The 57115-nt window shown below is 59.8% G+C and carries 52 protein-coding genes and 6 tRNA genes (1 of these 58 cut by a window edge); 30 read left to right on the forward strand and 28 right to left on the reverse strand.

Features of this window, described 5'->3' with window-relative positions; translation table 11 throughout:
• Window positions 1-72 precede the first annotated feature (72 nt).
• The 5 genes from HMPREF2743_RS01810 to HMPREF2743_RS01830 form a co-directional block, all read right to left on the reverse strand.
• Window positions 73-144 (reverse strand) — tRNA-Val (locus HMPREF2743_RS01810).
• 61 nt (window positions 145-205) lie between these two features.
• Window positions 206-281, reverse strand: a tRNA-Gly gene (locus tag HMPREF2743_RS01815).
• 38 nt (window positions 282-319) lie between these two features.
• Window positions 320-391, reverse strand: a tRNA-Val gene (locus tag HMPREF2743_RS01820).
• Between the two features lie 32 nt (window positions 392-423).
• Window positions 424-494, reverse strand: a tRNA-Cys gene (locus HMPREF2743_RS01825).
• A 31-nt stretch (window positions 495-525) separates the two neighbouring features.
• Window positions 526-601 (reverse strand) — tRNA-Gly (locus HMPREF2743_RS01830).
• Window positions 602-868: 267 nt separating this feature from the next.
• On the opposite strand from HMPREF2743_RS01830, the gene HMPREF2743_RS01835 reads away from it, so the two are divergent.
• From HMPREF2743_RS01835 to msrB, 4 genes are all read left to right on the forward strand, one after another.
• Window positions 869-940, forward strand: a tRNA-Val gene (locus HMPREF2743_RS01835).
• Window positions 941-1048: 108 nt separating this feature from the next.
• Complete coding sequence (locus tag HMPREF2743_RS01840) at window positions 1049-1699, forward strand: dihydrofolate reductase family protein (RefSeq protein ID WP_070744789.1); 651 nt, start codon at window positions 1049-1051, stop codon at window positions 1697-1699.
• Between the two features lie 11 nt (window positions 1700-1710).
• Window positions 1711-2907, forward strand: a complete 1197-nt coding sequence (locus HMPREF2743_RS01845) for a glycosyltransferase family 87 protein (RefSeq protein ID WP_070527302.1) — start codon at window positions 1711-1713, stop codon at window positions 2905-2907.
• Window positions 2904-3317 carry a peptide-methionine (R)-S-oxide reductase MsrB gene (gene msrB / locus HMPREF2743_RS01850; protein ID WP_070527299.1) on the forward strand — a complete coding sequence of 138 codons (414 nt, stop codon included), beginning with the start codon at window positions 2904-2906 and terminating at the stop codon, window positions 3315-3317. Before HMPREF2743_RS01845 ends, msrB begins: the two co-directional genes overlap by 4 nt.
• Window positions 3318-3351: 34 nt before the next feature.
• Here msrB and hemQ read toward each other — a convergent pair whose 3' ends face one another.
• Window positions 3352-4053, reverse strand: coding sequence for a hydrogen peroxide-dependent heme synthase (gene hemQ / locus HMPREF2743_RS01855; protein WP_070527296.1), 702 nt, complete (start codon window positions 4051-4053; stop codon window positions 3352-3354).
• 176 nt (window positions 4054-4229) lie between these two features.
• On the opposite strand from hemQ, the gene HMPREF2743_RS01860 reads away from it, so the two are divergent.
• Together HMPREF2743_RS01860 and HMPREF2743_RS01865 are read left to right on the forward strand one after the other, a co-directional pair.
• On the forward strand, window positions 4230-4844 hold the full coding sequence (locus HMPREF2743_RS01860) for a DUF3000 domain-containing protein (protein WP_070527607.1): 615 nt from the start codon (window positions 4230-4232) through the stop codon (window positions 4842-4844).
• Window position 4845: 1 nt separating this feature from the next.
• The gene (locus HMPREF2743_RS01865) at window positions 4846-6069 is read left to right on the forward strand and encodes an HRDC domain-containing protein (protein WP_070527293.1); all 1224 of its coding nucleotides are present in this window, start codon (window positions 4846-4848) and stop codon (window positions 6067-6069) included.
• 20 nt (window positions 6070-6089) lie between these two features.
• On the opposite strand, the gene dxs is transcribed toward HMPREF2743_RS01865, so the two are convergent.
• The 5 genes from dxs to dut form a co-directional block, all read right to left on the reverse strand.
• The gene (gene dxs, locus HMPREF2743_RS01870; protein ID WP_070527290.1) at window positions 6090-7988 is read right to left on the reverse strand and encodes a 1-deoxy-D-xylulose-5-phosphate synthase; all 1899 of its coding nucleotides are present in this window, start codon (window positions 7986-7988) and stop codon (window positions 6090-6092) included.
• Between the two features lie 114 nt (window positions 7989-8102).
• Complete coding sequence (locus HMPREF2743_RS01875) at window positions 8103-9389, reverse strand: class I SAM-dependent RNA methyltransferase (protein ID WP_070527288.1); 1287 nt, start codon at window positions 9387-9389, stop codon at window positions 8103-8105.
• Window positions 9386-10141 carry a DUF3159 domain-containing protein gene (locus HMPREF2743_RS01880; RefSeq protein ID WP_070527285.1) on the reverse strand — a complete coding sequence of 252 codons (756 nt, stop codon included), beginning with the start codon at window positions 10139-10141 and terminating at the stop codon, window positions 9386-9388. Before HMPREF2743_RS01880 ends, HMPREF2743_RS01875 begins: the two co-directional genes overlap by 4 nt.
• A 55-nt stretch (window positions 10142-10196) precedes the next feature.
• On the reverse strand, window positions 10197-11111 hold the full coding sequence (locus HMPREF2743_RS01885) for a DUF3710 domain-containing protein (protein WP_070818083.1): 915 nt from the start codon (window positions 11109-11111) through the stop codon (window positions 10197-10199).
• Between the two features lie 45 nt (window positions 11112-11156).
• A complete protein-coding gene (gene dut, locus HMPREF2743_RS01890) occupies window positions 11157-11633 on the reverse strand; it encodes a dUTP diphosphatase (protein ID WP_010190213.1) in 477 nt (158 codons plus the stop codon).
• 113 nt (window positions 11634-11746) lie between these two features.
• Between dut and HMPREF2743_RS01895 the strand changes: the two genes are divergently transcribed.
• A complete protein-coding gene (locus HMPREF2743_RS01895) occupies window positions 11747-12274 on the forward strand; it encodes a DUF3093 domain-containing protein (protein ID WP_070527279.1) in 528 nt (175 codons plus the stop codon).
• Between the two features lie 59 nt (window positions 12275-12333).
• On the opposite strand, the gene HMPREF2743_RS01900 is transcribed toward HMPREF2743_RS01895, so the two are convergent.
• The gene (locus HMPREF2743_RS01900) at window positions 12334-12624 is read right to left on the reverse strand and encodes a DUF4193 domain-containing protein (RefSeq protein ID WP_070446770.1); all 291 of its coding nucleotides are present in this window, start codon (window positions 12622-12624) and stop codon (window positions 12334-12336) included.
• 334 nt (window positions 12625-12958) lie between these two features.
• On the opposite strand from HMPREF2743_RS01900, the gene ppgK reads away from it, so the two are divergent.
• Window positions 12959-13756: a polyphosphate--glucose phosphotransferase gene (gene ppgK, locus HMPREF2743_RS01905; protein ID WP_070527276.1), complete on the forward strand. Its 798-nt coding sequence runs from the start codon at window positions 12959-12961 to the stop codon at window positions 13754-13756.
• Between the two features lie 201 nt (window positions 13757-13957).
• Entirely contained in the window at window positions 13958-15415 is a 1458-nt protein-coding gene (locus HMPREF2743_RS01910) for an RNA polymerase sigma factor (RefSeq protein ID WP_070527273.1), read from the forward strand.
• An 87-nt stretch (window positions 15416-15502) separates the two neighbouring features.
• Here the strand turns inward: HMPREF2743_RS01910 and dhaM are convergent, their stop codons facing one another.
• The 5 genes from dhaM to HMPREF2743_RS01935 form a co-directional block, all read right to left on the reverse strand.
• Window positions 15503-16213, reverse strand: coding sequence for a dihydroxyacetone kinase phosphoryl donor subunit DhaM (dhaM, locus tag HMPREF2743_RS01915; protein ID WP_070527270.1), 711 nt, complete (start codon window positions 16211-16213; stop codon window positions 15503-15505).
• A gap of 3 nt (window positions 16214-16216) precedes the next feature.
• Entirely contained in the window at window positions 16217-16882 is a 666-nt protein-coding gene (gene dhaL, locus HMPREF2743_RS01920) for a dihydroxyacetone kinase subunit DhaL (protein ID WP_070527267.1), read from the reverse strand.
• A 2-nt stretch (window positions 16883-16884) separates the two neighbouring features.
• Window positions 16885-17886 (reverse strand): dihydroxyacetone kinase subunit DhaK, encoded by a 1002-nt coding sequence (dhaK, locus tag HMPREF2743_RS01925; protein WP_070527264.1) that lies wholly within the window; start codon window positions 17884-17886, stop codon window positions 16885-16887.
• A gap of 105 nt (window positions 17887-17991) precedes the next feature.
• Window positions 17992-19782, reverse strand: coding sequence for a DEAD/DEAH box helicase (locus HMPREF2743_RS01930; protein ID WP_070818084.1), 1791 nt, complete (start codon window positions 19780-19782; stop codon window positions 17992-17994).
• Window positions 19783-19884: 102 nt separating this feature from the next.
• A complete protein-coding gene (locus HMPREF2743_RS01935) occupies window positions 19885-20136 on the reverse strand; it encodes a DUF3039 domain-containing protein (protein ID WP_012715089.1) in 252 nt (83 codons plus the stop codon).
• Window positions 20137-20184: 48 nt separating this feature from the next.
• Here HMPREF2743_RS01935 and HMPREF2743_RS12325 point away from each other — a divergent pair, with 48 nt between their 5' ends.
• The 6 genes from HMPREF2743_RS12325 (at window position 20185) to galE (ending at window position 25954) form a co-directional block, all read left to right on the forward strand.
• The gene (locus HMPREF2743_RS12325) at window positions 20185-20667 is read left to right on the forward strand and encodes a DUF3099 domain-containing protein (protein WP_083298990.1); all 483 of its coding nucleotides are present in this window, start codon (window positions 20185-20187) and stop codon (window positions 20665-20667) included.
• A 78-nt stretch (window positions 20668-20745) separates the two neighbouring features.
• Complete coding sequence (locus HMPREF2743_RS01945; protein ID WP_210383638.1) at window positions 20746-22287, forward strand: DUF7782 domain-containing protein; 1542 nt, start codon at window positions 20746-20748, stop codon at window positions 22285-22287.
• Window positions 22288-22386: 99 nt separating this feature from the next.
• A complete protein-coding gene (gene dtd, locus HMPREF2743_RS01950) occupies window positions 22387-22863 on the forward strand; it encodes a D-aminoacyl-tRNA deacylase (protein WP_070527251.1) in 477 nt (158 codons plus the stop codon).
• Between the two features lie 139 nt (window positions 22864-23002).
• A complete protein-coding gene (locus tag HMPREF2743_RS01955; RefSeq protein ID WP_046648202.1) occupies window positions 23003-23998 on the forward strand; it encodes a sigma-70 family RNA polymerase sigma factor in 996 nt (331 codons plus the stop codon).
• Between the two features lie 287 nt (window positions 23999-24285).
• Window positions 24286-24966 carry a metal-dependent transcriptional regulator gene (locus HMPREF2743_RS01960; protein ID WP_070527248.1) on the forward strand — a complete coding sequence of 227 codons (681 nt, stop codon included), beginning with the start codon at window positions 24286-24288 and terminating at the stop codon, window positions 24964-24966.
• Window positions 24967-24970: 4 nt separating this feature from the next.
• Window positions 24971-25954: a UDP-glucose 4-epimerase GalE gene (gene galE, locus HMPREF2743_RS01965; protein ID WP_070818085.1), complete on the forward strand. Its 984-nt coding sequence runs from the start codon at window positions 24971-24973 to the stop codon at window positions 25952-25954.
• On the opposite strand, the gene HMPREF2743_RS01970 is transcribed toward galE, so the two are convergent.
• Complete coding sequence (locus HMPREF2743_RS01970) at window positions 25911-27059, reverse strand: DUF4192 domain-containing protein (protein ID WP_070527242.1); 1149 nt, start codon at window positions 27057-27059, stop codon at window positions 25911-25913. The genes galE and HMPREF2743_RS01970 overlap by 44 nt on opposite strands.
• Before the next feature lie 352 nt (window positions 27060-27411).
• On the opposite strand from HMPREF2743_RS01970, the gene HMPREF2743_RS01975 reads away from it, so the two are divergent.
• The 5 genes from HMPREF2743_RS01975 to HMPREF2743_RS01995 all read left to right on the forward strand — a co-directional run bounded on the left by HMPREF2743_RS01975 (window position 27412) and on the right by HMPREF2743_RS01995 (window position 33575).
• Window positions 27412-28431, forward strand: coding sequence for a PAC2 family protein (locus tag HMPREF2743_RS01975; RefSeq protein WP_070527239.1), 1020 nt, complete (start codon window positions 27412-27414; stop codon window positions 28429-28431).
• A 104-nt stretch (window positions 28432-28535) separates the two neighbouring features.
• Complete coding sequence (locus HMPREF2743_RS01980; protein ID WP_070527236.1) at window positions 28536-31109, forward strand: DEAD/DEAH box helicase; 2574 nt, start codon at window positions 28536-28538, stop codon at window positions 31107-31109.
• A 181-nt stretch (window positions 31110-31290) separates the two neighbouring features.
• The gene (locus HMPREF2743_RS01985; RefSeq protein WP_371325764.1) at window positions 31291-32316 is read left to right on the forward strand and encodes a PTS sugar transporter subunit IIC; all 1026 of its coding nucleotides are present in this window, start codon (window positions 31291-31293) and stop codon (window positions 32314-32316) included.
• A gap of 28 nt (window positions 32317-32344) precedes the next feature.
• Entirely contained in the window at window positions 32345-32722 is a 378-nt protein-coding gene (locus HMPREF2743_RS01990; RefSeq protein WP_070527229.1) for a hypothetical protein, read from the forward strand.
• A 142-nt stretch (window positions 32723-32864) separates the two neighbouring features.
• On the forward strand, window positions 32865-33575 hold the full coding sequence (locus HMPREF2743_RS01995; protein WP_070527225.1) for a VIT1/CCC1 transporter family protein: 711 nt from the start codon (window positions 32865-32867) through the stop codon (window positions 33573-33575).
• Between the two features lie 128 nt (window positions 33576-33703).
• On the opposite strand, the gene HMPREF2743_RS02000 is transcribed toward HMPREF2743_RS01995, so the two are convergent.
• A complete protein-coding gene (locus tag HMPREF2743_RS02000) occupies window positions 33704-34237 on the reverse strand; it encodes an alkylhydroperoxidase, AhpD family (protein WP_070818086.1) in 534 nt (177 codons plus the stop codon).
• 44 nt (window positions 34238-34281) lie between these two features.
• Window positions 34282-34875: a peroxiredoxin gene (locus HMPREF2743_RS02005; RefSeq protein WP_010190254.1), complete on the reverse strand. Its 594-nt coding sequence runs from the start codon at window positions 34873-34875 to the stop codon at window positions 34282-34284.
• A gap of 173 nt (window positions 34876-35048) precedes the next feature.
• Between HMPREF2743_RS02005 and HMPREF2743_RS02010 the strand changes: the two genes are divergently transcribed.
• The gene (locus HMPREF2743_RS02010) at window positions 35049-36008 is read left to right on the forward strand and encodes a hydrogen peroxide-inducible genes activator (protein ID WP_070744805.1); all 960 of its coding nucleotides are present in this window, start codon (window positions 35049-35051) and stop codon (window positions 36006-36008) included.
• Window positions 36009-36114: 106 nt separating this feature from the next.
• Here the strand turns inward: HMPREF2743_RS02010 and HMPREF2743_RS02015 are convergent, their stop codons facing one another.
• A complete protein-coding gene (locus tag HMPREF2743_RS02015) occupies window positions 36115-37182 on the reverse strand; it encodes a hypothetical protein (RefSeq protein ID WP_070818087.1) in 1068 nt (355 codons plus the stop codon).
• A gap of 108 nt (window positions 37183-37290) precedes the next feature.
• Here HMPREF2743_RS02015 and hrpA point away from each other — a divergent pair, with 108 nt between their 5' ends.
• Window positions 37291-41166: an ATP-dependent RNA helicase HrpA gene (hrpA, locus tag HMPREF2743_RS02020; protein WP_070818088.1), complete on the forward strand. Its 3876-nt coding sequence runs from the start codon at window positions 37291-37293 to the stop codon at window positions 41164-41166.
• Here hrpA and nrdR read toward each other — a convergent pair.
• The gene (gene nrdR, locus HMPREF2743_RS02025; RefSeq protein ID WP_010190258.1) at window positions 41163-41621 is read right to left on the reverse strand and encodes a transcriptional regulator NrdR; all 459 of its coding nucleotides are present in this window, start codon (window positions 41619-41621) and stop codon (window positions 41163-41165) included. The two genes, hrpA and nrdR, sit on opposite strands and share 4 nt — an antisense overlap.
• A gap of 751 nt (window positions 41622-42372) precedes the next feature.
• Here nrdR and lexA point away from each other — a divergent pair.
• Together lexA and HMPREF2743_RS02035 are read left to right on the forward strand one after the other, a co-directional pair.
• Window positions 42373-43095, forward strand: coding sequence for a transcriptional repressor LexA (gene lexA / locus HMPREF2743_RS02030; protein ID WP_070527213.1), 723 nt, complete (start codon window positions 42373-42375; stop codon window positions 43093-43095).
• Between the two features lie 368 nt (window positions 43096-43463).
• A complete protein-coding gene (locus HMPREF2743_RS02035) occupies window positions 43464-44246 on the forward strand; it encodes a DeoR/GlpR family DNA-binding transcription regulator (protein WP_070744809.1) in 783 nt (260 codons plus the stop codon).
• An 81-nt stretch (window positions 44247-44327) separates the two neighbouring features.
• Here HMPREF2743_RS02035 and ptsP read toward each other — a convergent pair whose 3' ends face one another.
• Entirely contained in the window at window positions 44328-46022 is a 1695-nt protein-coding gene (ptsP, locus tag HMPREF2743_RS02040) for a phosphoenolpyruvate--protein phosphotransferase (protein WP_070744811.1), read from the reverse strand.
• Window positions 46023-46259: 237 nt separating this feature from the next.
• On the opposite strand from ptsP, the gene HMPREF2743_RS02045 reads away from it, so the two are divergent.
• From HMPREF2743_RS02045 to HMPREF2743_RS02060, 4 genes are all read left to right on the forward strand, one after another.
• Complete coding sequence (locus HMPREF2743_RS02045; protein WP_070527208.1) at window positions 46260-47231, forward strand: 1-phosphofructokinase family hexose kinase; 972 nt, start codon at window positions 46260-46262, stop codon at window positions 47229-47231.
• A gap of 22 nt (window positions 47232-47253) precedes the next feature.
• Window positions 47254-49338: a PTS fructose transporter subunit IIABC gene (locus HMPREF2743_RS02050; RefSeq protein ID WP_070527203.1), complete on the forward strand. Its 2085-nt coding sequence runs from the start codon at window positions 47254-47256 to the stop codon at window positions 49336-49338.
• A gap of 58 nt (window positions 49339-49396) precedes the next feature.
• On the forward strand, window positions 49397-49666 hold the full coding sequence (locus HMPREF2743_RS02055) for an HPr family phosphocarrier protein (RefSeq protein WP_010190265.1): 270 nt from the start codon (window positions 49397-49399) through the stop codon (window positions 49664-49666).
• 145 nt (window positions 49667-49811) lie between these two features.
• On the forward strand, window positions 49812-50339 hold the full coding sequence (locus tag HMPREF2743_RS02060) for a hypothetical protein (protein WP_070527200.1): 528 nt from the start codon (window positions 49812-49814) through the stop codon (window positions 50337-50339).
• A gap of 111 nt (window positions 50340-50450) precedes the next feature.
• Here HMPREF2743_RS02060 and HMPREF2743_RS02065 read toward each other — a convergent pair whose 3' ends face one another.
• On the reverse strand, window positions 50451-51731 hold the full coding sequence (locus HMPREF2743_RS02065; protein WP_070700479.1) for a uracil-xanthine permease family protein: 1281 nt from the start codon (window positions 51729-51731) through the stop codon (window positions 50451-50453).
• Between the two features lie 34 nt (window positions 51732-51765).
• A complete protein-coding gene (gene hflX / locus HMPREF2743_RS02070) occupies window positions 51766-53244 on the reverse strand; it encodes a GTPase HflX (RefSeq protein WP_070818089.1) in 1479 nt (492 codons plus the stop codon).
• 122 nt (window positions 53245-53366) lie between these two features.
• Between hflX and HMPREF2743_RS02075 the strand changes: the two genes are divergently transcribed.
• Together HMPREF2743_RS02075 and HMPREF2743_RS02080 are read left to right on the forward strand one after the other, a co-directional pair.
• On the forward strand, window positions 53367-54149 hold the full coding sequence (locus HMPREF2743_RS02075; protein WP_070527190.1) for a hypothetical protein: 783 nt from the start codon (window positions 53367-53369) through the stop codon (window positions 54147-54149).
• Between the two features lie 21 nt (window positions 54150-54170).
• Window positions 54171-54704, forward strand: coding sequence for a hypothetical protein (locus tag HMPREF2743_RS02080; protein ID WP_070527187.1), 534 nt, complete (start codon window positions 54171-54173; stop codon window positions 54702-54704).
• A gap of 17 nt (window positions 54705-54721) precedes the next feature.
• Here the strand turns inward: HMPREF2743_RS02080 and dapF are convergent, their stop codons facing one another.
• The 3 genes in view from dapF to HMPREF2743_RS02095 are tightly spaced (at most 11 nt apart) and all read right to left on the reverse strand, a layout consistent with a single transcriptional unit that may run on beyond the window.
• A complete protein-coding gene (dapF, locus tag HMPREF2743_RS02085) occupies window positions 54722-55558 on the reverse strand; it encodes a diaminopimelate epimerase (protein WP_070527183.1) in 837 nt (278 codons plus the stop codon).
• An 11-nt stretch (window positions 55559-55569) separates the two neighbouring features.
• A complete protein-coding gene (miaA, locus tag HMPREF2743_RS02090; RefSeq protein WP_070527180.1) occupies window positions 55570-56496 on the reverse strand; it encodes a tRNA (adenosine(37)-N6)-dimethylallyltransferase MiaA in 927 nt (308 codons plus the stop codon).
• Window positions 56496-57115 carry the 3' portion of a hypothetical protein gene (locus tag HMPREF2743_RS02095; RefSeq protein ID WP_070527177.1) on the reverse strand. 13 nt of this gene lie beyond the right edge of the window, so the window shows 620 of its 633 coding nt (coding positions 14-633); its start codon lies off the right edge, out of view; its stop codon occupies window positions 56496-56498. Before HMPREF2743_RS02095 ends, miaA begins: the two co-directional genes overlap by 1 nt.

Consider the following 57115-nt stretch of genomic DNA (forward strand, 5'->3'; position numbering starts at 1 on the left):
GATGCGCTACCAACTGCGCTACATCCGCGTGGCAAGGCGGAGCTTGCCATGGAGTCCGCAAGGAACTCCTTGTGCGCGATACTGGGATTGAACCAGTGACCTCTTCCGTGTCAGGGAAGCGCTCTCCCACTGAGCTAATCGCGCTTATGCATTTATCAAGACCTTCCGTTCATCGATACCAATAAGCGTGATATCAAGAAAGTCTTGGAGCGGATGACGAGACTCGAACTCGCGACCCTCACCTTGGCAAGGTGATGCGCTACCAACTGCGCTACATCCGCATTCGAAACCAGGCCCGGTTTCTAGGACTAAGTCCTTGTGCGCGATACTGGGATTGAACCAGTGACCTCTTCCGTGTCAGGGAAGCGCTCTCCCGCTGAGCTAAACGCGCTCACTGCACCCAGAATTGGGTGCCAGCTCTTGAGGTGGAAACGGGAATCGAACCCGTGTGCACGGTTTTGCAGACCGTTGCCTCACCACTCGGCCATTCCACCGTGGCGATACCGCCTCACACACTACATGTGCTGGAGCGGATGACGAGACTCGAACTCGCGACCCTCACCTTGGCAAGGTGATGCGCTACCAACTGCGCTACATCCGCATTGCACGTTCCCGGCTGGTATGCCGTGGTGCGAGAAGAAACTTTATCGTGCACCGCCCCAGTTTCCAAATCCGCAGCCCACAGCACTATTCGCAGGCCACACTGCAGCAGGTAGATTACATCGATGTCATTGAGACTTCGACAACACAGCACACCGGCGTGCGCCACCACCTTGAGCTACAAGCTCCGTCAAACTCTGCTCACCCTAGTTGAGCTGGACGATTAGGGGGTTGCCATCACCGCAGTGTACTTTAAGTTCTGCACCGAGGTTCTATAGCTCAGTGGGAGAGCGTTCCGTTCACACCGGAAAGGTCGCTGGTTCAATCCCAGCTAGGACCACTCTTTAAGACCGCAGCTAGCTGCGGTCTTTTTTCGTTTATCGGACTATCCTTAACCCAGACTTTTGCTCGCACTTGAGTCTGAGCCTAGGCCACGTACGCTGGCCACATGGACAACACCGCACTCATCGACACGCTGCTTGGCCCTGATAGTGAGGGCATCCGACTCAACGCCGTGAGTACGCTCCACGGATCCGCAACCATCGACGGAACCTCAGGTCCGATGGGCAACGACACTGACGCCGAGCTCTTCGCGGCCTTGCGCGAATGGGCCGAGGTTACCGTGGTGGGCTCAGCAACGGTGAAGGCAGAATCCTATGGGCCCGCGAGCAACACGCGCCTCGCTGTACTCAGCCACTCCCTTGACTTTGCCGGGTTCGAAGATTTTATAGCCTCTGGCCCCGTTGTTCTCACCCCGGAGGAACGCGCATCTTCACCCGAGGCACGGCGCTTAGCCGACGCTGGTGCCGAAATCATCAGCACAGGTACCGGAACCATGAGCGAGGCTATTTCAGCTCTTCGTGCCCAGGGCGCACGCCGCATCAGTTGCGAAGGTGGACCATCAGTCTACTCCGCCTTTATCGCAGAAGGCCTCGTGGGCAAGCTTTATTTGACGCTTGATCCGCACCTATCCCCTTCCGTCGAAAAGCCCGTCGTTAACGGCGAGGCCACCTCCCCCGCGCTTAAGCTCGAGCTGGAGAACGTCACCGCCGTCGCCAACACGGTGTTTCTGCGCTACCGGCGCACTCAGACCCCGTAAACTGTGCTGCCGTGACTTCTCCGGCTCCCTCACTCTCAGCTCCTGCGCGACTATGGACGGCCGCCGCGTGGCCCGCCGCCATCGTCTTGGTCTTTCATCGCATCTTCGTGCTCGCCTTCAACGGCACGGTGACTGATGATTTCGGCACCGTCTACCGCGCGATCCGGAACCTGTGGGAGGGCACCCCGGTCTACGAGCAAAACTATTCTTTCGTCGAACCGCTCTACCTGTATAACCCAGGCGCCACGGTTCTCCTGTCCCCCTTGGGTCTCGTGTCCGAGGAACACGCGCGCATCGCCTTCATTCTGGCCAACGCCGCCGCCATCATTGCCGCTTTGGCCGTGCTGACCCGCTTCGTAGGCCACAGCCTGCGAGGCCCGCTGTGGCCGGTCAGTATCGCCGCAGCCTTCGCTACCGAATCAGTCATCAACACGTTGGTCTTTACCAACATCAACGGCGTGCTTCTGCTCGCGATGGTGGCGTTCCTGGCTTTGCTGGATAAACACGGGTGGGCCGCTGGCTTGTGCATCGGGCTGGCAATCTTGGTCAAGCCGCAATTTGCCCCGCTGCTCTTCCTCGCCTTGGTGCGCAAGCGCTGGCTCACTGTAGGTTTGGGCGTGGCCATACCGCTGGTGAGCAACCTTGCGGCTTGGCCGTTCGTTCCGGGCGTGGAGGGCTTCCGCGCCAACCTTCTTCCCTACCTGGCCACCACGCGCGATTATGCCAACGCCTCCTGGCCGGGTGTGCGCGCCTACTTCGAACTCCCCGGCATCGTCTACTACCCCATCTGGTTGCTCTTCGCGGCCCTGGCCGCAGTGGCGATCCTCGGTCTGCTGCGCTGGCGCGAAAGTGAGCCCACCTTCTGGGCGCTGAGCACCAGTGGTGCCATCATGGTCGGAATCTTCTTCCTTTCTTCCTTAGGCCAGCAGTACTACTCCATGTGGCTTATCCCCATGCTGTTTACTGTGATGCTCGAGCGCTCGGTCTTCCGCACGTGGGGAGCATGGTTGGCCGCATTTTTATTCTTGGCGCCGCTCGAATGGACGTCGACAAGCATGCCCACCGCCGCACACTGGATGAGCGTCTTCATCGCCACGATTGGCTGGGGACTGCTCATTGTGGTGAGCGCCGCCTCCGTGGCCGGCTGGTGGTCCGCGGAACGAGGGGCTAGCCCAAAGCCTCAGGCGGGCGATAAAATCCCCGCATGACTGATTTCAAGCTCATTGCTGATACCGAATGGCGCAAGCGGCTAAGCGCCGAGGAGTACCGCGTCCTGCGCGAGGCCGGAACGGAAGCACCGCACGTCGGTGAATACACCAACACCACCACCGAGGGCGTGTACTCCTGCCGAGCCTGCGGCGCCGAGCTCTTCCGCTCCACGGAAAAGTTTGAATCGCACTGCGGCTGGCCGTCCTTCTTCTCCCCCTTGGCCGGCGACGCCGTCATAGAGCGCGAGGACAATTCGCTGGGCATGCGCCGCATCGAGGTGCTCTGTGCTCGCTGCGAGTCCCACCTCGGTCACGTCTTCGAAGGCGAAGGCTACGATACGCCCACGGACCTGCGCTATTGCATTAATTCCATCTGCCTTGATCTAGAAGAAAAGCCGGTCGAGGACTAACTCCTCAACCGGCTTCCGGCAAAATCGCGCCCCTTTAAGGCAGGATCGTGATGAGCTCAGCCACGTCCTTCACGCGACGGCCGGTGTGGAAGGGAATCTCCTCGCGCACGTGGTGGCGAGCCTCGGTGTAGCGCATCAGGTACATCAAGTCCACGATGCGGTGCAGTTCCGGGGCCTCAAAGGCCAGGATCCACTCGTAGTCACCCAGTGCGAAGGCCGGCACAGTGTTCGCGCGCACATCCGGGTAGTCGCGCGCCTGCATACCGTGCTCCATGAGGATACGGCGGCGCTTTTCCTCATCCATGGTGTACCAGTCGTAAGAGCGCACGAAGGGGTAAACGGAAATCCACTCACCGGGCTCCTCGCCCATAATGAAGGACGGCAGGTGAGACTTGTTGAACTCTGCCGGGCGGTGCAAAGCATTTCCTACCCACGTCACCTCAGAAACCTGGCCCAGGACGGTCTCGCGGCGGAAGTCCGCGAAGGCCTTCTGAATGTCGGCGAATTCTTCCGCGTGCCACCAGATCATGTAATCAGCGCTCTCCCGCATCCCGGACAGATCATAGATACCGCGCACGGTAACCACGCCTGCTTCCTCAAGCTCAGAGAAGAACTTCTGCGCCTGCGCGACGATCTCCTCGCGCTCCGTTCCCAACGCACCCGGGATGACCTGAAATACCGCGTGCTGCGAATAGCGCTGGACCTTGTTGAGCTCGGCGAAGTTGACCTTCGACATGCCTTTCTCCTTCTTTCAACCGACAGAGTTTCTTATCCATCATAAGTTGGAGGCGCCCCCGCGCGCCACTAGCCTTTCGGCGCGCCTTCCACCGCCACACGGGCGGAGCTTATACTTTGATCCCCGTGAGCAATTCCGACGTTTCTTCGCGCAACCTCGCAGGGGCACCGACCAACCTGCACGATCGCGCCGCCGCCTCTTCTACCGAATCGCGCCCTGCGGAGCCGAGCACTCCGACCGCCTTCACGGAGGCCGTCGAGTCCCTCCATGCCGCACAGCTGCGCCCAGAAATCACCTTGGGCACCATCCGCCCACCGCAACGCCTGGCCCCATTCAGCCACGCCATCGGCCTCGAGGTTGAGCGCAAAGAACACGGGGACCTCATCCCTACTGACTCTGAAGGCGATGCCTTCGGCCGCCTCATCCTGCTGCACGACCCAGGTGCGGAAGAAGCCTGGGAAGGGGCGATGCGCCTGGTGGCCTACATCCAGGCAGACTTGGACGATGCTGTCGCCGGCGACCCGCTGCTTCCCGACGTCGCCTGGGAATGGCTCACTGAATCCCTCGACGTGCGCGAGGCTACCCATACGAACTTGGGCGGCACCGTCACCTCGACCGCTTCCGTTCGTTTCGGCGAAATCGGCGGACCACCGCGCGCCTACCAATTAGAAATGCGCGCCTCGTGGACCGCATCCGGCCTGGATCTCGCCCCACACGTCGAAGCTTTTGCGCAAGTCCTCTCCCTCGTCGCTGGTCTGCCACCAGAGGGCGTAGCCGAACTCGGACGCTAAGATGAGCGAATTGCGCCAGGTACCGGTTGATGGAACGCCGAAAGTCCTGCTTTCTCCCCGTGAGTTTCAGGCCGGTGCCGCCCGCTTAGCTTCGGGAACTGGGCCATTTGCCATCGACACCGAACGCGCCTCGTCCTACCGTTTTGATGACCGCGCCTTCCTCGTGCAAATCCGCCGAGAAGGTGCGGGCACGTTTTTGTTCGCCCCCGAGCACCACCGCGATGAGCTCCGCGTAGCACTCGCACCGGTGCTCAATGGACAAGAGTGGGTGGTCCATGCCGCCCCCTCCGATCTCCCTAGCCTAGCGTGGCTAGGTTTATACCCAGGCTTACTGTTCGATACTGAGCTGGCTGCCCGCTTCGCCGGTTTCGCACACCCTAACTTGGCCGCAATGGTGCTGGAGCTTTTCGACGTTGAACTGGAGAAAGGCTACGGCGATTCCGACTGGTCCGAAACCCCCATCCCGCGGAAGTGGCGCAATTATGCGGCGCTCGACGTGGAGCTTCTCAACGAGCTCGCCGTGACACTGCGAGATATTCTTGCGGAACAGGACAAGCTCGACTGGGCTTATGAAGAGTTTGAGAAGATTGTCGAAGACCACGCACGTATCACTGGCCCCGAGCCTCGTTCCTGGCGGGATCTTAAGGGCGTCTCCTCTCTACGCTCCCGTGAGCAACTCGCGGTAGCCCGTGAGTTGTGGCAGCGACGCGAATCCATCGCCCGCTCCCAGGACATCGCACCGAACCGAGTGCTGCCGCACCGCGTGCTCGTAGAAATCGCGCGCCGCGTACCCCATTCCCCGCACGAAATCAACCAGATTAAAGGCTTCCCTCGGCGCCGCGGCGGCGCCACCTTGCGCTGGTTCGATGCCGTCGAGACCGCCCTTGCTAGCCCGCGCCAGCAGTGGCCGAAGGCGTTGCGCAGCCCACACCCGGTTCCTTCCAAATCAGTTTTTAACCGGGATTTCCCCGAGCTATGGCAGCTCTATACCGAGATCCGTGGTGATTTCGAAGACCTCGGTGAAGATCTGGGCATGAGCTACGAACTGATCCTCAAACCCAGCTTGGTCCGCACTGTAGTCTGGGCGGCCTGCGGACCTGAAGGCGGCGTGGCGGGCGAAATCGCAGCAGACGCCGATATCCCCGACTTCCTGCGTTCCCAGGGCGCGCGCGAATGGCAGGTGGAGCTGTCCACGCCGCTCCTGCGTCGCGGACTGGCGCGGTAGCACCCCGCTCCCCCGCGCTTTTAGCTCCGCGTAGCTACCCACTCATTCACGGATTCCGCGATGCCCTCCGGGGTCAGCCCGAATTCCTCGAGGATTTCTCCGCGGCTGGCATGCTTCGGGAAGCAACCAGGCACGCCGAGGCGATGCACCGGGGTATCTACATCAGCGGCGTCGAGTGCCTCCGCAACCATTGAACCAACGCCGCCCCGCAAGAGGCCGTCCTCCACCGTGACCACAAGATCATGATCTGCCGCCAACGCAACAACGGATTGCGGGACTGGTACCGGCCAGCGCGGATCGACGACGGTCACGTTGAAACCTTGTGCTTCCAGTAACTCGGCAGCACCCAAGGAACGAGCACTCATCGCTCCGACGGAGACGATGAGCACATCGGTTGCCTCAGTCGGTGATTCGGCAGCATCGGTATAGCGCAAGATGTCTACCCCGTCATCGAGGCGCTTGATCGCCTCACGGTCCTCCAGGAGATTGCCCTTAGGGAAGCGCACCACCGTGGGACCATCCTCAATAGCAATGGCCTCATTGAAAAGCTCACGCAGACGAGCGCCATCGCGTGGTGCGGCAATGCGCATCCCCGGGACGATGCTCATCAACGCCATGTCCCACACTCCGTTGTGCGAAGGGCCATCAGAGCCCGTGATACCGGCGCGGTCGAGCACGATGGTGACGGGCAGCTTGAGCAGCGCAATGTCCATGACAACTTGGTCGACTGCACGGTTAAGGAAGGTGGAGTACACAGCCACCACTGGGTGCATTCCTGCCAGCGCTAAACCGGAGGCGGAGGCCATGGCATGCTGTTCCGCGATGCCAACATCGAAGAATCGCTCTGGGAATTCCTCCTGGAAGGGCGCAAGGCCCGTCGGCCCCGCCATAGCAGCGGTAATAGCCACGATATCCTCGCGCGCATGACCGGCCTTGATGAGTTCCTCGGAAAAAGCCGCAGTCCATCCCGGCTGCTTCTGTCCCTTGGATACACCGGTGACCGGGTCGATAGCTCCGGTGGAGTGCATCTGGTCCTTCGGCTCATTGACCGCCGGGGCAAAGCCATGCCCCTTCTCCGTGACGGTGTGCACGATGATGGGACCGTCGTAGTCCCGGGCATAGCTCAGCGCCCGGACCACCGCGTCGATATCGTGGCCATTGATGGGGCCAATGTATTTGATTCCCAGCTCTGGGAACATCTCGGTGGGCAGAACGGTGGACTTTACGCCCTCCTTGACTGCGTGCAGAGCATCAAAGGTACGCTCGCCCACCCAGCCCATCGACTTCAGGCGCTTCTTGCCCAGCTCCATGAACTCGTCATAACCATGCTGTGCACGAATGCGCCCGAGGTTCTCCGAAAGTCCACCAATGGTCGGCGAATAGGAGCGGCCATTGTCGTTAACGATGATGACGACGTTGCGGTCTTTATCCGCAGAGATGTTGTTCAGTGCCTCCCAGCACATGCCACCGGTGAGGGCACCATCACCGACGACCGCCACAGCATTGCGGTGCGATTCACCACGAATCTTGAATGCCTTGGAAAGGCCGTCCACCGTGGATAGCGCTGCCGAGGCGTGTGAGGATTCGGTCCAGTCGTGTTCCGATTCCCCACGGTCCGTGTACCCAGATAAGCCGCCTTTCTGGCGCAAGGAATCAAACTGGTTGGCACGGCCGGTGAGCATTTTGTGCACATAAGACTGATGGGAGGTATCGAAGACGATGGGGTCCCGCGGGGAATCGAAGACGCGGTGGATCGCCACCGTGAGCTCCACAACGCCCAGGTTGGGCCCGAGGTGACCGCCCGTAGCGGACACCTTCTCAATCAAGCGCTGGCGGATATCCGCCGCGAGCTCAACCAGTTGCGTCTTGCTCAGGGCTTTGAGATCGCCTGGTGATTGAATGGAATCCAGAATGCCCATAGAGCTTGCCTTAAACCCCTTCATCGATCGTTTTCTTCTCTACCACCGTACCCGCTTATACACGTGACACGTCAATCATTACCCCGGGATCTTCCACCGCGGATGCATCCTGCCTTATGCCGCAGGAACCAGCAGCGCCAAGGTCTCAAAATGGTGTGTTCCCGGAAAGGCATTCACCATGGCTAAACGCTCTATACGGTAGCCGTGCTCAGACCATGCAGCGATATCACGTGCAAACGTCGCGGGGTCACAGCCAATGTGAAGGACGCGCTGCGGCGCCGCGGCAGCAATGGCCTCCACCACCTCAACACCCGCACCGGTACGCGGGGGATCCAAAATAACCGTTGCTGGCCGCGGCAGCTGGCTTGCGGCCTGCTCCACCTTAGCCGTCCGGAAGTGCACATCAATGTCCGCAAGCCCCGGCTGCGCTGCCGCGGCCGCCGGCGAGTAGTCGACGGAATACACCGTAGTATGGCCGCCCTCAGGTGCGGTGACTTCAGCAAGAGCGGGAACAAACAGCCCCACTCCTCCATAGAGATCCCAAGCCACTGCAGCGGCCTCGGATTCCTGTGCAGGTTTATTCTCTCCAGCCTCTGCCGCGAGCCACTGGCGTGCCAGGCGCGTGTAGGTATCGGGTGCGCCGATGTGCGCCTGCCAAAAGGCGGTGGGCGGAAAGTGAAACTCGTGGCCATCTGCACGTTGAACTACGTCCTGCGTCGGGGCTTCAATGACCTCCCGAATGGTCTCGATGCGTCGGCCGCGCGGCGCTTTCCGGGTCTCCACGACGTGCCGGTTACCGTCGCTGTCCACAACCGCGATGACCTCCGCGCCAGGGCTAAATGTGCGAGCCTCCGGTCCCACCAGACCGCTAACGAGGCCCGGTGCCAGCTGGCTGCAGGCCACATCCGTAATCAGCTCCGTGGAGCCACGCTTGCGCACGCCGGCACGGCCTTGCTTGTCGACACCCAACCTCACCCGCGTGCGCCATCCACGCTGGGGCGCCACATCGATGGATTCAATGTCGGGCACCTCCTCGAGGCGAGCCACTCGGCGCAGCTGGTCCCGCAAAACCGCGACCTTGATGCCTGGTTCCGCCGCGGAATCTAGCTCGGCGAAATCGCAGCACCCTGCACCTCGCTGCGCAGCCGGGCACGCAGATTCAACGCGGTCAGGGCTTGCCTTGAGCACTGCATTGACTTCCGCTTCGACGAAGGATTTCTTCACCTTTGTGGCGGTTACCGTCACCTGGTCTCCGGGAAAGGCGCCGGGGACAAAACACACACGCCCGTCGGGTGCTGCGCCGATTCCGACACCGCCGTGTCCCATGCGCTCGATGGTGGTATCGAAAGACTGGCCTTTGGTGATGGCTGCGCTCTCAGCGTTCCGCTCAGTCTTAGTCATGAGTTTTCTCCTTGAGTATTTTCGGAGCCCTGCGCTTCCTCAACAGCAGCGTTGGCGCGGCGCACCATCCAGACTGTCAGGATGGTGACGATTCCGGTCAACGGCCACCCCATGAGGATGCGAACGATGCCGAGGGTGGTGGTTTCATCGGCGTCGTATAACGCGCGCTGCACTATGAACCGGGCGATGAAGACTGCGGCCCACCCCGCCGTTGCCAAGGCATAAGCCTGCCGAGCCTTCGGGATTGTGCGCCACCCCATGTCATCGCCGTTGAGGCCCTTCCAGACCACGCCCACGAGCGGCCAACGAACGATGATGGAGATCACCGCCACGATGAACAGTACGAGCGACATCCAAATTCCGTAAAGGAAGTATCCCTTGGCATCCCCGGTAAACCACGCAATGGCGGCGCAAATAGCCACTCCCAATAGCCCGGAGAAAGCTGGTTGCAGAGTCTCCTTGCGGGCCAAACGCCACAGGCTGATGGCCAATGCCACGCCGAGCGCCGCAGCCAGAGCTGGTCCCAGACCCCAAACGTTATTGACTGGGATGAGAACCAGCACTGGCAAGGTCGCAGACACGAGCCCAGTCAGGCCTCCCATCTGTTCGAGCAACGATGGTTCCGCCTCGGCATCTGGGACCACGGCCCTTGCCTGCGGTGACGTATCGGTACTCGGCCCCGCGGTATATGCGGGGTTGGGGTCGGTGCCGCGCTCGGTGAAATCGTGCTCTTCAGGCGTAGGGGTGGTCACGTGTTCTAAGAATCCTTTTCGCTAGTGCCGGGGAAAGAAAACAACGTTTAAGGGTCTAGTTCTTCTCGTTGTCTTCGAGGTCCCGCAACTGTTCGCGGGCTTGGACTTCCGCGGCGTTCTCGGCGCCCTCGGTAGCTGATCCTGCCTCCGGTGCTGCAGCGTTGTCTGCATCGGCGGCCTGCTGCTGGCGCTCCTTCAGGGCCTGCTGAACTTGCTCAGCGAGTCGCTGCGGCAGCATAACAGGAAGCGAACTTCCGGCCAGGATAGGCTCCTCACCACGATAGATGAAGGTGCGGGCGACGACTTCACGCCCCAGCTTTGCGAGCTCTTCTTCCTTGCCCGCCGGGGCAGCCAGGGTCAATCGGTACATCCACCGCGGTCCCTCCACGCCGATGATGCGGATACCGCCCTTGTCGCTGGAGCCAACAATTTCAGATCCCCAAGGCCCGTCCTCTGGGTGCGCGGCAAACCCATCGGCTTCCAAGCCTTGGACGATATCCTCCGCAGATTCCGCCCATTGCCCTGGCGTGCGCGGCGCGGCAAAGGCCACGGGGGTCATGCGGCCGTGCGGGGTAAGGATGTGGAGCATGCGCGGGCCGTCTTGGCCCATCTCCACCTGGACCTGCGAGCCCTTGGGCAGCGGGATACGCATGGAACCCAAGTCCAGCAAACCAACCGAAAAATCCTCAAAGTTGAACTCGGCAATATCAACGTTATCGCCGTCGTAGGGTCCCATCTCCCCGTTGATGGCATCATGTGCCACGGCCTTCAGCCCGGTAACACCATGAGAATCATCGTTGTCTTCCCGGACTAGGCCAGCGTTGGAATCGGCAGGAGCCGAGGCAACGGTATCGTCCACGGCCTCTGCTGCCTCCGAAACAGCCTCGTCCTGACGGACATCCGGGTTCTTCCCCGCGTCCTCTGTCTTATTCTCGTCCTTCTTCTTTTTGCCAAAGGGCCACATCGCCATGGTTAGTGCCTTCCTTAATTCGTGTGTGTTACCGGTCTATTCGAGTCAGTTGACGCCAGTGGAGCCGTAACCGCCTTCACCGCGAGCGGTGTCATCGAGTTCCTCAACCTCACGGAAACCCACCAACTCCACGCGTTGCACAAGGAGCTGGGCAATACGCATTCCCCGCTCAACCTCAAAAGTTTCTACTGGGTCGTGATTAATAAGGCAGACTTTAATCTCACCGCGGTACTCCGCATCGATGGTGCCTGGTGTGTTAACCACGGAAATCCCGTGCTTGGCTGCCAGGCCGGAGCGAGGGTGGACCAAGCCAACCGTGCCCATCGGCAGGGCAAGGGCTATACCCGTGCCAACTAAAGCCCGCTCGCCGGGACGCAGAGTGACATCGTGTGCAGCATAGAGATCCGCACCGGCATCGCCACGGTGGGCGCGCTGCGGCAGCGGAAGCTCCTTATCAAGGCGCTTGACCTGAATCTCACCAAAAGGACTTACCGGATCTACGAGGGGATGTTGCTCATTCACGCGGCCCAGCCTACCTTGCCCCCGCCGTGCCCTACTCACGGGCTGGGGCCTAGAGGCTGCGTCTACTCGGCGCGTTGGGTTCTCCCCTTCCCCGACGACTAGACTCTGAAGCCATGACTTCGAGTTCTTCGTCTGCTTCCCCCTCGACGGCTGCCGAATCCCCCGTCATCCTTTACCGCGAGCGCCAGTGGGTGCCGTGGCACTGGTGGTTGATGGCGGCCGCCGTTGTGGCGATCTCTACAGCCACGGTCAGCCTCAACCGCGGAATCATGTGGGTCATCATCCCCGCTATTCTGCTCAGCGCCATCGCCGCGTGGGTTCTCTTAGCTTGGTCCAACACGGTGGTGCAAGTGGAACAAGATGCCGACGGCACGCGGTGGCTCACTGTGAAGGATGCGCAGCTGCCGCATGATGTCGTCTCCCGCAGCACCGCGGTGCCGGCCACCGCGCGTCGCAATGCGTTGGGCCCACAGCTCGATCCCGCTGCATTCCTCGTGACGCATGGTTGGGTGCCAGAACATGTGATGCTTGTCCTCGATGACCCAGAGGACCCGACACCTTATTGGCTGATCGGCTCTAAGAATCCCGACAAGCTACTTACGGCCTTCGTTCCCGAACAGGCCGCTGCTGCCAAGGCCTAAATGCTGCGTGCAAAACCAGGGAGCTCATTAGATCAGCTAATTGGCTGAACCCCTATGAGCTAAGCGCAGTCCATGCAGACGGGCTGCCCGTCTTCTTCATGGTCCAGGCGCTTATTGGACTGCACCAAGTAGCACACGGAGCAGGTGAACTCGTTTTCCTTGCGCGGCACGACAGTGACGTTGAGTTCCTCGCCCGTCAGGTCTACTGACGGCGGCTCGAAAGCCTCGACGATTTCGCCATCGTCATCCATGCCATTGTTGTCATTTTCAGCCGCCTTCAAGCCCTCGAGGGAGTCAGCCTCGAGCTCATCTTCAGCGCGGCGACGCGGTGCGTCATAGTCGGTGGCCATAATACTTGCCTCTGTGAGTTAGATAGATAGGTACGTGTATTTATCGACGGCATCCTAAACCACACAGGCCCGCCTGTCACACTCGCCCCGCCGTGGGGGCACCACGCGACTCACCCTATTACCCCCTCCGCTCCTGCTTTCATAGTTGTGAGCTGCGAGTTTGCGCCTTTCGCATCGTGGAAGATTTTTCTGGGTAAAGCTCCTCACATCCCACCCACAATGCTTTGAGGAACGATGCGCCAGACGGCAAAAATCGGAGCGACTCTCCCCACACCTTCGGCGCAAATGCTGAAGTATCACCACATCATCGGGCGGCTAAACATAGACTGTCAGTATGACCGTGCAAGAAACACAGCAGCAGGATACGAATCCGAGCACCCAGCACCATAGCCATGCCTTCGGCATCGATGTTGGAGGCTCCGGCATCAAGGGTGCCGTAGTAGACCTCGCGACAGGAGAGTTCGTCGGCGACCGCCTCAAGATCGCCACGCCACAGCCTGCCACCCCCGACGCCGTTGCCACGGTGATCGCCCAGATCGTCGCTGAGAAGAACTGGGACGGCCCTGTCGGAATTACTATGCCCGCGGTGGTCAAAGAACAGATTATTCGCAGCGCAGCGAATATTGATAAGTCATGGATTGGGGTCGACGCGCAGGACTTGCTGGGCAAGTACCTCGATGCTCCTTTTACCGTGCTTAACGACGCCGACGCAGCCGGCCTCGCCGAGGTGGCCTACGGCGATGACGTTGCGCGCTCCGGCCCTGTCATCTTCCTTACCCTGGGCACCGGCATCGGCTCCGCCTTCCTGCTCGATGGTCAGCTCTTCCCCAATACGGAGATCGGCCACCTCATCGTCGGGAAAAAGGAGGCAGAGCACCAAGCCTCTTCCGCGGTCAAGGAACGTGAGGGGCTCAAGACTAAGCAGTGGGCAAAGCGCGTCAACCGAGTGCTCCACGAATACGAGGCGCTTTTTAATCCCTCAGCTTTTGTCATCGGCGGCGGAATCTCTCGGAAGTTTGACAAGTGGGGCGAGCACTTGAGCATCGAAACCCCAGTCGTTGCAGCTCAGCTCCGCAATCGCGCGGGCATCGTCGGGGCCGCAATGGCAGCGAAGGAAGGCATTCGCCCATAAACCGAGCAGAACCTATCTTCCCCAGTTGACCCCAGTCACCGCCTGGTAACAAAAATGATCTATACTGGGCTGTCGATTATCGAATATCCAGCGGCGCGCCTCCCCTGCTCATTACGGAGGCGGGCTAGCATCGGGGACTAGTCGCGATAAACTTGCGCGTCCCCATAGTTTCCACTCAAAGAGCAAGTCGAAAGGGCGTACGTGGCAGCCACTGATTCTTCAGACCAGGTACTCGGCGAGGGCGAGAGCACCTCCGAGGCATCTGCACCTGCACAGAAGACCGCCAAGAAGACGGCAAAAAAGACAGCCAAGAAGACGGCTAAGAAAACCGCGAAAAAGACTGCGAAGAAGACGGCTAAAAAGACAGCCAAGAAGGCTGCTAAAAAGACGACTCGCAAGTCTGCTCAGAAGGCGACGAAGAAGACCGCCAAGAAGACTGTGCGTAAGTCGGCGGCGAAGAAGGCAACCTCGCCTGAAAGCTCTGAGTCTGCTGAAGAGCTCGCAGAGGATCAGAACGACGAGTTGGATGCCGAAACCAACGACGATGCCGATATCGACTTCGATCCGGACAACGCAGAGTTGGACGAGGACGACGAGTTCGGTGACGACGATGACGACCTCGAGGGCGAAGACTCCGAAGAAGAGGATGACGGCTCATCTGTCTGGGATGAGGATGAGTCCGCAGCCCTGCGTCAGGCTCGTAAGGACGCAGAGCTAACGGCCTCGGCAGACTCTGTCCGCGCCTACCTGAAGCAAATCGGCAAGGTCGCCCTCCTCAACGCAGAGCAGGAGGTTTCCCTGGCCAAGCGCATCGAGGCCGGCCTGTACGCTCAATACCGCATGGATGAGATGGAAAAGGCCCGTGCCGAGGGCGACAAGGCCGCCAAGCTCTCTCCCATGGAGAAGCGCGATATGCGCGCCATCGCCCGTGATGGACGCAAGGCAAAGAATCACCTTCTCGAGGCGAACCTCCGCCTCGTGGTGTCCTTGGCTAAGCGCTACACAGGCCGCGGCATGGCATTCTTGGACCTCATCCAGGAAGGCAACCTGGGCCTGATCCGCGCCGTTGAGAAGTTTGACTACACCAAGGGCTATAAGTTCTCCACTTATGCCACGTGGTGGATTCGCCAGGCCATCACCCGCGCCATGGCGGATCAGGCACGTACCATTCGCATTCCAGTGCACATGGTGGAGGTCATCAACAAGCTGGGCCGTATCCAGCGTGAGCTGTTGCAGGACTTGGGCCGCGAGCCTACCCCTCTGGAGCTGGCGAAGGAAATGGACATCACTGAGGAAAAGGTGCTGGAGATCCAGCAGTATGCCCGCGAGCCTATTTCCTTGGATCAGACAATCGGTGATGAGGGTGACTCCCAGCTCGGTGATTTCATTGAGGATTCTGAGGCAGTCATTGCCGTCGACGCTGTGTCCTTCACTTTGTTGCAGGATCAGCTCCAGGATGTGCTCACTACCCTGTCCGAGCGCGAGGCCGGCGTGGTTCGCCTGCGCTTCGGCCTGACCGATGGCATGCCGCGCACTTTAGACGAAATTGGCCAAGTCTACGGCGTTACCCGCGAGCGTATTCGCCAGATCGAGTCTAAGACCATGTCTAAGCTGCGCCACCCATCGCGTTCCCAGGTGCTGCGCGACTACCTAGACTAAGCAAACTGAAAGAATAAAGCGGCGAGGAGGTTTAGCCCTCCTCGCCGCTTTTCTTTACCCTATGGAGCCGATAGACTCATGGGATTTCTAGCCTTCGATCCCCAACTCAATCGCTGTGGCGATCCGATCGATGACGTCTTTATCGGAAACTTCTCCGCTGATGGTCACCGAAGCGCCCTGGGATACCCCGAGAGACATCAGCATCATTGCAGAATCTGCCTCTGCCGACTCTCCGTGACAGGAGAGGGTTACATCCCCTGCTGCTTCCGCAGCCAACTCTGCAATCCTTGACGCCGGACGGGCATGCAGACCCGCCTCATCGGCCACAGTCACTGTCAGTGAGTACTCACCAGCGTTTGTGTCTGGGTTATCCTCGTCTGCAGACGCAGTGGCTGAGGACTGCTTCGGAAGGAAGACCTCGATGGCGCGTTCCGCGGCTTTGACCACGGCGGCAAGTCCATCACCCTGTTGAGCGGCAGTGGCTGCTGCAATAGTGGCTTCGACAAAGGGGGCATCGACAAACTTCACCGTCTCTTCGTCAAGGAACTCAAGAACGGACTCAACGGTCATCGTGGCCGAGCCTAAGTCACTAAGGACGACCACGCTAAGACCTTGGCCACGTGCATGGCTAACGGCACCTTCGACGAGGTCAAAAGACGTTCCGATGCCGCCTTCCTCCAAACCACCAGCAGGAAGGATGGTCACGTCGGGAGCCATCTGAGCAGCAAGCTCAGTCAGCCCTTCAGCGAGCTTGGCCGAGTGTGATACGAGAACGAGTCCAACGCGGGGCTGTGCCATATTCTATGCTTCCTCCTTGAGGGTTTCGGCGGCGTCGGCAGCCGCAGCGATAAATAGAGCCGAGGATGTAGCCCCCGGATCCTTGTGCCCCGCAGAACGCTCCCCTAGGTAGGAAGCGCGGCCCTTCGTGGCCACCATCGGGATAGTCGCCTCCGCGCCTGCTGCTGCGGCGTCGGCAGCCGCGCGCAGTACCTCAGCGGGACTCTTCGCGGCATCCGCCGCATCACGAGCGGCCCGTGCGGCCGGTGCCCAGGCATCGACCATTGTCTTCTCCCCTTCAGCTGCCTTACCGCGGACGGTGATTCCTTCAAGTGCGGCTTCAATGAGAGCAACCGTCGTGGGCGCATCAATCTCTCCAGGGCCAGCGGCTTTAGCCGCGCGTAGGAAAGCTGTTCCCAGCAGCGGACCAGAGGCTCCACCAACGGTGGACATAAGTGTCTTCGCCGTCAGCTTCAACACATCAGCAACATAAGAAGTCTCCGGTGAGATATCCGAATCCACTTTCTCCACGACGGCGCGGAAACCGCGATCGACGTTTTCACCATGGTCGCTATCCCCAATGGCGCGGTCAAGCTCGATGAGTTCCTCGCGGTGTTCGTGTGCCGCTGCGGCGCAGTTTTTCATCCACGCCTGGGCCCACGCTGTTGACAATGTCGCACTGTTGGTCATATCTACATTCCTTGTCGTAGTGCAGCGGTGTGGCACGGGTCATCAAAAAGCTCGAGGTCTTCCTCGTCCGCGCGCATGACGGTAACGGAGCATCCGGCCATATCTAGGCTGGTAACGAAGTTACCCACGAGGGAGCGCTCGATGCTCACGCCTGCCTCCTGCAGGCGCTGGGCGACGCGACGATAGACCACGTACAGCTCGGACGCCGGGGTGGCTCCCATACCGTTGACGACAACGATAGTGCGCTCCCCCTTGTTCAGTTCAAGATCCGCCAGCACGGGATCGAGCAGGTGGTCCGTGACATCATCGGCAGAAACCAGAGGAATTTCCTTGCGGCCCGGCTCGCCATGGATACCCACGCCGAGTTCGACTTCGTCTTCCCCGAGGCCGAAGGAGGGTTTGCCCACATGGGGCACGGTGCAGGCAGAAAGCGCTGCTCCCATAGTCGCGGTATTCTCCACTACCTTCTTCGCCACAGCAGTTACTGCCGCGAGATCATCTCCGCGTTCAGCTGCGGCACCTGCCAGCTTCTCCACCAACAGCGTTCCGGCAACGCCGCGGCGACCGGCGGTGAAGGTGGAGTCTTCCACCGCAACATCGTCATCGACAACGACCTGGCTGACCTCAATGTCATCGAATTCTGCCAGCTCCGCCGCGGTGTCAAAGTTGAGGACATCGCCGGTGTAGTTCTTGACAATGTAGAGCACCCCCGCCCCAGCGTTCACAGCTTCGGTGGCGGCTTGGATAGCGTCCGGCGTAGGCGACGTGAACATGGCACCTGGCACTGCCGCGTCCAACATGCCATGCCCAACGAAACCCGCATGCAACGGCTCGTGCCCAGATCCACCGCCAGAGACAATGGCAACCTTGCCGTCTTCTTTCCCCTGCTTGCGGGCAACGAAGAGCGGATCGGTGGAGCGAGTGACGATGTCACCGTGGGCTAAAGCAAAGCCCTCCACTGATTCGGCTACTACGTTGTCCGGTAAGTTGATGAGCTTTTTCATCATCCATCTCCTTAGGTTTTCATTGGCCTCGAGCACTCTTTACGGATTGCTGCCGAGCCTACCCGCGCTACCGGATACTGTGCCGAATTCTACTGCGTCCGCGCGCTACCACTTGCGCAGGTAATCTATGCGCTCCTGGAGCTGCTCAGCATTACACAATGCGGTGGGCGGGCCCCCGCAGGCCTTGCGAGCTTCGGTGTGGATGGCGCCGTGTGGACGTCCGGTGCGTTGGGCGGTGATAGACACTACTGTGTTGAGCTCTTTGCGCAACGCGGAAATCTCATCCACCACACCTGGCTGGGAACCGGCGCTGCTTGCCGACGCCTCCGCCCCGCGCTTGGGCGCATGTGGGGTGCCGTAGAGCTTGCGGCGTTGTTCTTCCGCCGCCTCTGCAGCCCGGCGCGCCTTCTCTTCTGCTTCGCGGCGGTCCAGCTCATCGGACTGCTTCTTGCGCAGAAGGTCCTTGACCTGGTCGGCGTCGAGAAGCCCGGGGATGCCGAGGAAATCCTCTTCTTCATCGGTGATGTTGCCCGTGGTGAACTGCGAGCCGTTGTAGAGCAGTCCTGAGAATTCTGCTTCCGCGCCTAAGGATTCATAGGAAGGCTCGAGCATGTCCGGTTCGGACTTCTTCTTATTGGCGTCCTCGAGCAGCTCATCGTCCCAGCCTTCCTTGTCGGGGTTTTTCTCCCCTCCCAGAACGTGGTCGCGTTGCTTCTCCATGTTCTCGGCAAGTCCCAAGAGCACCGGCACGGAAGGAAGAAAGACTGAGGCTGTCTCGCCGGGCATGCGGGAGCGCACGAAGCGGCCGATGGCCTGTGCGAAGAAGAGCGGTGTCGAAGCAGAGGTGGCATACACGCCCACTGCGAGGCGGGGAACGTCGACGCCCTCCGACACCATGCGCACGGCCACCATCCACTCGTCGGTGGATTCAGAGAACTCCGCAATACGCGCCGAGGAGCCTGGGTCATCGGAGAGGATGACAGAGACTGGGGTATTGGAAATCTGCTTGAGGATCTTGGCGTAGGCGCGCGCGGTTGTCGTGTCGGTAGCGAGCACAAGGCCGCCGGCGTCCGGCATGTTGCGGCGCATCTGCATCAGCCGTGTGTGCGCCGCCTGCAAGACGGTGGGGATCCACTCGCCTTTCGGGTCGAGGGCCGTGCGCCAGGCGCGGGCGGTCTGCTCCGGATTGAGAATATCTCCGAGACGGGCCGCATGTTCCTCACCGGCACTATCGCGCCAGCGGGACTCGCCGGAGTAGCTGAGGAAGACGACGGGGCGCACGACACCGTCAGCAAGCGCATCGCCATAGCCATACGTGTGATCAGAGCGGGATACGAGGTGACCTTCCCCATCCTCCTCGTAGCGCACGAAAGGGATCTGCGAGTCATCGGAGCGGAAGGGAGTACCGGTCAGCGCGAGGCGGTGCTCCGCATCATCATAGGCTTCCCGCACACCATCGCCCCAGCTCTTGGCTTCACCGGCGTGGTGGATCTCATCGAGGATCACCAGGGTGCGCCGCGCCGAGGCAACCGCGCGGTGCTTGTACGGGTGCATGCCCACCTGCGCATAGGTCACCACGACACCGTCCATCGCGGGGTTGACTCCCGAGGAGTTTGTGAACTTGGGGTCGAGCGCTAGCCCTACGCGGGAGGCGGATTCCGACCACTGCACTTTGAGGTGCTCGGTGGGCACCACCACGATGACACGCTCTACGGTGCGGTCCGCCATGAGCTCTGTGGCCACACGCAGAGCAAAGGTAGTCTTACCTGCGCCTGGCGTTGCCACCGCCATGAAATCCTTCGGCTTGGTGGCTAGGAACTTATCCAAAGCTGCGCGTTGCCACACGCGAAGCGAACCACTATTGGCAAATCTCTGTGCTGGAGTCTGTGTAGACACGGTCAGCGATTATCCCCCTCTAGTTATCCCAACATCCCGCTTCTCTGAAGTTCTCGATCCTTAATGCTTGGCATCGACGCAGGATGAACGTCGATGCACAGCTTAACGGCGGCGCAAGCTCTTATAGACGCGCTCGCAGTCAGGGCACACGGGCGAACCAGGCTTGGCTTGCTTGGTTACCGGGAAGGTCTCTCCGCACAGGGCAACGACGTACTTGCCGTTGACCGCGGAGTCGAGGATCTGGTTCTTCTTCACGTAGTGGAAGAACTTCGGGGTGTCGTCGTTGGTCGACGTATCCTCGCGGACATCAGGGCGCTCAATAGTCTTAGTCGTCGTACTCACGCCCACTATCATGCCGCATCAGTATCGAAGTTGGCGAGTCCTCCAGCTACGCTGATAGGCATGACCCCTTCGAACTCGCGCGATAACACCCGCCATACCCCACGATCGGGGCAGCGGCGCGGACGTCGATTCGGGCGCGAAACGCACCTCATCACCACGGCAAAACTCGCCCCGGGTCAAGACCGGCATCGCCGCGAGATCATCTACTCCATACTGCAGTTTCTGCGCGTTCCCTCCCTCCTGATATCCGGAGCCATGGTTTATGTTTGGCAGTGGTGGATTCCCGCTGCCCTCGTCGTCGCCGTCACCTTCCCTCTCCCCTGGATCGCTGTGGTCATTGGCAATGGCCGGGGTCAAAAGAAAGACAAACGCGAAAAAGCTGTTTATAAACCAGCCCTTGCCCGGCAAATGGCGCAGGCGCAACGTGAGGAACTCACCAGCGGTTCCCACGGTGAACTGCCCGGCGCGCCTGGGCGGCACAATCCCTCGTCAGGAGCAGACGCAAACAGTACTGCAACTGACACAATTGACCACGAAGATTAGAACATCACTGTTTCCCTCCCCGATGCATTTAAGGATTCTCTTGTGAGCACCCAGCAGCCTTCTCCTTTTGGCCCAGCGATGAACCCGGAACACCCCATCGCGGACGTTGCGGCAGAACTTTCCCGAGTCTTTGCGGACGCAGGGTTTAGTGCGGATGGCATCGCAGGCCACCTGGGACCCGAGTTCACCGAAGCCCTGCATCGCGGAGAGCCCGCCGCAGTTGCCCTGGGCGCAAACGGTGATTCCCGCCTGGACCATCTCATCCGTATCTTCTTGCTACATGAACATGTACCAGCCACGCTGCTTTCCGACGTCCTCGGTGCGCGCCTAGCTGCCCAGCTCATTGATTGCGGTGTCGTGTTCAGCGATGAACACGGCACCGCCTACGTGGCTTATGACATTCGACCGCACATCATCGTGGGCAAGAATCGTGTCGTGTTCTCCGATGTTGATGCATCGCTGGTGGATCACGTACCTGGCTCTGAGCATGTGTTGGGAGTAGGCTCGGCCAGCCTGTCTTTGTTGCATTCCACGCCAACGACACCGGTGGAATCAGTACTAGATTTGGGCACAGGTTCGGGCGTCCAGGTCCTCGGGCAGCTGGATTCTGCGCAACGCATTGTGGCTACCGACGTCCATGAGCGAGCCCTCGAACTCGCCCGCGCCACCGTCCTCGCGGCGGAGGCGGAAGACCGCGTTGAGCTACGCCACGGCTCCTGGTACGAACCGGTTGAGAATGAGCGCTTCGACCGCATTGTGGCTAACCCTCCATTCGTGGTTGGCTTGCCCGAAGTGGGGCATGTCTATCGAGACTCCGGCCTCAACCTGGATGGAGCAAGCGAGCTAGTGGTATCCCAGGCAGTCGAGCATCTCAACCCTGGGGGCACAGCGCACATACTCGCAGCCTGGGTGCATCAAGGCGAAGAATCATGGCAGCAGCGCGTCGCCTCGTGGCTGCCGGATACCGGCGTGGCCGCATGGATCATTCAGCGCGATGTAGCGGACCCAGCGTTATATGTCTCAACCTGGTTGAGCGATGAATCCGTGGATGTTCGCAGCCATGAAGGCCAAGAGCGGTCACGCCGGTGGCTGGAGCACTTCCGTGAAAATGAGGTCACCGGAATCGGGTTTGGTTTCGTGGCCATCCAGCGCATCGGTGAGGACGAGCCCTCGGATATCTTGGCGGAGACCATGGCGCAGCCAGTTATCGATCCGCTCGGCCCTGAAGTGGAAGAGTACTTCGCGCGCGTCGAATGGCTGCGCAACCTGGTGCCGGGTGAATTGGAAACTAAGCATGTGCAGCTGCGCCCCGGGGTGGCCCGTGAAGACGTTGCACTGCCCGATGGAGACCTAGGCATGGGCTTTGAACGCGCGGCGCTGCGGCTCAGCCGCACCGATGGTCCCCGCTGGCAGCACGATGTCGATGAGCATCTCGCTGCCATTGTCGCCGGGCTTAACCCGAATGGTTTGAGCATCGGTGAAACCATCGAGCTCTACGCTGCCGCGCAGGGTTTTGAAGAAGCCGAGTTGGTCAGTGCAGCACTTCCGGCCATCGTGGATCTTATCCGCCATGGGCTTCTCATCCCGACCGAGCTGCTAGCTTTTAGCAACACTGAGTAGCCTCGTTCCTCCGCTACGAGCCACTTTCCTCCTTCAGTCCCCGCAGACTTCTCATCCGAGAAAGAACTCCTCTACAGAAAGGCTGTGTACTTCCCTCCCATGCGTGCTGTTTTAACCCGCGTTTCTGAAGCCTCTGTCACCGTGAACAACGACGTCGTTGGGTCCATTACCTGCCCCGACACCGGCGGCATCCTGGCACTCATTGGTGTATCGCGAGAGGACGTCGAGGCAGGCGGTGACGCCACCGCTAGCGACGGCCCGACCTTGGAAGAGAAGATGGACACGATGGCGCGCAAGATCGCTGAGCTGCGCATCCTCGAGGGCGAAACCAGCGTGGTCGATAGTGGTGCGCCAGTTCTGGTGGTCAGCCAGTTCACTCTCTACGGACGAACCGCGAAAGGCCGCCGCCCTTCGTGGTCAGATGCTGCCCCAGGAGAAGCCGCGGAGCCGGTGATTCAGGGAATTGTTGCGCGCCTGCGCGACCGCGGAATCACCGTGGAGGAAGGCCGCTTCGGAGCGATGATGCGCGTCTCCTCGGTCAACGAAGGGCCATTCACCGTGCTCGTGGAAGTCTAGATGCGGCGCGCCTCCCCCAAAATGGCCTAAAACCTCCTTCTTCCCGTGGGGTGTTAGAACATTTTTCGTGCCACGGGAACTAACTGCGCTGAAAGCTCGTTGTAGGAGATGAACCAAGCCGCAACTTAGGAGGCATGAGATGGCCACATCATCCGCTGCTAGCGTCCAGGACGAGGACGGACAGGAAGTTGACCGCGGCTCACGCCGTAACCAGACAAATGACAATCCCTCCGCGGACTTGGTCCGCGTTTATCTCAACGGAATCGGCAAAACTGCGCTGCTGAGTGCTGAGGACGAGGTTGAGCTCGCACAGGCCATCGAGGTTGGCCTGTACGCCGAGTACAAGCTCGCCAATGCCGAAAAGCTGACCCGCGCTGAGAAGCGCGACCTGAAGATTTTGGCCCGCGAAGGCAAGAAGGCACGCTCCCACCTCCTGGAGGCGAACCTGCGTCTCGTGGTCTCCCTGGCTAAGCGCTATACCGGCCGTGGCATGCCCCTGCTGGACCTCATCCAGGAAGGTAACTTGGGCCTGATTCGTGCGATGGAGAAGTTTGATTATGCCAAGGGCTTCAAGTTCTCCACATATGCAACGTGGTGGATCCGCCAGGCCATTACCCGCGGCATGGCTGACCAGTCCCGCACTATCCGCCTCCCTGTGCACCTGGTAGAGCAGGTAAATAAGCTTTCCCGCATTAAGCGCGAGATGTACCAGTCCTTGGGCCGCGAGGCCACGAATGAGGAGCTCGCTGAAGAATCCGGAATCGAAGAGTCCAAGATCGAGATGCTGCTGCGCCAGTCCCGCGATCCTGTCTCCTTGGACATGCCAGTCGGCACCGATGAGGAAGCCCCGTTGGGTGACTTCATTGAGGATGCTGAAGCAACGGATGCCGAGACCGCTGTGGTGGCCTCCATGCGCCACTCCGATATCCGCTCCGTGATTGGTTCCCTCGAGGAACGCGAACAGGATGTCATCCGCCTGCGCTATGGCTTGGACGATGGTGTCCCGCGAACCCTCGACCAGATTGGCCGCAAGTTCGGCCTCTCTCGTGAGCGCGTTCGCCAAATCGAGCGTGAGGTTATGGCTAAATTGCGCGAGGGTAACCGTGCGGACCGCCTCCGTGAGTACGCGCTCTAAGCCTTAGCTTCCTTCCCAGCCTTAGCCATCGAGGAATGCCCTTGCTGCCCAGTTGACTTGTGTTGCTGGGCCGCAGAGGACGTTGCTCGGTGGCTTTTGTGTTACCGCACGGTGATCCTCAAGGCTTTTCAATCCCGCCCCACTCCCCCTGCCAGACGCACAGTGCTGCGCGCTCTCAGCTTTCGAAAAATGCGCTATTGTTTAAGATATTCTCTTAATAGACTTCTATTACCGCGCCTAAACCTATGTGGCTACGGACCGCCGACAACGCAGAAAGGTAAGCCCACGTGAGGGACCTAGTTGACACCACGGAAATGTATCTGCGAACCATCTACGAGCTCGAAGAGGAAGGTATCACCCCACTGCGCGCTCGAATTGCAGAGCGTTTAGAGCAGTCCGGACCGACCGTCTCCCAGACCGTGGCCCGGATGGAGCGCGATGGACTTCTCCACGTGCGCACCGACCGCAGCCTTGATCTCACTCAGCAGGGCCGCGAATTAGCTACCAACGTCATGCGCAAACACCGCTTGGCTGAGCGGTTGCTCACGGATGTCCTTGGCTTGGATATCCACAAGGTCCACGACGAGGCCTGCCGGTGGGAACACGTGATGAGCGAAGAGGTGGAAAAGCGAGTCGTCGCGGTGCTGGAGGATTCTTCCCGCTCACCATTCGGCAACCCAATCCCCGGTTTGGCACAGCTGGGTATGGCTCCGGTAGAGCTCGACTTGGGTACCCGCGCCATCGACCTTCCCACGGGCCAAGAAACCGAGGCCACCATCGTGCAAATCAATGAGGTCTTGCAAGCTGATAATTCCACCTTCCACGACCTGTATGCCTGCGGCATCCAGGTTGGCTCGCACGTCACCGTGGTCAATGAGAGCGGGACGATTAGGCTGACAACGACATCAGGGCACACCGTCGAGCTTGTCGACGACCTTGCTCACGCTATCCGCGTCAAGGAGGACTAAACCAATGAAGCTGTTAGTTACCGGCGGAGCCGGCTATGTCGGCAGCGTATGCGCGGCCGTCCTCGTTGAAAAAGGCCATGATGTCACCATCATCGACAATTTCTCCACAGGCAACCGCGAGGCCATCCCGGAGAACGCGCGCCTCGTTGAAGGCGACGTGGCTGATGTCGCTCGTGAGGTATTGTCTGAGGGCGCTTTCGAAGGAGTCTTGCACTTCGCGGCGCGCTCCCTCGTGGGCGAATCTATGGAGGCCCCAGCTGACTATTGGCAGCACAACGTGGTCACTACGCTTACGCTGCTTAACGCCATGCGTGAATTCGAGGTCACCAACCTCGTCTTTTCCTCAACCGCTGCCACCTACGGTGAGCCGGCGCAGGTGCCGATCACGGAGACGATGCCCACCCAGCCGACGAACCCTTATGGCGCATCGAAGCTTGCCATCGACTACATGATTACCTCTTATGCCAAGGCCTATGGCTTGGGGGCGACTTCCCTGCGCTACTTCAACGTCGCTGGCGCCTATGGTGATATCGGAGAGAACCGCGAGGTGGAAACCCACCTCATTCCGCTTGTCCTGCAGGTAGCGCTGGGACATCGCGAGAAGATTTTCATCTTTGGCGATGACTACGACACCGCCGATGGCACCGCAGTGCGCGATTACATCCACATTCGTGACTTGGCCGAAGCCCATGTGTTGGCGCTGGAGAGCAATGCCACTGGCACCCACCGCATCTATAACCTCGGCTCCGGGGACGGCTACTCGGTCAAGCAGGTTATTGAGGCCTGCCGCGAAATCACTGGACACCCCATCCCAGCAGAGCTTGCGCCGCGCCGCGCTGGTGACCCTGCGACGCTCGTGGCTTCCTCAGACAAGATTAAATCCGAGCTCGGATGGAACCCGAGCCGCACCGACCTGAAGACCATCGTCACGGATGCTTGGAACTTCACCCGGCAGCTCGGCGAGCGGGCCCATTCCGCTCGGCGCTAAGCGTCTTTTCTGCAGGCTCCTCCCCTAGGGCGTTGTCATAAGCCTTGAGTGCCCCTGTATGAATCGAATCTCGTATCTTTTCGTGCAGGCCATGGCGGTACGCTTGGCACAGCAGCGCGCCGAGGCGGTGGCTGGGAAACTCCTCCGTGACAAGTTGCAATGCTGGCCCGGCGAGGATATCCCACTCCTGCTCCAACTGCGCTAATGCGAAAAGGGTCAGTGCATTCGCCCGCAGCTCCCCGCTGAATGTGCGGGCCGCTGCGAGGAGAAGGTCCGCCCCAGATTCGCCTGCCTTCGCGCAAATATCTACCACGAGGTCACGCGTCCACGTTGTCGCTAACCACACTGCGCAAGATTCCAGTAGCTTGCTATCCTGTTCTGCTTCTTCCACGGATGCGACTTGTTCAAGCGCCCACTGGGCATCCTCAAGAAAGTGATCCAGCAGGTCTGTGCGCTTCTTTCCTTGTGCCACAGCCACCTGCTCGCGATATCGCGTCGCCGCATCGCGAGCTTGCTGCGCTAAGACTTCTGCTTCCTCGGCGTCGAGGTAGCTATTCCCAGGTGCAAAGACCGCAAAGAAATCCTCCCTGTTTAGCTCAGGTACCACATTGTGGTCGACGCAAGAGCGCATCGAGGGGGCGTCGGTTAGCGCCGGTATAGTCCCTTCAACCCACTTCTTCATCGGCCCGCTACCGTCCGCATTGACGGTTCCATGCAGCAAGATATAGGGCTCATTCTGGGTGATTTCCTGGGCATACCACGCGGCGTCGATCTCCACTCCATCCTCAGCGCGGTCCAGGCCATAAAGCCAGTGGGACACTGCCCGCAGTTGGGTAAGAGGCTGCTTCGAGATGAGGAAGGCAAAGACACCTTCGCGGGCATGCTCCGCTAGGAGCGGTGCGATGTCTGTGATTGCTCCTTGGGCATCCGTGATATCGACGCGAGCGAGCGGCCCCATGGCTGGGCCGCGTGGAGTGGTGTCGATGGCCATAAACACCACCGATTCGGTGGGATAGAAACCTAGGAGCCCGGGGATGTTAGCGAGGAGATGACCTGGAGTTGTTATCGGTGGCATACGGTCTGTGTGCGTTGAAAAAGTGTTCATGCCTTGTAGCCTGAACCACCTGCAGTAGCCACCGCTAGGGATACCCCGGCGCGCACGGAATATCTGTGGATAACAAGTCCGGGCTGTCACTCAATCCTTGGGAATCCACTGGGTTATCCACACCAGGGCAAAGGCCAGCCTGGAAGAAGTAGTGACTGTATGGCATGCTTGTACGATCATTACCAGTTCCCGCAGACAGTTCTGCATAGGCAGGCTGCCGGGTATGTGTTCTCCTTGGAGCACCATTTCAGCTGGGAATAGGCAACAAGCCTTAAGCGTTGCATGACACAGAACGCTGAAGAAGTCCGTACGCTCGTTAAGAAGCGCACGATGAGAAGGAGGAGTCACTACCATGCAGGAAGAACAGCGCCGCATGTATGAACTGGAGTATCCCGCTCCAGTGGTCAAGGATGATTCGACTCCAGACAACGGCCCCACGATGATCGTTGCTATGAACGGTTATGCCGACGCCGGACAGGCCGTCGAAGCCAGTGCCGATCACCTCAAGGCCGCTTTAGAAAACCGCCAGCTGGCCTCGTTTAACAATGATGAGCTCATTGATTACCGCTCGCGCCGCCCCGCCGTCACCATCGATCATGACCGCACGATGGAGATTGAGAACACTGACTTAGGTATCAAGGTGCTGCGGGATAACTCTGGCACTCCATTCTTGCTTCTTTCGGGCCCTGAACCGGACTTGCGGTGGGAGGCCTTTACGGATGCGGTGGTGAACTTGGTCGAAAAATTCGATATCAAGAACACCATCATGCTCTACTCGGCCCCCATGCCGGTGCCACACACCCGCCCCACTGTAGTAACGGCGCACGGCAATTCCCCGGAGCTCCTTAACTCAATGGTGCGCATGGAATCCACCATGATGGTCCCCGGCGCCGCCGCCCTGTATATCGAGCGAGCTTTGGACAAGAAGGGCCGCCGCGTCGCCGGGTACACCGCTCATGTTCCGCATTACCTGGCCGCCTCCCCGTACCCGTCGGCCACGCTGCGTCTTTTGGATTCGGTGGCGAGCGCAGCTGGCCTCAACATCCCACTGGGCAGCTTGGAAGCAGACGTGACTCGCGTTAACCAGCAGTTGGAGGAGCAGGTTACCAACTCTGAGGAAATTGCAGGCGTGGTCCACCAGCTGGAGGAGCAATATGACGCTTACATGGAGCGCTACCGCTCCCGCCACCCGCAGGCCATTATGCCGGGCGAAGAGCATATGCCTACTGGTGAGGAAATCGGAGCAGACTTCGAAGCTTTCCTCGCGGGCCTCGACGACAACCCGGATATCCTCTCCGAAGAGATCGATGACCGCGAAGACAACTACGGGCGGGAGCAAGGCCCCGGCTCGGATATGGATGATGACGTCTAATCGCGGTTAGGTATACCGCACGAACACAAGCACCGAGAACAGCCCTCCGGGGGACTCTAGGGCGGAGGCCTAGTCCGCGGTGCTTTTCGCCTAAGGTGGGACGGGTGAACCTTTCTCAGATGTTGCCCGATCTCGCCGAAGTCCCCGAGTCGATGGTTGATGAGGCCATCTGGGACACATTTTTGTCCTGGACTTCTGGCCGTGGTATTTCGCTTTACCCAGCGCAGGAAGAAGCCTCCCTCGGCATTCTTGCCGGGGATAACGTCATCCTGGCAACTCCCACTGGTTCCGGCAAATCCATGGTGGCCAACGCCGCCCACTTCATTGCTTTGGCGCGCGGCCAGCGCAGCTTCTACACCGCACCCATCAAGGCCTTGGTGAGCGAAAAATTCTTCGCGCTCTGCGAGATTTTCGGCCCCGAGAACGTCGGCATGATGACCGGTGATGCCACGGTCAACGGCTCCGCTCCCATCATCGCCGCGACGGCTGAGATTGTGGCCAATATTGCGCTGCGTGATGGCGCGGAAGCCGCCATTGATCAGGTAATCATGGATGAGTTCCATTACTACTCCGAGCCTGATCGCGGCTGGGCCTGGCAGGTTCCGCTGTTGGAGCTACCGAAGGCCCAATTCTTGCTCATGTCCGCCACCTTGGGCGATACCGCCTGGCTGGAGAAGGATTTGACGGAGCGTACCGGCCGTACGACGACTCTGGTAGCGGGAACAACTCGCCCAGTGCCCCTCGACTTCTCTTATGTCTTTTCCGCGGTCCACGAAACCATCGAAGAATTGCTCGCCGATGGCAAGGCCCCTGTCTATGTCGTCCACTTCTCCCAGCGCGAGGCCTCAGAGCGCGCGCAGGCGTTGACTTCCCTGTCGAAGATCATCACCCCGGAGGAGAAGGAGGCCATTGCAGCTGAGCTCGCGGGCTTCCGCTTCACCACGACGTTTGGCAAAGACCTCTCTAAGCTTCTGCGTAAGGGAATCGGTGTGCACCACGCTGGTATGTTGCCGAAATATCGGCGCTTGGTTGAGCGCCTGGCCCAGAAGGGCCTTCTCAAGATTATTTGCGGCACCGATACTTTGGGCGTGGGCATCAACGTCCCCATTCGCACAGTCCTGATGACCGGCCTTGCCAAATATGATGGAACCCGCCAGCGCATTCTGAAGTCTCGCGAGTTTCACCAGATTGCCGGCCGCGCTGGCCGCGCCGGTTATGACACGGAAGGCACCGTCGTCGTGCAGGCGCCGGAGTATGAGATTGAGAACGCCAAGGCGCGGCGCCGTGTGGGCGATGACCCAGCAAGGCTCAAGAAGCTGAAAAAGAAGTCTGCGCGCGACGGTGAAGTGTCGTGGTCGGAACAGACTTACGCACGGCTTATCGACGCCGAACCGGAGCAACTAACGTCCCAATTCCGAGTGTCCAATTCCATGTTGCTCAACGTGCTCGCCCGGCACGGCAACGGCTACGAGCATCTCAAGCACCTGCTGCGCACCAGCCACAACACGCGTGCCCGCCAGAACGAGGACATCCTGACGGCATTGAGTCTGTTCCGGGGACTTCTCAATTCGGGCGTGGTGCAAAAGTCTACGAAGGGGCTCGATATCTACGGCCGTCCCTACCACGTCGTGCGAGAGATGCCGCGCGATTTCGCCCTCAACCAGCCTTTAGGGCCCTTCGCGCTGGCAGCGCTCACCCTGCTGGATCCCGAGTCCGAGACCTATGCCCTCGATGTCATCTCCGTGTTCGAGGCGGTACTTGATGATCCTCGCCAGGTTCTCATCGCACAGCAAAAGCAGCGACGCGGCGAGGAAATCGCAGCACTCAAGGCGGAGGGCGTGGACTATACCGAGCGCATGGCCATCGTGGAAGACATCACGTGGCCAAAGCCTCTGGAAGAGCTCCTCGAGCAGTCCTATGAGACCTTCTGCCAGACCAACCCATGGGCGAAGGAGTTCGAGCTGCGGCCTAAGTCTGTAGTGCGCGACATGCTGGAGAGCGCCATGACTTTTTCCGATCTCGTCGCCACCTACGGTCTGGCCCGCTCGGAAGGCGTCATTTTGCGCTACCTGACCGATGCCTGGCGCACGCTCAAGCAGTCCATTCCTGCGGAGTTCCTCACAGAGGAACTCGAGGACATTATCGTCTGGCTCGGGGAGCTTATCCGCCAAGTCGATTCTTCGCTTGTCGACGAGTGGGCTGAGATGGCTGGCGAGGACTCCCCCATTTCCCAGGAAGATTTGGACCGCGAGTTGGCCTTCGGAGTCGAGGATCCCACCGCCTTGACCGCGAATCAGCGGGCTTTCAGCATCATGGTGCGCAACTACTTCTTCCGCCTTGCCCAACTCTTTGCGTTGGAGAAGGAAGAGCGCTTGGCAGACCTGTTGGACTACTTGGAGGAGATTCCTGACTTTAGCCGTGCCCTCGATGACTACTTCGATGACTACGATGACATTGACACTGGGCCAGCGGCTAGGGGCCAGGAATACTTCCTCCTGGACAAGGGCGACGCAGGTTCGGGCGCTCGTGGCGTTGGCGGCTCGCGGTCGTGGACCGTGCGTCAGATCCTTAAGGACCCAGAGGGTGATAATTCCTATCAGCTCGTTGGCACCGTAGATCTCGATGCCTCCGATGAAGCCGGGGAGGTACGGCTATCCGAGCTGCGCGTGGAGTACTAGGGCGCATAAGCAGGGACTATTAATACCCCCCTTTCTGAATTAATATTTTCTACACACCGCATATTATGCGTATGATTGGGGAATGAGTACGCCACAGCAGATAGACGAACGCAAGCTTTCCCCTATCCCTCACGCCAGCGCAGCGCCTGCGGCCGAGCGCCTCACCCCCGGCTCCTTCACCATGAAGGTCCTCAACGGCATCTCCATCGCCGTCGTTGTGTCGCTCGTCCCACAAGCACTGCTCGGTGAATTAGCCAAGGCGCTACTCCCCTTGTGGTCCGGCGCAGCCACCGTCATTGCACTGACGGGCTTAGCCGCAAGCCTCTTGCCGGTAATGATTGGTGTCCTCGTGGGCATCGAATTCAAGATGACCCCCATCCAGACTGCTGCGGTCGGCATTGCTTCCTTCTGCGGCTCAGGCGTGGCCACTGTTAATCCCGAAGGCGGTTTCTTCCTCAAAGGCACCGGTCTTGTTATCAACTCAGGCCTTACCGCAGCCATAGCAGTGGGATTATTGCTCTTTATCGGCGACAGGCTGAAAAATTACTCTATTTTGTTGCTATCCACCATCGTGACGCTGGTGGCGGGCACCATCGGTTGGGCTGTCACCTTCCCCATCGTCAAGGTCTTCACTCTTTGGCTGGGCAACTTGGTCAATGGGGCAACTACTTTGCAGCCGGTTCTCATGGGTGTTGTCCTCGCCGTCCTTTTCGCCATCATGATTGTCTCTCCAGTCTCCACAGTCGGCATTGCCACTGCCATCTTCATTGACGGCATCGCCTCCGGTACCGCGAACCTGGGCGCCGTCGCCGCTGGGTTCACACTCCTCGTTGCCGGCTGGCGCGTCAACGGCTTCGCCACCTCTATCCTGCATGTTTTGGGTTCCCCGAAGGTGCAAATGGCCAACATGCTATCCAAGCCAGTCACCTTCCTGCCCGTGATATGCTCCGCTGCCGTGCTGGGCGGCGTCGGTGGCGCTTTAGGAATCTCCGGCACCCCTATCTCTGCTGGCTTTGGCATCTCCGGCCTCATGGGCCCACTGGCAGCCCTCAATTACGAAGGCTGGGGTTGGAGCGCCAGCAACGTGATGATTATTACCTTCGTTTATGTCATCCTTCCCCTCGCCCTTGCGCTGCTCTTTTGCTGGCTCTTTGAAAAGGTTCTGCACCTGACTAGGGCTGAGTACTTTTCTCTCGACTTTAAGTAGGTATCCGGGGAGTACAGTGGGGACCGCTATGAACGAACAGAACACCCCGCCCACCGGCATCCGCCTCGCAGGCGTTCATTTTGAGACGCACGAAGACGCCGTCACCGTGCATTGGCTCCTTGGAGGAATGCCCCACCACCGTGACGTCGTGTTCACCCTGCACACCCTCGATCTGGAGCTCACCGCTCACTTCGAACAAGAGCAGCTCACGTCGATGGAAATCTCTTCCTTCGGCGAGGACACCAGGGACGCCCACCGTCGGGTTGATTACCCCTACGAGTACACCCCGGAAGAGTTGACTGTTACCCTCCCCACCGCTCATTTCAACCTCTCGGAAGAAGTGTTTACCATGGCTCTTTCCGTGGACGGTGCGGCATGCGGTGAATGGACCGGCACTATAATCTAAGCCTTCACTCTCTGCATTCAGCTAAGCCTACACACGCTTTACAAGGCCCTGACCAGCGGCGATACTGGAACATAAGAAGTTCTCTAGACAACTGCGAAAGCACTAGAGAGCCACGCATATTCTGGTATCCAAGGAGCTGGCAATGCCACAACATATCAGCGAACCCCACGGAGCCTCACACAACGCTCGTCTGAACTCTCTTCGCGCAGGTGTACTTGGGGCTAACGACGGCATCGTCTCCGTCGCGGCACTTCTACTTGGCGTCGTTGGTTCTGGGGCGTCGGCAAGCGCCATCCTCACCGCCGGCCTAGCCGCAACGGTGTCGGGCGCTGCCTCCATGGCACTCGGAGAATATGTCTCTGTTTCGGCACAACGCGACTCCGAGCGCATGATGATAGACAAGGAGACCCGCGAGCTGGCAGATCTCCCCGAGCAAGAGCATGCCGAGCTCGTTTCTATGCTCGCCAGCTACGGCATGCATACCGAAACCGCGGATACTGCCGCCCGCGAGATCGCTGCCGAAGATAGACTTCTCGAGGCACACCTTCGACTGGAGATGGGCATTGATGGCGAAGACCTGACAAATCCTTGGCACGCCGCGTTGTGGTCGGCCGTATCCTTCCTTGCCGGCGCCGCACTCCCCCTGTTATCAATCTTCCTCGCACCCATGAGCATGGCTGCAGCAACAGTCGCCATTGTTACCCTGATCGCCCTGGCAATCACGGGCTACGTTTCGGCACGCCTCGCTGACACGGATGCCGCGCGCTCCGTCTGCCGCCTGGTTATCGGTGGTGCGCTCGGCTTAGCCATCACCTATGGCATCGGCGTAGCCTTCGGCGGGGTCATCGGCTAGCCCATGCTAGGACACTTTCCTCTGCCCCAGGTCCGGGCCCAAGCCGACAATGCACAAAGTCCCACTCACCGCAGTGCGAGCGGTGAGTGGGACTGCTTAACTGCGCTTGGGAAAGCGCACTGAGTCATTTACTCAGCGGAGCGTACGGCTTCGGCCTGGAGCGCTTGTGCAACGGCCTCAACCACACCAGCGACCTTGATGCCTTCCCAAATCTGCTCCTTGGTCACGCCTTCCTCGAGGAGAGTATTAGCGTGTGCGGACAGGCAGTGCTCGCAGCCGTTGATGGCGGAGACGACTGTGCTCCACAGCTCGAACGTAGCCTTGTCTACGCCAGGCTTAGCAATGATATTCATGCGCAGACCAAACTTGACCTGGGCAAAATCATCACCCAACCAGCTCTTTGCGCGGTAGGCCACGTTGTTCATAGCCATCACCGTGGCGGAGCCGAGAGCTGCGCCAATTGCCTCCTCGCTGAGGTGCTCGCGAGCTTCCTCAAGAATCTCCGACAGCACCAGGTCATTGCGGGTCGCAGCGGCGGCAGCAACCAAGCTGCCCCACAGCTGCTCCTCATTCAGCTCGGTGCTACGCGTAAGGGAACCAATGTTGAGCTTCTGATCCTTGGCATATGCCGGAAGCGCGGACTTCAGATTTTCGATGGACACTGATCTAACTCCTTTAAGGTTGGGCGGTTGTGCTTAGTGCTGTTTTACAGAGCGGACTTAACAACCTCGAGCTTGTCGATGTTCTTGGTCGGGTCATTAGCCTCCCAGTTGCAGGCACAGACCTCTTCAGACTGCAGGGCGTCCAGCACGCGCAGAACTTCATCTACGTTGCGGCCGACAGCATCCGGAGTCACGGACACGAACTGGATAACACCGTCCGGGTCGATGATGAAGGTAGCGCGGTCAGCAACACCGTCGGCGTTTTCCACACCGAGGGCACGGATCAGGTCGTGGCGAATATCAGAGAACATCGGGAACGGAACTTCCTTCAGCTCCGGATGGGTTGCACGCCAGTTGAAGTGCGCGAACTCGTTATCGGTGGAGCCGCCAAGAACCTGGGTATCGCGGTCCAGGAATTCCTCGTTCAGCTTGCCAAAGGCCGCAATTTCAGTCGGGCAGACGAAGGTGAAGTCCTTCGGGTAGAAGAACACGACCTTCCACATTCCCTGGTACTTGTCCAGAGATACCTGCTCGAAGTAGTCCTCCGGCTGGTTAGCGTTGACGTCGTGGAGGTCGCCACCCTTCAGCGCGGTCAGCTCGAACTCCGGGAACTTCTCACCAACGGTCAAGATAGGCATAGAAGACTCATCTCCTTCAATAGTCACAACAATGCACAAAAGTGATGCAAATCTCTACGACCGCACACCACTTTGCCTTTTGGCTGGTACGCAGTCGCTCGCTTGTTAAGTATGCCACGGAAGGCTTGGCACGTCAATAGGCTCCACGAATTAGAGATGTTAGAGTTATAGGCATGAACAATAAGGAGTATCGCCCAACCCTCGCCCAGTTGCGCACCTTCGTCACGATTGCGGAAAACAAGCACTTTGGAACCGCAGCCGCCAAACTCGATATCTCCCAACCTTCGCTCTCCCAGGCCCTCGTCGCACTCGAGCAAGGTTTGGGAGTACAGCTGATCGAACGCTCGACCCGCAAGGTCATCGTGACGTCCACAGGTGAAGCGCTACTGCCTTATGCCAAGGCAGCACTCGAAGCTTCCGATGCTTTCCTCAGCCAAGCGCGCGGCGCTAGCGGCACGCTTACCGGCCCCCTCACTATCGGCATCATCCCCACCATCGCGCCCTATATTTTGCCGGGACTGCTGCAGTCCATCAGCGCAACCTATCCCGATTTAGAACCCCGCTTCGTCGAGGAACAGACCCAGCACCTGCTGGACAAGCTGCGCGAGGGCAACCTGGACCTGGCCATTGTTGCTCTGCCCACCGAAGCCCCCGGAATGGTGGAGATTCCTCTCTACAGCGAGGCCTTCACCGCAGTCACCCCGGCAGAGCACCCACTTGCGGGTCGAAAGGATCTCACGCTCGAGGATCTAGGGCACCTTGATCTGCTCCTGCTTGACGACGGCCACTGTCTCCGCGACCAAGTCCTCGACCTGTGCCGCCGCGCGAAGGTCAATCCCTCCGAAGCCACCAATGCCGTCACTCGAGCCTCATCGCTGACTACTATCTTGCAGCTGGTCATGGGAAACCTCGGCGCCACTCTCGTCCCCGAGTCCGCCCTGGCAACGGAATGCCAGAATCCGCGGCTCTCCGTCGCACACTTTGCCCCTTCTGTCACGGCGGAGCGGCACGTGGGGCTTGTCTTCCGCTCTTCCGCTGCCCGTGCCGATGAGTTCAGCGCTTTCGGGACCTTGGTCACCGCTGCCTTCCACGACGCCGCGGAGCGTTCCCGGACACTTTTCACGGCCTCCTAACTGTTCCCCAGCTCCAGCATCAGAGCTAAAGAAGACGACAACGCCGCCCCTAACTCACCTCATGAAGTCAGGGGCGGCGTTGCATATCGATTCGACAGCTTAAGCCTCAGGCTGCAGGAGCATAGCGACCCTGGCACTGGCGGCACAGGTGTGCGGTTGCCAGCTGCAGTGCCGGCGCGATGATGATCAGTGCCAAGCCCAGGGTGATGAGGGAGGCGAAAGCCATCAGACCGGACAGGACAATGAACAGCAAGATGTGACCGTAGTTTTCCTTGCCCAGCTTCAGACCCTGGGAGAAAGCCTCACCAACGGAGGAGCTATCGGCTGCCAACCACGGCATGAGAGTGAAGAAGGGCTGAATGAACAGCGCAATCAGCATGACGATGATGACTCCGCCGAAGATAGAGCCAACGAGTGCAAAAATATCATTTTCACTGAGCTGCTCTGGGTTCTGGAGGTCCACACCTGCCACACCACCGAGGCCCACCATAAGCAGGCCGACGATGACAATCACCAAGACAATCGCACCAAGAATGCCCAAGACGATGTTCACCACGAGCGGCGGTACCCAGCGAACACCCTGGAACAGGGTGCCCCATGTGGGGCTCGGCTTGTCGATTTCACGGTAGGCCAAACGATAAACAACCAGAGCAATGACAAAGGACAGGATGGACACCGCGAAGGAGAAGAGGTCCAACATAATGGAGGTCTCCGCCCCATCGGCGTTCTGCGCACCAACGCTGATTCCAATTTGTGGAACAAACTGAATAGCAAACACGACGACGGCGCCCAGCACCCACAAAAGTGCGTTATTGAGCGCGGCTTTGAAGCCCCACTTGATAGCTTCGATAGCGCTGACCGGACCGGTGTAGGCCGGGCCGGCGCCTGGGCCTGGGCCGGCGTAGCTGGAATCGCTTCCATAGCCCGCGCCGGCATAGCCCGGCTGGCCGGCTTCGTACCCGCCATAGGCCTGGGAGCCGTAGGCGCCGCCGCCATAATTGCCGTAGCTGCTGGATTGGCCGAAACCGGCCTGATCTTCTGGGTGAGAAGTGGGCTCGTATTTGGGAAGCCCGCCGTTATTTCCGGAGGAGTCGCCGGAGCTATGAGCCGGGTTGCTGCCAAAGCCTCTGTTGGAGCCGTTATCCTCCGGCTTCGATTCAAAAGGATTAGTCATAATTCATACCCTTCATTGATTAGTGTTCACGCAATAAACACAAGGGTACCAATATCTCCACCTCGACCTGTGAGCGAATAGCCTTCCGAGTAGACTTTTAGGTCGATTATGACTGCTACTCGCGAAGACCTTTACGGCGCTCTCACTTCGGTTTCCTTGAGTGATGAGCGCGCTTTCCGCCGTCGCCTGCGCAAGGCCCGCTCCCCCAAGGCCCTGGATGCCATTGGAGCCGATATCGCAGCCGCCCAAGACAAGGTGCGCACCATCGATGCACATGTGCCACCCATTACCTACGCCGAACAGCTTCCCGTCACTGGGCGCCGCGATGATATCGCCGAAGCTATCGATAATAATCAGGTAGTCATCATCGCCGGTGAGACTGGTTCGGGAAAGACCACCCAGATTCCCAAAATCTGTTTGGAGCTCGGCCGCGGGCGCCGAGGGCTCATTGGGCACACTCAGCCACGCCGTTTGGCAGCGCGCACGGTTGCTGAGCGCATTGCAGAAGAGCTTGACCAGCCCATCGGGGACTCAGTCGGCTATGCCATCCGCTTCGATGACCGAGTCTCCTCCACCACCGCTGTGAAACTCATGACGGACGGTATCTTGCTGGCAGAAATGCAGCGTGACCGCTTCCTCAACGCCTATGACACGATCATCATCGATGAGGCACACGAGCGTTCGCTCAACATTGACTTCCTTCTCGGGTACCTCAAAAGGCTGCTGCCCAAACGCCCAGACCTGAAGGTGATCATCACCTCCGCCACGATTGACCCGGAGCGCTTTGCCAAGCACTTCGCTGACGCAAACGGTACGCCAGCGCCGATCATCGAGGTCTCCGGGCGTACCTACCCCGTGGAGATCCGCTACCGCCCGCTCGAGGTCGAATCAGGTGGAAAGACCATCGACCTCGATCCCTTGGACGCCCTCTGCGAAGCCATCGAAGAACTCATGACCGAAGGCGAAGGAGACATTCTGTGCTTCTTCCCGGGCGAGCGCGATATCCGCGACGCCATGGAAGCCATCGAAGGGCGCCATTGGCGCAACGTGGAGGTCACTCCGCTCTTCGGACGCCTGTCCAACCAGGAACAACATCGTGTCTTCCGCTCACACCGCGGTCGCCGCATCGTGCTCTCCACCAACATTGCTGAGACCTCATTGACGGTGCCTGGCATTCGCTACGTCGTCGACACGGGCACCGCGCGCATCTCGCGCTATTCCACTCGCACCAAGGTGCAGAGACTGCCCATTGAGCCGATCTCCCAAGCAAGCGCTAACCAGCGCTCAGGCCGGTGTGGTCGCGTTGCCGATGGCATTGCCATCCGCCTCTACAGTGAACAGGACTTCCTCTCCCGGCCGGAATTCACCGACCCTGAGATCCTGCGCACCAACCTGGCCAGCGTCATCCTGCAAATGATCTCGCTGCGCCTCGGTGATATCGCTGACTTCCCCTTTGTGCAATCCCCCGAACCGAAGGCCGTGCGCGATGGCCTGCTCCTCCTCCACGAATTGGGCGCACTCGAGGGCAAAGAAAAAGATGGGCTGCCGGTCCTGACACGCATCGGGCGAGATCTAGCCCGCATCCCCGTGGATCCGCGCATGGCCCGCATGCTCGTTGAAGCCAACACCTCCGGATGCCTCCACGACGTCATGGTCATCGTTGCCGCAATGACCATCCAGGATGTGCGTGAGCGGCCTACCGACAAGCAAGCGCAGGCTGACCAGGCCCATGCTCGTTTTAAAGACAAGACTTCAGACTTTATGGCAATGCTCAACCTGTGGGACTTTGTCCAAGAAGCCCGCGAGGAGATGAGCGGCAATGCTTTCCGCAAACGGATGAAGGCCGATTTCCTGCACTATATGCGCATCCGCGAGTGGTTCGACCTGGTGCGGCAGCTGCGGGACGTCGCCAAGCAGCTCGGTTGGAACGCTCAAGAGGGCACCGAGCGGCGCCCCGATGACATCCACATGTCGTTGCTCTCTGGCCTGTTGTCCAATATCGGCGCACGTGACGGTAACTCCAAGGAGTTCATTGGCGCACGCAATACCCGCTTCCTGGTTTTCCCGGGATCAGCGCTTGCGAAGAAACCACCGGAGTTCCTCATGGCAGCCGAGCTGGTGGAAACCTCGCGACTGTGGGCACGCGATGTTGCCGCCATCGACCCGGCCTGGGTGGAAAAACTGGCGAAGGATCTGTTGAAACACAACTATTCCGATCCAACATGGTCACGCAAGCGCGACTCAGCGGTAGTTACCCAACGCTCGACGTTGTACGGTGTCACCGTGGTCGCGGACCGTACGGTGCCCTACCACCGCGTCGATCCTGCGGCGGCACGCGACATGTTCATTCGCAATGCGCTTGTCGACGGCGAATGGACCACCCACCATCACTTCTTCCACGACAACAAGCGCAAGCTTGCCGAGGCCTCCGAATATGAGGAGAAGGCCCGTCGGCGCGGGCTCGTGGTGGATGAAGACACACTCTTCGACTTCTACGACCAGCGAATCCCCGAATCTGTCACCACTGCTCGGCATTTCGATTCTTGGTGGAAGAAGCAGAAGAACAAGCACTCTTTGGACTTCGACCCAGAAGCGCTCCTGGAAGAGGACCACGCTGTTACAGAGGAGGCTTTCCCCGACCGCTGGCTGAAGGGAAGCATCGATTACGACCTCTCCTATAAATTTGAACCCGGTGACCCCCTCGACGGTGTCACGCTGATGGTTCCCGTCCCGCTCCTCGCGGGCTTGGACTCCGAGGGCTTCGACTGGCTCGTACCCGGCCTGCGACTGGAGCTGGTGACAGAGCTGATTCGCTCACTCCCAAAGGCTCTTCGCCGCACTGTGGTACCAGCACCCGAATTTGCTGAGCGAGCGCTGCCCAAGCTTGTGCCCTATGAAGGCGGGCTTTGTGAACAGCTTGCGGCCGTGCTGCAGGACATGGGCGGCCAAGGCATCAACGCCGGCGATTTCCGCCCGGATCAACTCCCACCCCACCTGCGGATGAACTATGCCGCAGTGGATAAGCGGGGCAAGGTTATTGATTCCGACCGCAATCTGCAGGCTTTGGTCCAACGCCAGGCCGGGCATATTTCTTCCTCCGTCTCGCGTGTTGGCCGGGCAGCTGAGTCCACTTCCGTCAAGGAATGGTCAAAGGACACGCTTGGTGCTATCGATGAAGAGGTGACCACTGTCGTTGATGGGCACGAGGTCACCGCCTATCCGGCACTCGTAGCCACGAAGGAAGGTGTCGCGCTCAAGGTCCACCCGACAAAAGCGGCTGCCGACGCCTCCATGATCACTGCCACCCTCACCTTGTTGCTTCGGGAAATCTCCGTGAATACGCAACAAATGGTCAAGGGGCTGCCCCTACAGCAGCGGGTAGCTGTCGACTCCTACCCACACGGCGGGGCCAAAGGGTTGGTCAACGATGCACGAGTCGCCGCGGTGCGCGACATCATGATGGACAAGGGCGGGCCTGTAAGAACCCCTGAGGAATTTACCGGCTTGCTGAACGCTGTCAAGCCTGAGGTTCCGGGCCGTGTGCGTCAGGCCGTGGTGGCTATTGCCCCAGGGTTGGCGGAGTACTCCAACCTCAACGCTGAGCTGAAGCACTGGGAGGGGCCGGCAATCGATGATATTCGCGCCCAGCTCGACTTCCTCTTGCCGCCGCACGCCATCACCGTTCATGGGATCCAACACCTGCGCCACCTGCCGCGCTATATCCAGGCTGCACGTATCAGGCTTGATGATATGAACCTGGACCCAGATCGTGACGCTGACCGCCAGGCAGATGTCGACGAGGCCAAGGCATACCTCAATAATCGTTTGCGTTCCTTGCCCGCAGGCCGCGAGAAGACTCGTGAGGTTAAGGAGATCTTGTGGATGATTGAGGAGTTGCGCGTATCGCTCTTCGCACAACGCCTAGGAACCGCTCATGCGGTGTCTGTTCGGAGAATTCAAAAGGCCGCAGATAAATTGCGTTAGAAGCTATCGCGGTCACGCCGCCGCATCAGGCGGATTTCCGATTCAAAATCGTCTGCGCTTTCGAAGGACTTATACACGGAGGCAAAGCGCAGGTAGGCAACCTCATCGAGATCGCGGAGAGGCTCCAAGATGGCTAGGCCAATGTCGTTGGCATTGACTTGGGAGGAACCGTGACTGCGCACGGTCTCCTCGACTTCTTGCGCGAGCTTCTTCAGAGCGTCATCGCTTACATCACGCCCTTGGCACGCGCGTTTGACGCCGCGAATCAGCTTGTCGCGACTGAAGGGCTCAGCCAAGCCATTACGCTTGACTACCGACAGGACCGCTTTCTCAATGGTGGTAAAACGGCCTTTACATGCAGCACATTCGCGACGCCGCCGGATTGAGGTTCCACTATCAATCACACGCGAATCGATGACTCGTGACTGTTCATTGTGACAGAACGGGCAATACACAGTGCCGTAACCTTCCTCTCCGCCGATGCGCTTTGCTTCCCCGGCCCAAGAAATTCTAGCGCGAAGTTGCCACCGCGGTAGCCGAAGCACCATTGACATTAGGAACCTCACTATCGATGCTGAGGCCGCCCCACACTGTTCCAATAAAGACTGCAGCGCCAAAGACCGCGCCCAGAACATAGTTGCCTACGTTCGACCCGCCGCGCCGACTCCGTGGCACACTCCGCTGGAAAGAAACGGAGGATGATGCCGAGCCTGTCGTACGCCCCTGTGTTCTACCGTCCGAAGAAAGCGTTCGAACAACAGTCGTGCCACGTGAAGAAGTAGGTGACAGCTCATGGGCCCGTGTCTGATGCTGCACAGGATCCCAGATTGCCGCCGGCGGGACCAGGACGGCTGGATTGTGAGACTTCCGACAAACATCCCTACGCAGTACAGAGGCGTTATTGAGAGCGATAGCCATGACGGTTCCTTTCTAGATCTTCCTTCTCCATCGACGTAATATCCGAAGTCTAAGAATCCGGGCGGACACTTTCGAACATCACCATCGACCAACCGTTCGATTTAGCGTGTATGTTCGATTTATAGCACCCTCTCGAAAATTTGTCCACATTTCGGCGACGCTAGTCGAACATTTTTTCCTGTCGTGCTAAAAAGGAAAGCGGAAGAACCACCGGCAGCCCCCATACATGCCTGGTACGCCAAAGCCTCGGCCACGAATGTGCACATCGCAATAGTTTTAGGAGAAAGAATGGCCCGCAAACCCAAGCGAAGCGACCACCCTTCCCTCGACACCCTGTCCCCCCGGCAGCGCCGCATCCTAGAGGTTATCCATGATGCCGTAATGCTCCGCGGATACCCGCCAAGCATTCGGGAGATCGGTGATGCCACCGGCCTACAGTCCACATCATCCGTGGCCTACCAACTGAAGCAGCTTGAAGAGAAGGGCTTCCTGCGCCGCGATCCGAACAAGCCACGCGCCGTTGACGTCCGCCACTTCCCCGGTGCCGAAGATTCGAAGAAGCCCGGTCGCAAGACAGGCCAGGCAAACAAGTCTCCAGATCTTTCCACCCCTGATATCCCCGAGGACGCAGCTACGCCGAACTACATCCCGGTTGTCGGCCGCATTGCCGCAGGCTCCCCAATTACCGCCGAAGAAAACGTTGATGCTTATTTCCCCATGCCGGGCGAAATCCTCGGCAGCGGCGAGCTTTATATGCTGCAGGTCGTGGGCGATTCTATGCAAGACGCCGGAATTCTCAACGGCGATTGGGTGATTATTCGCTCACAATCCGTCGCAGAGGAAGGCGAATTCGTCGCCGCCCTTCTGGACGGCGAAGAGGCCACCGTAAAGGAATTTCACCGCGACTCTTCAGGCGTCTGGCTCCTTCCCCATAATGACGCCTACTCCCCCATCAAGGGCGACGAGGCTGAGATCATGGGCAAGGTAGTGTCAGTTTTCCGCAAGCTCTAGAAATCATCACCTCTCAGCCATCCCCCCAGGGCCCTACCCACCTCGCAGTGCCAGCCCACTCGGTGCGGGCGTAAAGGGCCGGGGGATTTTTTCTTTCTACCCCCTTGTGTGTGTACATGCCCGATTCCTGCCGCTTTGGCGTCCGATATCACACATTTGCATATATGCAGGTTATAGAGGAATTTTTCACTAAGGCCGCAACCGCAATGTGAGGTTTTCTTTGTTTAGTTCCGTTTTCTTCATATTCGGTGAGACAATGGAGACATCGCCGCAACATTCGTTGCTTTTTTCGTTCACACGCCCCAGCCCCGTTTCCTTTCCGCGGCGGGCGCAGTGACCACCACAGGCAGACTTCACTGGGAGGAACTATGTACGCAGAAGAGCGTCGCCGACAAATTGCCTCATTGACCGCCGTCGAAGGCCGAGTCAATGTCACCGAACTTTCTGAACGCTTCGATGTCACCGCTGAGACGATTCGTCGTGATCTCGCGGTTTTGGATCGGGAAGGAGTCGTGCATCGCGTCCATGGCGGCGCGGTGGCCTCCCAATCCTTCCAAACCGCTGAATTAACCCTTGATACCCGTCAGCGCTCGGCCACGGGCGCCAAAATGTCCATCGCGCGCGCTGCGCTGGAACAGCTTCCCGACGGCGGCAGCATCTTCCTCGACGCCGGCACTACAACGAATGCGCTTGCTGATCTCATCGGCCAGCGCTATTCGGCAGGCCAGTTCAGCATCGTCTCCAACAGCCTGCCGATTGCCCTTTCGCTGGCAAGCAACGGGGTATCCGAAGTCCAGCTCCTCGGCGGTACAGTACGGGCAATTACCCAGGCCGTGGTTGGTGATACTGCTCTTCGCACCATGGCGCTCATGCGTGCCGACGTCGCTTTTGTCGGCACCAATGCACTGACCATTGACCACGGTCTCTCGACGGCTGACTCGCAAGAGGCTGCAATCAAATCTGCTTTCGTAACCAATGCGCACCGCGTCGTCGTATTGTGCGATTCTTCAAAGCTGGGCAATGACTATCTAGTAAGCTTTGCATCCCTCGATGAAATTGATGTCGTTATCACCGATGCCGGCGCACCCGCATCCTACGTTGCAGCGCTGCGTGAACACGGCATTGAGGTGATTATTGCTGCTGAGAAGTAGGCGCCTTACCCCCCTAGATCGTTTCAGGAGGTGTGCACCCCTTCGTGTTGAGGGGCGCACACCTCCTGCGCATTCAACAAGCTAGGACGCTTGGAATTGCTCCAACAGCTCAATCACTGCGGCGCGGGCATCAGCTGGGCCCTCAGCATTTACTGCTACCTCAGCCATCTTCTGGCACTGCTCAAGAGTGACCTCAGCAAGCTGTGCACCAACACCTGCGACGGCGGTCGACGCCGCCGACAGCGACGTCACACCAAGGCCGGTCAGTACGCAAGCGAGCATGGGATCAGCTGCTGCTTCACCACAAACGCCAACCGGAACGTTGTTATCGCGTCCGACCACGCAGGTGTGCTGAATCAAACGCAACACGGCCGGCTGCCACGGATCGGTCAGGTAGGCCAGCTGGGGCGATAGGCGGTCAGCGGCCATGGTGTACTGCGTCAAGTCATTGGTACCGATGGACACGAAGTCGAGGTGCGGCAAGATAGTATCCGCCATCAGGGCTGCAGCCGGTACCTCAATCATCGCGCCAGCCGTGAGCCCACGCTCACGACAGAGTTCAGCGAACCACTTTGCCTCGACTGCGGTGGCCACCATCGGTGCCATAACCCACGTCGTGGCACCCTCGGCACGCTTTTCTGCGGCCTGTGCGATGGCATCGAGCTGACGGGTCAAAAGCGCCTCGTTGTCGCGGGCGATACGCAGGCCGCGGACGCCCAAGGCGGGGTTCTCCTCAGAGTCCAACGTGGCATAGGAGATCGGCTTATCAGAACCAGCGTCGAGTGTTCGAACAACGACCTTGGAGTCCGGGAAAGCGTTGAAAACCTTGCCGTAGATGCGCGCTTGCTCCTCCACGGTGGGCTCTTCGCTCGCGGAGAGGAAAGACAGCTCCGTACGGTACAAACCGATACCTTCTGCCTGCGAATCGGAGGCGATACGAGCTGCGTTACCGTCGGCAACATTGGCTAGCAACTGCACGCGGTGTCCGTCCTTGGTCTGGGCCGGACCCCGCCACTCGGCTACTCGTGCCGCCTTCTCGCGGTATTCCTCTACAGCCTTGAGCGAGGCGGCGCGATCCGCGCCAAGGGCCACTGTGCCCACGGAGCCATCGACGAAGATCTGGGTTCCCGCCTCAATCGTGCGCAGCTCAGCGCCGACCGCCACAATGCACGGAAGGTCGAGCTGACGAGCAATAATTGCAGTGTGGCTGGTGGGACCGCCCAGCTCGGTCACCAGCGCCTTGATGTGGGTGGTGTCCAAGGTTGCGGTATCCGCCGGTGCAAGGTCATCCGCCAGCAGCACGGCTTCCCCTTCAACCATGGGCAGGCCCGGCTCTTGCTCACCGCGTAGTTGTGCGATGACGCGGTCGCGAACGTCCTTGAGGTCAGTCGTGCGCTCAGCCATCACGCCGCCGGCAGCCTCAAACATGGTGACAAACCTGTCCGTGGCCCCCACAACTGCATATTCGGCGTTCTTGCCGCTGCGAATACCCTTGCGCACTGCCTTGTGCCAACCTCGGTCCTTGACCATTCCGGCGGTAGCGCCCAGGACTTCTGCTGCCTGGCCTTCCGCACCAGCGGCACGCTGCTCTAGCCTGCTGGCAACAATGTCGACCGCTTCGAGGAAGCGATCGTATTCAGCATCACGCTGCTCCTCCGCCACGGTTTCTCCAGCCGTGGGCAGTTCTGGGCGTGGGCGAACCCACACCGCCTCAGCGTATGCAACGCCGGCGACGACACCGGTGCCTTTAATGGTGGATGGGGATGCGTTTTCCATGACACATTTCCTTACGGAGACGATGTTTTCTCTTTCCAGATCATCACAAGTCGGCCAAAAATGCAACGAAACCCACAGTGATTCCATTGACATTCGGACACATACGGGCAATAATCAACATTAAGCAACATTAATTTCACGCTGACAACGGGCAATCCGCACCGAAGCTCTTGTTCACGCCCCTGAGGCGCGTTTGCCCCCAATATACGCACTCCGCGAAAGGGGACATTCTCCACGATGATCCTTACTTTGACCCCCAACCCAAGCATCGACGCCACCGTGCGCCTGAACGAGGCGCTCGAACCCGGTGCCGTCCACCGCGCCGAGTCTGTCTCCAGCGTTGCTGGCGGTAAAGGCGTCAACGTTACGCATGCAGTAACGCTCGCCGACGTCGACAGTCTGGCCCTTCTCCCGGCTATGGCCTCAGACCCTTTCTTGACCCTCGCCGCTGACGCATCTATCCCCGTACACGCAGTGCCGACACAGGGCGCGGTGCGCACCAACACCACCTTGACCGAACCGAATGGCCGCACGACCAAACTCAACGGACCTGGCCCCACGCTCGATGAATCAGTTCAGCAAGACGTGGCACAGGCCGTTGCTGAACGCTGCACCGACGCCGAGTGGATCGTCATGGCGGGCTCTCTTCCCAAAGGCGTTCCTACAGATTGGTACACGCAGCTCATCAGTGTCGCTCGCGAAGCCAACCCCGACATCCGCATAGCCGTCGATACCTCTGATGCGCCCATGGTGGCTCTCGGTAACAACCTCGAAGTAGCCAGCCCCGACCTCATCAAGCCAAACGGCCTCGAGCTGGGCCAGCTTGCAGGCGTCGATGGTCAGGCCCTTGAGGCCGCCGCCGAAGACGGCGACTTCAGCGGAGTGGTTGAGGCCGCGAGGGTCGTCGTCAAGCGCGGCATCCCCGAGGTTCTTGTCACCCTGGGCGGCGCTGGCGCGGTGCTGGTCACGGCCAAGGAAGCATGGGCTGCTACTCCCCCGCCCATCACCCTGCGCTCCACCGTGGGTGCCGGCGATTCTTCGCTCTCCGGCTATATCCTCGCCCGCCGCTCCGGTGCCTCGTACCCCGAAGCTCTGCGCCAGGCTGTGGCCTACGGTTCAGCAGCCGCAGCACTCCCGGGAACCCAGATTCCAACCCCCGAAGAACTGGATATCGAACACACGACGGTTTCGGCCGTCACCGACCTTTAGTAGTACTGAGGAGTACCTACCGATGTCATCACAACTCATCACCACCGACCTCGTGGCGCTCGACGCCGACTTCGGTGACAGCATCGAATCAGTCATTACCAATCTGGCCACGCTTGTTCACGACACCGGCCGCGCCACCTCCGTGGAGGAACTGGCAGGCCCCGCCATTGAGCGTGAGGCCAAGGCCGGCACCGGTGTTCCCGGTGGCGTTGCCATCCCACACTGCCGCTCTGCTGCCGTGTCTGAACCCACCCTGGCCTTCGCCCGCCTCTCGCGCGGGGTCGACTTCTCCGGCCCCGATGGTGACGCCCACCTGGTGTTTCTCATCGCGGCCCCGGAAGGTGGCGGTAAGGCACACCTGAAGATCCTCTCCAAGCTTGCCCGCGCGCTGGTGAAGAAGGACTTCTTGGAGGCTCTGCGCACCGCGCAGACCAAGGAGGAAATCGTCTCTCTGGTCCTCGACGTGGTCAACGCCGAAAAGCCGAAGAAGAAGGCTGCCGCCAGCGAATCGGCACCTGCCGCTGCGGCTGCAGCGCCTGCGGCAAGCAAGGCTGCGGATTCACAGAAGACCCGCATCGTGGCCGTCACCGCATGCCCGACTGGCATTGCCCACACGTACATGGCAGCCGACGCACTCACCCAGACCGCCGAGGAGCGCGACGATGTCGAGCTCACAGTCGAGACCCAGGGATCTTCCAATAACACCGCTGTTTCTGCAGAAACCATCGCGGCTGCCGACGCCGTCATTTTCGCCACCGATGTCGGTGTTCGCGACCGGGAGCGCTTCGCCGGCAAGCCCGTCATTGAATCGGGCGTCAAGCGCGCCATCAACGAGCCGGGCGTGATGCTCGATGAAGCCATCGCTGCTTCCAAGAACCCCAACGCACACAAGGTCGCAGGCACTGCAGGCGCAGCCTCCTCTAGCTCCGCGGAAGAAGGCGAAGGACTGGGCTGGGGCAAGCGCATTCAGCAGGCCATCATGACCGGCGTGTCCTACATGGTTCCCTTCGTCGCCGCCGGTGGCCTCCTCTTGGCCTTGGGCTTCCTCTTCGGTGGCTACGACATGGCAAACGGCTGGCAGGCCATCACCACCGATTACTCGCTGACCAACCTGCCGGGCCATGACGTCATGGTTGATGGCGAAATGATGACCTTCCAGAAGGCAGGATTCGCCCTATACATCGGCGCTGTGCTCTTCGCGATTGGTCAAGCATCGATGGGATTCATCGTCGCGGCGCTATCCGGCTACATTGCCTTTGCCCTGGCAGGCCGCCCGGGCATCGCGCCGGGCTTCGCCGGTGGTGCCATTGCTGTTACCCTCGGTGCGGGCTTCATCGGTGGTCTGGTTACCGGCCTTATCGCTGGCTTTGTTGCGATGTGGATTGGCAAGTGGAAGGTCCCGCGCTGGATCGGCTCCCTCATGCCTGTAGTCATCATCCCGCTGCTCGCCACGATGGTTACTGGCCTGCTCATGTACCTGCTGCTCGGTGCACCGCTGGCCGCCATCATGGAAGGCCTGCAGAACTGGCTGTCCTCCATGTCCGGTTCCTCCGCTGTCCTTCTGGGCATCATCCTGGGCCTTATGATGTGCTCCGACTTGGGTGGCCCGGTCAACAAGGCTGCTTACCTCTTCGCTACTGCTGGCCTGTCCACGGGTGATGAGGCTTCCATGAAGATCATGGCCGCTGTCATGGCCTCCGGCATGGTTCCGCCGATTGCGCTGTCCATCGCTACCTTCGTCCGCAAGAACCTGTTCACGCCTGCGGAGCAGGAGAACGGCAAGTCCGCTTGGCTGCTGGGTCTGTCCTTCGTCTCCGAGGGTGCTATCCCCTTCGCTGCTGCCGACCCGCTGCGTGTCATCCCTTCGATGATGCTCGGTGGCGCAGTAACAGGTGCTTTGTCGATGTCCCTGGACGTCATGTCCCGCGCTCCGCACGGCGGAATCTTTGTTATCTTCGCTATCGAACCTGCGTGGGCTTACTTCGTGGCTATCCTTGCCGGCGTCATCGTGTCCGCCATTGCGGTCATCGCGATGAAGCAATTCTGGCCCAATAAGGCTGCTGAAGAGGCTGCTGCGAAGGCAGACAAGACCAAGGCCGCCGCCTAGCGCTTAACCCGCGTACACTTGTAAGCACGAAACACCGTAATTCGAAAGGATTATCATCATGGCTTCTAAGACCGTCAAGGTTGGTTCCTCCGTCGGACTGCACGCACGTCCGGCTTCCATCATCGCCGATGCTGCCGCTGAGTTCGATGAGGACATCTTCCTCACCCTCGTTGGCGATGAGGACGAGGATGAGACCGATGCTGCTTCCTCCCTCATGATCATGGCTCTCGGCGCCGAGCAGGGCGACGAAGTCACCGTGACCTCCGAGAACGAGGCGGCTGTCGAGAAGATCGCCGGCCTCATCGAGCAGGACCTCGACGCTTCCTAAAGCACTTTCCGTTTATAGAACGGCAGCTCCCGCTTCCCTCTTACGCTGAGGGTGGCGGGAGCTTTTCGTTTCACCTCGTCTCCGCGGACTCTTTCGCTTTTCATCGCCACTCGGCTGAAGTGACCCGCTGTGTAGAGTCAAAGACATGACCGACCAGCCCATAACGCCCCCAGACTTCGGCATCGAAGCGCTAAATCTGGCGCTGATTGCGGAATCCTTAACCCCGCGCTTGGATAGCTTTACCGCTTCCGAGAATCATTACCGGCACGAGGGCTCGTGGAAGGAACCGAAATTCACCGTCGTCGCGCTCATAAGGAATAAGCTGGCCATCGACGCAGTCCTAGCCATTGAGACTGAATGCGAACAGGGATTGGCCTTTGTGGGCTACGAGATCATGGGGGCGATGTCCCGGCTCCGCGGCGACCTCGATACCGAAACTCTCTACCACGGAGTTGCCTCATTCCTCTGGGCGGATCAGTTAGCGGGAGACTATCCGATTGGAAAAGCAGACTTCGCCAACCCCGAAACCATTTCGTGGCCAACTCATACCGCCGACGAGGTATACATACACACGGTGCGAGAGCTACTGGACTACGTACAGGCTCATGCCGACAGTGATGATGTCTGGCTGAATGACGAGTTCGTGAAGAGAGCTGTAAAGGGACCGAAGTAAAAGCACCTTATGCAGACTTCTGCACACATTCATCTGGGGTTTTGCGTAAATACGCGTCCAGATGGTGCCTTTACTCCGGTCCCTTATCCTCGCTAGTCGGCGGAAGCGCCTCTAGTACTTCGCGCCGCGTCCCTCACCAATGGTGCCGTAGAGCTTCTTCATCACTGGGTAGAGCACGATGATGCCAACCGAGCCCCAGGCAATACCTTCGAGCGTCACGCCGAAGACGTCGAGCGTGAGGTTACCAATACCCGCGATGAGCGCCACTGCCGCCGCAGTGAGGTTCACTGGGTTGTTGAAGTTGACCTTGTTGTCCATCCAGATGCGCACGCCAAGCATGCCGATAAGGCCGTAAAGGACGATGCAAGCACCGCCCAGCACGCCGGTGGGGATGGTGAAGATAAGCGCGCCAAACTTCGGGATGAAGGCCAGAGCGATGGCGGTGATTGCAGCTACCCAGTAGGCGGCCGTGGAGTAGACGCGGGTGGCGGCCATGACGCCGATATTCTCCGCGTAGGTTGTGGTGCCGGAGCCGCCGAAACCACCGGCCAGGGAGGTGGCCAGGCCGTCCGCGATGAGAGCGTCGCCAGCGAGATCATCGAGGTCGCGCTTGGTCATCTCAGAGACGGCTTTGACGTGGCCGACATTTTCAGCAATCAGAACGACCAACACCGGAAGTGCTGCCGCGATGGCTGAAACGTGGAACTCCGGCGCATGGAACTGCGGGAAGCCAATCCAAGCCGCCTCGCGGATAGACTCCACCGCGCCCTCACCGAGGTTGCCCGTGGCGGCCGCAAAAGCCCAGCCGACGACGACGCCAATAAGAATCGACAGACGCGAAACCATGCCGCGCCCGGCCACGGTGGCCAAGATGATGACCGCCAGCGTCACCGTAGCGACCAGAGGCTGGCTCGAATAGTTGGTGGCAGCATTGGGCGCCAAGTTAAGGCCGATCAGTGCCACGATGGCGCCGGTCACGGCCGGCGGCATGACGGCGTCAAGGACCTTGCGGCCCGCCGCCTTCACCGCGAAACCAATCGCCACCAAGACCAGGCCGGTCACTAAGACGGAACCTGCCTGCGCGCCAATGCCGTACTGCTGGGAGGCGCTCAGCGGTGCAATGAACGCGAAGGAGGAGCCCAGGTAGGAAGGGAGGCGGTTGCGGGTAATCAGGAGGAATAGGATTGTTCCCAGGCCTGAAAACAGCAGCGTCGTATTGACCGGGAATCCGGTCAGGGTGGGCACCAGCAACGTCGCGCCGAACATGGCCACCACGTGCTGCATGCCGATGCCGATGGTGCGGCCCCAGCTCAATCGTTCTTCGGGTGCGACAACCGCGCCCGGCTTAATCGTCTTTCCGTCCCCGTGGACGGCCCAGCCAAAATTACTCACGAACCATAATTATGGCTCACACAAGCACCGAAACCTAAGTATCCTCACCAGCCACGCGAAATTCGCTGAGTTCCGCGGCGATGGAAGCGGGCAGGCGAACGTCGACAAGCGTGCCCTCCCCCGTGTACTCCTCGCTACGCACCGTGCCCTGGGTATGGATGCGATCGACCACGTCCCCGCGGGTAAACGGCACGAGAAGCCGCACGTGTTCATCCTGAGAGTTGAGGAACAGCTCCACGCGCGTGGTGAGCTCGTCGATGCCCTCCCCCGTCTTAGCGGAGACATAAACCACGTTATCGCGGTCGAGGGCGTGGCGCAGCTCCGCCAGCACCAGCGGATCGGCCTGGTCGATCTTGTTGATGACGATGATCTCCGGCGGGGCGTCCTCACCGGTTTCCTTTACGATGTCATAGATGACCTCATTGACCGCCTCAATTTGCTTCAGCGGGAAAGGGTCTGAGCCATCCACGACGTGCAGCATCAGATCTGCTGCGAGGACCTCCTCCAAGGTAGACTTGAAGGCCTCCACCAACTGTGTGGGAAGGTGGCGGACGAAACCAACGGTATCGGTGAACACGACCTGGCGGCCATCAGCAAGCTCGGCGCGCCGGGTGGTGGGGTCCAAGGTAGCGAACAGCGCGTCCTCCACCAGCACGCCAGCGCCCGTCATTGCGTTGATGAGCGAAGACTTACCAGCGTTGGTGTAGCCGGCGATCGCGATCTGCGGAATCGTCGATGAGGCACGGCGAGAGCGCTTAATCTCACGCGCCGTCTTCATCGCCTTAAGCTCCTTCCGCAGCAGCGCCATCTGCGTGCGGATGCGCCGGCGGTCCGTCTCGATCTTGGTTTCACCGGGGCCGCGCAGACCGACGCCGCCGTTGGAACCAGCACGGCCGCCCGCCTGGCGCGAGAGGTTGCCGCCCCAACCACGGGTATGCGTATAAAGGTATTCCAACTGCGCGAGCGAGACTTGGGCTTTGCCTTCCTTGGACTTGGCGTGCTGCGCAAAGATATCCAAGATGAGCATGGTGCGGTCGATAACTTTGGTGTTGAGAGCACGCTCCAAGGCAGAGAGCTGGCCGGGGGTTAGCTCACCATCGCACACCACGGTATCCGCGCCAGTGGCAGCCACGATGTCCTTGAGCTCGTTTACTTTGCCGGAACCAATATAGGTGCCCGGGTCCGGCTTATCTCGCTTTTGATACAGGGCTTCTACTACTTCGGCTCCTGCGGTTTCCGTTAGCGCCGCGAGCTCCGACATGGTGGCCTCAACCTCGGCCACGGTGCCTTCGGTCCACACTCCCACAAGGACTACTTGTTCAAGGCGCAGCTTGCGGTACTCCACCTCGTAGCCATCGGTGGTGTCTTCTGCGCGAATGGTGGTCTCGCGGTTTACTCGCCGGAAGGCGTTGCGCTCCGCAAGGTCGAGATCACCGGTAGTTGGCTCCTGTGATTTGGGCGCGGGCTCACCAAAAGCCTGCGCGAGGAGATCTTCATGGGTTTCTTTTGTCATATGCTCCCTATTCTTGCACGTTGCCCCTCTCAACTGGGAATCTCCGCTTCCTGTTCCCGCAGACTGCCGCAGCGCGGTGACGTATCAGCGATGGTTTTTGAGTCCCCTCTGCGACAGATACAATGGTGCGCATGACCGTGAAAGAAACCTCCCACCCAGAGATGCAGGCCATCGGCCTCAACTACGAGCGCTGGCAGGACGCCGTTGAGGCAGCCATTTCCACCAATCAACTGGCAGTGACCGGGGAGGTTCGCGGGGGACAACTTATCCAGTTCGCGGATCCTTCCGGTGCGCAGCTCAATATCCTTGCCGTCGAGCCATTCGCCACCTTCATCGGTTTCGAGGGCGTTACCCAGGGCTTCGCCCACGTCTCTATGATCAACGATGTCTTGGCTTACCTGGACATCATCGATCCTTTCGGGAACGTCCTCGCGCAAGCGACGGCAAACCTGGCACAGGGCCCGCTTTTAGCCGATGAGGACACTCAGCAATGGCAGCAAGTAGAGCTCACCGCGATGGGCCTCAATGTCACCGTGTACGACAGCACTGACGCCTACGAGGCTGAGAAGGGCGCTTACCCAGCCACATTTGAGTCCACAGGCGCAGCGGTGGTCGCAGCCGGTTCCGGTTCCGAAACCCCCACCCCGGGCTGCACTTTTTCTGCCCGGGTCATGGAATCCGAATGGCGCCACAACCAGCTCACCGGACATCGCTTCATGCACTTGGTCATGGATGGCACCTTCCCCTTCGATCTCTGCCTGCCGGAAAGCTTTGGCGAGTTGCCGCCAAAGGATTCCGTTCTCGCCGGCTCGGCAATGTTGACCGCCTCGATTGCGCTGCCCACCGGTGGCTGTGGCGGCGAAGGCGGATGCGCCTGCGGCTCCGGCGGCTGCGGCGGTCACTAGAACTTCCGTAGAGTAGTTCACATGAGTTTTTCCGCATCTCAGCGTCGCGGCCTTGCGCTCCTGCTCGCCGTGGTTACCGCTGCGGTGTTGATTCTGACACTGAAGCTGCCGGGAGTTATCCTCGCCGCGTTTGTGTGCGCAGCGCTGTGGCTCTTTGCTGACGCTCGCCCCAACGCCTCGGAACATGCAGCACTGCGGGCTTCTATTGCTCTCACGGTGGAGGACATCACCGGGGTCCTCGAGGACTACGCCACGTTTGCCACGAGCGACGACGCAGAGTCCCTCGCCGACCGCACGCTACACCGCCCCGCGCTTGTCGACGCCGACTGCGCCAACCCCACCATCGAAGCGTTCCACTATGAGATGCACGGCGCGCAACGCTTCTTACGCCGCCTCGATGCTCGAGTGAACTCACCGAATGCTGAAACTGGTGAACTTGAATCGCTACTTAAGGTGGCTGATGAACGTGCCGCCGAGCTCAAAGAAGCCTGGCTCGCCGCCCGCCGCGCCGCCTTGGCTTTGGGTACCAATTACGAAAAGGAGGACGGACGCTAAACGCCGTCCTGAAAGCCCTATAGTGACGTTTCACCAGTTGCCACGATGCGCGAAGGCCCCCTCAGGGTGGAGCCATCCTCGGTGATTTCTACCTCTACCTCACCTCCGGGAACAATGACGCGAACGCGGCCGGAGACCTGGGAGGCGTCGGCAAGCGCAGCACACGCTGCCGCCACCGTTCCGGTGCCGCACGAACGGGTCTCGCCCGAGCCGCGCTCGAAGACGCGCATGTGAATCGCACCGTCCTGCAAGGGCGTCACCAGCTCTACGTTGACGCCTGCCGGGAAGAAATCCGTATCGAAAACCGGCTGCTCGAGACGCTTGCCAGCCAGATCCTCTGGGCTTAGCCCCGGAATAACCGCCGCCAAATGAGGGTTCCCCATGTCAACCCCCAGCCCAGCGAAGCTCTCCCCCGCCATCGAGGCTGTGGAAACACCGAGCACCTGCGCCGGCCCCATCTCCACGCTGACTTCAGCCGCCGTGTCGTTGAAGGAGTGCACGGTCACCTGCTTGGCTCCAGCCCGCGTTCCCACTGTGAAGGTATCCGTATCCACCAACCCACGGGAGCGGACCCAGTGCGCGAAGACGCGGGTGCCGTTGCCACACATTTCCGCCACGGAGCCATCTGCGTTGCGGTAGTCCATGAACCAGTCATCGGCCTCGATACCCGGCGCGAGTTCCTCAATCTCCCCATTGGCAAGCAGCTGACCGGCGCGGATAACGCGCAGTACACCGTCGGCACCGATTCCCGCGCGCCGATCACACAGCGCCACTACCTTTTCCGGTGGCAGCGGATTGGTTCCTTCCACAATGACGAAGTCGTTCTCTGTTCCGTGGCCTTTTGCAAACTTCATAGCTGTAGAGTTTAACGTCCTTCGATGACCTGCAAGGCCTGCGCCGTCGTATCGGCCGCAGCATCCAGCCACTGGATTCGCTTATCACGGTTGAACCAGGCGCGCTGGCGGCGCACATAGCGGCGGGTTCCGGTGATGGTGCGCTCCACTGCTTCTTCCCATGTCAGCTCTCCTCGCTGGGCTTGGAGAACTTGGGCATAGCCAATAGCCCGCCCGGCCGTGGACTCAGCCTTCAAGCCGCGGGCTTGGAGGCCTTCGACTTCTTCCACGAGCCCTTTGTCGAACATGAGGCGGCTGCGCAACTCAATACGTGGGTTTAGCCAGCTGGATTCGGTACGCAGGCCGAGGATTATCGTGCCCCACCGGGGCGGGGCATTCTTCGGTGGCTGGCTGGCTTTGAAGGGCTTTCCAGTTAGTTCAATGACCTCCAGCGCGCGCACGGTGCGGCGCGGATCTTTGTCCTCGATGATGGCTGCGGCCGCTGGGTCCACAGCGGCAAGCTCCGCATGCAGAGCATCAGTACCAATCTCTTGGCGCCGGGCTTCCCAGCGCGCCCGCACCTGCGGGTCGGTGGGTGGGAATTGCCAGTTATCCACGAGTGATTGGACATACAGCATGGAGCCGCCTACCAGGATCGGGGTCTTACCGCGCGCACGGATGCCGTCAATATCCGCGATGGCGGAAGCCTGATAGCGCGCTACCGACGCCGCTTCCGTCACGTCCCACACATCCAGTTGATGGTGCGGAATGCCTTCGCGTTCCTCCATTGTCAGCTTGGCTGTGCCGATATCCATGCCACGGTAGAGCTGCATTGAATCAACGTTGACGACTTCCCCATCAAGCTCGTGTGCCAGTGCTACACCGAGCGCCGATTTTCCGGAGGCCGTGGGCCCCACCACTGCGATGGGAGTCGGAGCATAAGCGTGCGTATCAAGCATCAGCACTGCCACCCCGCCACATATCGCCCCACCCCGAGGGTGGAGTCCGCTGCCCGCAGTTCCGCGTGGCGCGGGTGCACGCCCGCCAGTTGTGCCCAGAGACTCGTCTCAAGCACCCCAGCGGATTGGAGGCGCGCTTCATCACAATGTACTTCCCCACCCGCCAGGATGCTCTCGCACCACAGGTGTGCATCGCGCGCGCCTTCGACGAGGGCGAGCGGCGCGCGTTCGGTCAGACCAGCTGAGCCATCGACGCACACCACGGTCAGGTGGCCGGGGCGCACCTCACCGAGTTCAGCGCGGGAATCCGCTACCACGAAGCCTGGTACCTCGGGAGTATGACTAAGCGCATGGCTGAGCACGTAGCGGGCGATAATTTCCGGCAGGTAGTTGCCGCCGCCGACATTTACCTGCGGTGCGCCCCATGCCCGCAAGCTTCCAGTGTGCTCGGTACGCCACCGAGCATCCCGCGAACCCACAATATCTACCTTGAGGGGGCTGCTTGCGCTGATGCGTGCAGCGTCACGGACGAGTTCGCAGGCGGCGCTGAGCAGCGCACGCGAAGCATCATCGTTGGGCGAGAGTTCTTCTGCCAACGCCGGTGAGGCAGGAATAACCA

Origin of the sequence: Corynebacterium sp. HMSC036D02 (assembly GCF_001836165.1) — a bacterium.
GTDB lineage: Bacteria > Actinomycetota > Actinomycetes > Mycobacteriales > Mycobacteriaceae > Corynebacterium.

Coding starts and splice junctions, on each gene's coding strand:
- HMPREF2743_RS01840 (WP_070744789.1), top strand. CDS start 1,049: ATGGACAACACCGCACTCATCGACACGCTGCTTGGCCCTGATAGTGAG.
- HMPREF2743_RS02035 (WP_070744809.1), top strand. CDS start 43,464: ATGTACGCAGAAGAGCGTCGCCGACAAATTGCCTCATTGACCGCCGTC.
- dhaK (WP_070527264.1), bottom strand. CDS start 17,886: ATGAAAAAGCTCATCAACTTACCGGACAACGTAGTAGCCGAATCAGTG.
- dapF (WP_070527183.1), bottom strand. CDS start 55,558: ATGAAGTTTGCAAAAGGCCACGGAACAGAGAACGACTTCGTCATTGTG.
- HMPREF2743_RS02005 (WP_010190254.1), bottom strand. CDS start 34,875: ATGCCTATCTTGACCGTTGGTGAGAAGTTCCCGGAGTTCGAGCTGACC.
- HMPREF2743_RS02055 (WP_010190265.1), top strand. CDS start 49,397: ATGGCTTCTAAGACCGTCAAGGTTGGTTCCTCCGTCGGACTGCACGCA.
- dxs (WP_070527290.1), bottom strand. CDS start 7,988: ATGGGCATTCTGGATTCCATTCAATCACCAGGCGATCTCAAAGCCCTG.
- dhaM (WP_070527270.1), bottom strand. CDS start 16,213: ATGGCACAGCCCCGCGTTGGACTCGTTCTCGTATCACACTCGGCCAAG.
- HMPREF2743_RS02050 (WP_070527203.1), top strand. CDS start 47,254: ATGTCATCACAACTCATCACCACCGACCTCGTGGCGCTCGACGCCGAC.
- HMPREF2743_RS01955 (WP_046648202.1), top strand. CDS start 23,003: ATGGCCACATCATCCGCTGCTAGCGTCCAGGACGAGGACGGACAGGAA.
- HMPREF2743_RS02015 (WP_070818087.1), bottom strand. CDS start 37,182: ATGACTAATCCTTTTGAATCGAAGCCGGAGGATAACGGCTCCAACAGA.
- lexA (WP_070527213.1), top strand. CDS start 42,373: ATGGCCCGCAAACCCAAGCGAAGCGACCACCCTTCCCTCGACACCCTG.
- HMPREF2743_RS02075 (WP_070527190.1), top strand. CDS start 53,367: ATGGTGCGCATGACCGTGAAAGAAACCTCCCACCCAGAGATGCAGGCC.
- HMPREF2743_RS01990 (WP_070527229.1), top strand. CDS start 32,345: ATGAACGAACAGAACACCCCGCCCACCGGCATCCGCCTCGCAGGCGTT.
- HMPREF2743_RS02045 (WP_070527208.1), top strand. CDS start 46,260: ATGATCCTTACTTTGACCCCCAACCCAAGCATCGACGCCACCGTGCGC.
- hrpA (WP_070818088.1), top strand. CDS start 37,291: ATGACTGCTACTCGCGAAGACCTTTACGGCGCTCTCACTTCGGTTTCC.
- dhaL (WP_070527267.1), bottom strand. CDS start 16,882: ATGACCAACAGTGCGACATTGTCAACAGCGTGGGCCCAGGCGTGGATG.
- HMPREF2743_RS01895 (WP_070527279.1), top strand. CDS start 11,747: ATGACTTCGAGTTCTTCGTCTGCTTCCCCCTCGACGGCTGCCGAATCC.
- HMPREF2743_RS12325 (WP_083298990.1), top strand. CDS start 20,185: ATGACCCCTTCGAACTCGCGCGATAACACCCGCCATACCCCACGATCG.
- HMPREF2743_RS01995 (WP_070527225.1), top strand. CDS start 32,865: ATGCCACAACATATCAGCGAACCCCACGGAGCCTCACACAACGCTCGT.
- HMPREF2743_RS01885 (WP_070818083.1), bottom strand. CDS start 11,111: ATGGCGATGTGGCCCTTTGGCAAAAAGAAGAAGGACGAGAATAAGACA.
- HMPREF2743_RS01875 (WP_070527288.1), bottom strand. CDS start 9,389: ATGACTAAGACTGAGCGGAACGCTGAGAGCGCAGCCATCACCAAAGGC.
- dtd (WP_070527251.1), top strand. CDS start 22,387: ATGCGTGCTGTTTTAACCCGCGTTTCTGAAGCCTCTGTCACCGTGAAC.
- HMPREF2743_RS01945 (WP_210383638.1), top strand. CDS start 20,746: ATGAACCCGGAACACCCCATCGCGGACGTTGCGGCAGAACTTTCCCGA.
- miaA (WP_070527180.1), bottom strand. CDS start 56,496: ATGCTTGATACGCACGCTTATGCTCCGACTCCCATCGCAGTGGTGGGG.
- hemQ (WP_070527296.1), bottom strand. CDS start 4,053: ATGTCGAAGGTCAACTTCGCCGAGCTCAACAAGGTCCAGCGCTATTCG.
- HMPREF2743_RS02010 (WP_070744805.1), top strand. CDS start 35,049: ATGAACAATAAGGAGTATCGCCCAACCCTCGCCCAGTTGCGCACCTTC.
- HMPREF2743_RS02060 (WP_070527200.1), top strand. CDS start 49,812: ATGACCGACCAGCCCATAACGCCCCCAGACTTCGGCATCGAAGCGCTA.
- HMPREF2743_RS01985 (WP_371325764.1), top strand. CDS start 31,291: ATGAAGGTCCTCAACGGCATCTCCATCGCCGTCGTTGTGTCGCTCGTC.
- galE (WP_070818085.1), top strand. CDS start 24,971: ATGAAGCTGTTAGTTACCGGCGGAGCCGGCTATGTCGGCAGCGTATGC.
- HMPREF2743_RS01865 (WP_070527293.1), top strand. CDS start 4,846: ATGAGCGAATTGCGCCAGGTACCGGTTGATGGAACGCCGAAAGTCCTG.
- HMPREF2743_RS02080 (WP_070527187.1), top strand. CDS start 54,171: ATGAGTTTTTCCGCATCTCAGCGTCGCGGCCTTGCGCTCCTGCTCGCC.
- ptsP (WP_070744811.1), bottom strand. CDS start 46,022: ATGGAAAACGCATCCCCATCCACCATTAAAGGCACCGGTGTCGTCGCC.
- HMPREF2743_RS01935 (WP_012715089.1), bottom strand. CDS start 20,136: ATGATAGTGGGCGTGAGTACGACGACTAAGACTATTGAGCGCCCTGAT.
- ppgK (WP_070527276.1), top strand. CDS start 12,959: ATGACCGTGCAAGAAACACAGCAGCAGGATACGAATCCGAGCACCCAG.
- HMPREF2743_RS01975 (WP_070527239.1), top strand. CDS start 27,412: ATGCAGGAAGAACAGCGCCGCATGTATGAACTGGAGTATCCCGCTCCA.
- HMPREF2743_RS01900 (WP_070446770.1), bottom strand. CDS start 12,624: ATGGCCACCGACTATGACGCACCGCGTCGCCGCGCTGAAGATGAGCTC.
- msrB (WP_070527299.1), top strand. CDS start 2,904: ATGACTGATTTCAAGCTCATTGCTGATACCGAATGGCGCAAGCGGCTA.
- hflX (WP_070818089.1), bottom strand. CDS start 53,244: ATGACAAAAGAAACCCATGAAGATCTCCTCGCGCAGGCTTTTGGTGAG.
- HMPREF2743_RS01970 (WP_070527242.1), bottom strand. CDS start 27,059: ATGAACACTTTTTCAACGCACACAGACCGTATGCCACCGATAACAACT.